The sequence below is a fragment of the Nitrospira sp. genome (assembly GCA_029194665.1).
Taxonomy (GTDB): domain Bacteria; phylum Nitrospirota; class Nitrospiria; order Nitrospirales; family Nitrospiraceae; genus Nitrospira_D.
In genome coordinates this window covers 749,731-807,401 of record JARFXO010000003.1, presented here as the reverse complement: position 1 = coordinate 807,401, position 57,671 = coordinate 749,731, and the positions used below count along the sequence as shown (strand labels likewise).

The following is a 57,671-nucleotide window of genomic DNA, read 5'->3' as shown; positions in this document are numbered from 1 at the left end:
TAACCGACGGGCTGGATTCCGTCACGGTCGGGGAATGCGGCAACGCCCACGATCTGTTGGAACTGGTCAGATGCAGGAAGTGGGATGTCGTTATCCTGGATATCTCCATGCCCGGTACCACCGGCACCGAGGCCCTCAAGCGGCTGAAGGCGGAGCGTCCGGACCTTCCCGTCATCGTGCTCAGCCTGCATCCGGAGGATCAATATGCCATCCGCATGTTCAAAGCGGGAGCGGATGCCTATCTGATGAAGGCTAGTGCCCCGGAGGAACTCATTAATGCCGTGAAGAAGGTCACTTCGGGCGGACAGTATGTGGGTGCTTCACTCGGGGAAAAGCTCGTACATCGTCTTCGTCCTGGCTCGGAAAGCGTGCTGCACAACCAGCTGTCCGATCGGGAATTCGAGGTTATGCGTTTCCTCGCGTCGGGGAAAACCGTCTCTGAAATCGCGGAGACCATGCACCTCGGGGTGAGCACCGTCAGCACCTACCGCTCCCGCATTCTCGAGAAACTCCAACTCAAGAATAACGCCGAACTGATGCATTACGTGGTTGATCAGGGGATCACATAGCCACTAACCACAGGACCGATATCTCGCCTGTGACTCTACGCCCGAATAGGGCCATGTAAACAATCATGTCGTTGAAACCCTGACTAGGGCACGGAACTTTCTACTACGAAACAATCGTCCTGCCATCGATAGCGTCGTCCTGCTCCGCCCGTTAAAACCTCTTGCGACGTGAGTGGTCCTAGTGGTGCATTCGTCACGCCAAAACAGACCAGATGTATAGCCACACAACCAGTTGTGGATAGTTGAGCGCATCTCACCTTCGGTTTTATCTCGACAGCCTTGCCCTAAGAAATGCAATCCATGATGAGCAAACAACCGTTGAATGGACCATTCAAATGGCGCCCGTTTGTGCCATGGGTTGCATCTCTATTTGGCAAAAACCTCTTCAAAATCGTTTCCACGACAGGGTATTGCAAGAGCGAAGGAGACTTTATGTCCGATGCCAGCTCTACGACGTTCACCCTCAGGATCACGATTCTTAGCAGTCAGTGGCTCGTGTGGTTGGGCTTACAGAAAATTCTCGAAACCAGCTCGACCCTCCCGATAGTGGTGCACTGCTATCCCGGGAGGATATCTGACCTGCTCCGCATTGAGAGCCCGCCAGACCTATTCATCCTGGATCTGGAGACCGAGCGCAACGTCCTCGACACCATCAACCAGATTCGAGAGTTCGCCCCGACCGGTAAGATCGTGTTGTTGTGCGGACTGGAGGAGCAGGCCCGCACGCGCGAGGCGTTTGCTGCCGGGGTCGACGGCATCATCCTCAAGGTTCAACCACCTGAAGTCGTGCTCGCGGTGATCGAATCGCTATATGCCGCCGTGAAGCCCCAGCCCCCCGTGAAACGGGATGGCGCGATGAAGATGGGTCTCGAACTCTCCTTCACGAAACAGGCGGAACCCGCCCCACCGTCGCCGTCCTGGCCCGACGCCTTGACCGAGCGAGAGTGTGAGATTATCCGTTTGGTGGAACAAGGTCTCTCGAACAAGGACATCGCCTACGAGTTGTCGATCAGTGACAGTACGGTCCGGCATCACATGACGAGCATTTTCGACAAAGTCGGTGTGCCCAATCGTCAGAAGCTCCTGCTCCACGCCCACCGGTCCCGCTCCACACCTGCCTAGAACCCATCTCAAAATAGCTTGATGAGAATCGTGATGCGCGCGAGCTGCACAACCCTGGGCAGTGGGGCGCTGTGTTCCCATGGGCGAGGACCCCCGTCGCCCCTTGAGTCAGGCAACGTCGCACTCGACGAGCCAGCGCCGGTCGTCCCGTCGTTGGGACTAGGACAACTATGTATATAGGAACACGACGAAACAATTGTGCTTGCATTGATTGTGGGAAACGGATGTTCGCTCTATAACACGATGCGAGAGACAAGGTTCTGGTTTGTAAGATCGATCGACATGCCATGCATGCGTTCTCAGTGGATGATCGAGAATATGCGCCGCGGCACCGTCGCATGTGGCGCAACGGTGCCGATCTCACAAGGAGGCGTTGTGATGCGAACCGCGATGATTGAATCGGCCATTCGGATGGAACTATATCGGAACGGGCCCTGTGCGCTCCGTGCCTTGATCGAACGGCTTCCTCAGTTTTCTTGGAATGAGGTGTTTGCCGTTGTCGATCGCGTCAGCCGAGAGGGGACGTTGGTGCTCCGCCGCAAGGCCCAATTCGACTATGAAGTATCGGACCGCCCGATTCTCGAATCGTCACGTGAGAGACTCACGGCAGTGAAAGAGGGAGTACTTCGATGAACCGATCGCGATTGTCAAGCACCAGCCCGTGGAGGTGCGCATGAATTGCTCACGATGCCATGGGCTCCTGTGTTTCAGTGAACTGCGCGACGAGGATGGCGGGCTCGTCAGAGAAGGGATACCGGTATTTCGTTGCATCCAGTGCGGAGAGGTTATTGATTCGGTCATTCTGATGAATCGGGCGCGCAGTGCGGCCGAGCCCTCACTCTGTCGCTGAGCCGTCTTTCGGGTTGAGGCCATGCACGCCGTCATGAAGGAGCAATCATGAAACCGATGGTGGCGGGTTGCTGTTTCTGCGAGAAAATCCGTGGTGACGTGGGTCCCGAGGGTGGAGTCGGTTTGTGGTATGAGCCGCATCTTTATTTTGCGAGACACAGCCTCTATGCGGAGGACTTTCAAGTATCCCAGACCTACTGCCTGTCCTGCCTAACTAAGTACCACCACACGAGCGCTCGCGAGAAAGGTGCCGAAGTAGCAGGCGCTTCTCACCGCCGGCCGTCATACCAAACAGATAACTGCTTCTTGTCACGCAAGGCCCTTCCTGGAAGCAGCAGGACGCGGAAGACTTGGCCTGCAATCTCTCGGCCTGAGTAGAGCGAAACCTTGCGCGACGAGGTCTCCAATGGATGTCGGGTCAAGATGGTGAATTGAAGGCCGCGCTGCCGTCCCCACTGTTTGAGCCGTTTGCTGAGAGTGATTTCCTCTGACGCGTAGACGTTTTGGTCGAATCCGCCGATATCCTCAAACGCATCACGCCGACACACCAGCAACGCTCCGGCTGCCCATCGACAGTGAACCGAAACGGCGGTCCAGAATCCCAGCGTCATGCTCGCCCACCAGGGTAATCCCTCCATACGCAACGTACTGCCGCAACCGACGTGTTTTTCATCTTGAATCAGTCGTTCGATGTCGCCGAGCAGGCCGGGGCTCAACAGGCTGTCGGCGTCTAAGAACAGCAACCAATCGCCGGTTGCGTGAGCCGCACCGGCATTGCGTGCCCGGCTGATTTGATTGATTGGTTCAAAGACGATCCGAGCACCAGCCTGCCTTGCCAGCTCGGCGGTGTTGTCGGTGGAGTTGTTGTCGACGACGATGACATCCGACGTGAAACCAGGTGTGGAGATAGCGGCGACTGATGTGGCAACAGATTGCAGACATCGTTCGATCAGACGCGCTTCGTTGAAGGCTGGAATAATGATGGAAAGATGCATAGGCTCTGTATGATGCCATAACTATTTGGGCCGTGAAATAGGCACGTGATCGGATAGTCGGTGGAAACGGTGGCAGGCTGATCGTCATACGGAAGCCTGTCCGTGCATGGTAAGATGCCGCCGATGCCGCTTGCACGGTTTCACCCCACGATCTCCGAATGGTTTTCTTCCTGCATCGGTCAGCCGACCGACGTTCAAATCCAAGCATGGCCTGCGATCCAGTCCGGAGCGGATGCGTTGATCGCGGCGCCGACCGGATCAGGCAAAACCCTTGCCGCCTTTCTCTCTTGCATCGATCATCTCTTTAATCAGGCGCTCAATCGTGAACTCGACGACCATACGCAGGTCCTGTATGTCTCACCGCTCAAGGCTTTGAGCAACGACATCCAGAAGAATCTCCAGAAGCCGCTCGCGGAAATCGGGCAACTCGCCTTACAGGCTGGGTTACTGATGCCGGAGCTGCGCGTGCTTGTTCGTACCGGCGATACGCCGATGGCGGATCGGCGACAGATGCTCAAGCGCCCGCCGCATATCCTCGTCACCACACCGGAATCGCTCTTCATCCTCCTCACGGCGGATAAAAGCCGACGCTTGTTGCAGACCGTGCGTACCGTGATCGTTGATGAAATTCATGCGCTGGCGCCGAACAAGCGTGGAGCCCACGTGGTGCTCTCGTTGGAACGGTTGGAGGCGCTGACGTTGACGAAGCCGCAGCGGATCGGCCTCTCAGCCACCCAGCGGCCGATAGAAACAGTCGCGCAGTTCCTCGTTGGTGACCGTGCGACACCGAGGATCATCGATGTGGGCCACAAGCGACAGATGGACCTTGCGGTTGAGGTGCCAAAAGATGAGCTGAGCGCCGTCGCGACCAATGCCATCTGGGCCGACATCTACGATCGCGTGGCTGAGTTTGTACGACAGCATCGTACGACGTTGGTCTTCGTCAATACACGCCGCCTAGCCGAACGGGTTTCGCACTATCTTGAAGCACGGCTCTCGGATCTCGGACCTGACGCGGTGGCGGCCCACCACGGCAGCCTATCGCGGCAGATTCGGTTGTCGGCTGAGGAACGGCTGAAGGCGGGCGAGACTCGGGTGGTCGTGGCGACGGCATCGCTTGAACTCGGGATCGACGTCGGCACGGTCGATCTGGTCTGCCAGATCGGCTCGCCACGGGCGATTGCGACCTGTTTGCAACGGATCGGAAGGGCCGGCCACTGGATCAAAGCCATACCCAAAGGCCGGCTCTTTGCCACGACCAGAGATGAACTACTCGAATGCGCGGCGCTGATTCGCGCGATCAAGAACGGGACGTTGGATCGCATCGAGATCCCGACTGCACCGCTTGATATTCTGGCTCAACAGATTGTCGCCGCTGCAGCGACGCAAGCCTGGACGGAAGAGGAGCTGTTTGCCTTGGCCCGCCGAGCTGGTCCCTATCGCGAACTGGATCGAGCCACGTTCGACCGTATCGTCCGGATGTTGGCAGATGGCATTGCGACGCAGCGAGGGCGCGGGCTTGCCTATCTTTACCACGACCGGATCAATCGCCGCATCAAAGGTCGTCGAGGGGCGAGGTTGGCGGCGATCACCTCAGGCGGTGCAATTCCCGATACCGCCAACTATGCAGTGGTGGCGGAACCTGACGGCACGGTTGTGGGCACCGTGGATGAGGACTTTGCCGTGGAGAGTCTGGCCGGCGATATCATGTTGCTCGGCAACACATCCTGGCGGATCAAGGGTGTCGAGATGGGGAAGGTGCGAGTGGAAGACGCCCATGGCGCACCGCCCAACATTCCGTTCTGGCGAGGTGAGGCTCCTTCGCGCACGGCGGAACTCTCCGCGGAAGTGGCTGAGCTACGACAATTGATCGCTGAACGAGCTGGCTCCTCTGAATCGTCACCTGATGCACTCAGCACCCAGCCCGCTTCGCCGACTCTGCGAGGCGAGCACTCAGCGCTTCAGTGGCTCAAGGAGGACTGCGGTCTGGATCAACGGGGAGCCCAACAGGCGATCGAATATGTCGTGATGGGGAACGCTGTGCTGGGAGCCGTGCCGACCCAGGAGACACTCGTGGCCGAACGGTTCTTTGATGAAAGTGGTGGGATGCAGTTGGTAATCCATGCGCCGTTTGGAGGGCGAATCAATAGGGCTTGGGGGCTTGCGCTACGGAAGCGGTTTTGCGTGACATTCGACTTTGAGCTGCAAGCAGCTGCCACGGATAACGGCCTTGTGATTTCGCTGGGAGAAAAGCACAGTTTCCCGCTGGAGTCCGTGTTCGGCTATCTTCATTCCAACAGGGTGCGGGAAGTCTTGGTCCAGGCGGTGTTGCTCGCGCCGATGTTTGCCACGCGCTGGCGCTGGAACGCTTCACGGTCGTTGGCCTTGCTGAGGTTTGCCAAGGGCAAGAAAGTCCCGCCGCAGATTCAACGGATGAAAGCAGAAGACCTGCTTGCAGCGGTATTTCCCGATGCCATCGCTTGTCAGGAGAATCTGACAGGCGAGCGGGCCATGCGGCAGATTCCGGACCATCCGCTCGTACAGGAAACATTGCGAGACTGTCTCACTGAAGCGATGGATCTTGAGGGCCTCACAAATGTCCTGAGACAGATCGAATCTGGCGCAATCCGGTGTGTGGCAATCGATACGCCGTCGCCCTCGGTCTTCTCTCATGAGATTTTGAATGCGAACCCCTACGCCTTTCTTGACGATGCGCCGCTGGAAGAACGCCGTGCGCGAGCGGTGGAGATGCGGCGTACGCTTCCTGTGGAAATGGCGGGACAGGTTGGTGCGCTCGATCCGGCAGCGATAGAAGAGGTGCGGCGAGAGTCCTGGCCGGTCGTGCGCGATGCCGACGAACTACATGATGCGCTGCTGACACTGGTGTGGGTGCCTGAATCTGAATCGACACAATGGACCGCCTACCTGCCGCTACTCGTGGAATCCGGTCGCGCCGTCATGCTCACGCCTGATTCCTCGCCATTCATGCCTCACTCTACAAAGGGGTGGGTAGCGACAGAAAATAAGGACCGGCTTGTGCAGTTGTTCACAACTGGTGACAACCAGGCACTCGATACCATCGTGCTCGGTTGGATGGAAAACATTGGTCCGACGACCATCGACGAACTCGCAACTCGGCTCCGTCTTTCCACTGAACAGGTCGATCATGCGATGCTCCGTCTTGAAACCTCCGGACAAGTTCTCCGTGGCCGATTCCGGTCTTCCTCAGCAGTCAGTCCTCAGCCGGCTTCGCCCGCTCAGCGAGGCGAGTTCTCAGCACTATCGGGCGCCGATACGCCCGAATGGTGCCACCGCCGTTTACTGGCCCGTATTCATCGCCTGACGATCGGAATCTTGCGCAAAGAGGTGGAGCCGGTCACGACATCGGAGTTCATGCGATTCTTGCTTCAATGGCAGCATGTCGCACCGGGATCGCGCCAGCACGGAGAGGCCGGTCTCCAACAAGTGATCGGACAACTCGCAGGATTCGAGGCGGCTGCGTCTGCATGGGAACCACAGCTGTTACGCGTGCGCATGGCCAAGTATGAACCTGAACTGTTAGACCGGCTTTGTCTCAGTGGTGCGGTGAGTTGGGGGCGACTCTCTCCTCATCCAAGGTTTCTGCAAACCGGTGAACCGGATCGTCGGCGAATTATCCCCACGAGCATCGCACCTATCAGTCTATTTCCACGTGAAGACGATGAGTGGTTGCTGAATGCTTTCCTCGGCGAGGCGTGCCTCCCTGATACGAATACGCAGTTGAGTACGGTGGCGCAGGACTTGCGTCGTGCCTTGCAACAGCATGGAGCAAGTTTTTTCACCGATCTGGTGAAGGTCACCAACCATCTCGCGACGGAAGTGGAGAACGGATTGTGGGAACTCGTGGCGGCAGGGCTGGTGACGGCTGATGGATTCGACAATCTCCGTGCTCTCATGGATCCGCATCGACGTCGCGCCGAAGGGCGTGAACGAGCCCGTCGACCTCGGCACGCTGCCGGACGGTGGTCGCTCTTTCGACCGTCTTCGATCACGGTCGAGGGAGTCATGGGCTTGTCGCATGGGCCTAACTACTCAACGACTCGCGCTATCGAGCACGTCGCTCGTCAACTCTTGCGCCGTTATGGTGTGCTCTTTCGTGATTTGCTGGCGCGCGAATCGTTGGTCCAGTCCTGGCGGGATCTGCTCGTGCAGTATCGGCGGATGGAGATGGCCGGTGAGGTTCGTGGTGGACGATTTGTGAGTGGATTTACCGGAGAGCAGTTTGCGTTGCCGGAAGCGGTGGAAGCACTGAGGGCGATGAGAAAGGAGACTGCAGCCGGCGTGGAATATGAGATCAAACTCTCGGCCACAGATCCATTGAACCTCGCGGGGACGCTTCTGCCTGGTCCTCGTGTCCCAGCCGTGCCGACGAATTTTTTGGTGTTCAAGGATGGCGCACTTGTGCGCACGGTGATAGGACGGAACGGGGAAAGCCGACTCTCCGCGGTCGAGCAGATTGGCACGTCGACCTTGCATCGGTACCCTTGAAATCCACAGGTCAGTAGACAAACGACTGAGAAGTGTCGCGCAGAAGCGTGAGCAAGGCCAGGGGTTCCTGGTCGAGCGCTTTGGCATAGCCTGCTTGTGCGGCAGAAAAAAAGTCTGACTGTCGATCGGTTGGAACACCCAGCAGTCTGCTCAGTGAGGCCAAATATTCCCCTCGTCCCGCTGCCAGATCCTGTTGCAGATTCGCGTGATTGAAGGATACAAACGCCATTGTCTTGAAGTCCGGCTTGATCTGACCGTCTTCGTTCCACCAGGCAGCTCCGGATGTCGTGCCAGTGATGTTGGACGTCGTATCGGTAATTTGGTCGATCGTGGCTTTGGTGGTGCAACCGCTTGTTCCAAGCACCATACTTGCCCCCGCGATCACCACACATTGCAGAAGCAGTCGCATACCGACTCTCCTTCTCCTAGAGATTTCTCGATGCTCCCACTATAACATAACCTCCCTTAAGTTCAGTCGATTGTGTGCAGACCGGGGAGCAGTAGAGCCATCCGTGCAGGTCTACGGATAGTGAAGACTGTAGCGCGTTTGGAAATGTTTTTCGATCGGACATTCCGGAACATCAAATCTTCGGGGAAATGGCTGACTCGCCGTGGTTTCGTGGCACCGTTCACAGGAGTACATGAGGTGAAGATGGAATTACTTTCAGATCAATTTCAGGATGTTTCGTGGGCATGCCGTGGTGAGCAGCTGTTGCCGCATAGACAATCATCGCGGTCTCGGCTAGGCTACGGCTTGGATGATAATCCTCAGAGCAGACGGATGAGCGAGGAACCCATCACAGAATCGGGACTTGGGCTGAGAGAACTTGCCCAGCGTTTCGGCATTCGTATCATCCTCCAGTTTGGCTCAACAGTCACAGGAACGGCGCATGATCGCAGCGATGTGGATCTGGCGGTGCAACTCGAGACTCCGGCCGTGTCGTTGAAGACCATTCTGGAGATGCAGGAGGCCTTGCAGTCACGGTTCCCTGGGCGCGAGGTTGATTTGGCGATTCTGAATCGAGCAGATCCGCTCTTCCGGAAGAAAATCATGGAGGGCTGTCGGATGCTTTTCGGTACATCCCAAGACTTCGCACGTCTTCGTCTGTACTCGTTCAAGACCTACCAAGATTTTCTGCCCTACTTGGAGCTTGAACGACAGTCTGTCGCTAGGCGACTGTCCGCACTGGTGGCGGAGCCTTTTCGCTCATGATCGACCGCCATCTCATCACCAGAAAAATGAGTCTCATTCTTGAGGACTTGGCTGCGATAACTCGGTTGTCCCAATTATCGCGCGAGCGGTATTTGGAGGATTCCATCAACGAAGCCTTGGCTGAACGGTATCTGGAACGGGCGATCGGCCGTATGATCGACATTAATTTTCATCTGATCACTGAGTCTGGCCAGGTACCGCCCAAGGATTATCACGAATCTTTTGTGCGCCTGAGCGCGCTCGGGGTGATGGCGGCCGATCTTGCCAAAGAAATGGCGATGGCTGCAGGGCTCCGCAATCGGATTGTCCACGAATACGACGACATCGATCCTGAGCGAGTGTACGAAGCCTTGCCTGTCGCCGTCCGTCGGATCCCCCTGTATTTGGACCACGTTCAGCGCTTCATTGAGAAACTGCCGCCTGCATTGCGATAACCATGGACGGCATCACTCGCGCCAAGGGAATGGCAGAGGTCTCCCGAGATGCGGGCCTCTCTCGTGAAAGTTTGTACAAAGCCTTATCCGGGGATCGAAGCCCGAGCTTCGATACGATTTTGAAAGTAATCGGGGCATTAGGATTGAAACTAGAAGCGTGACCATCTCCGAGCCCACCCTCTCCTGCTGATGGACGGACGACCAAGTGACGTGCGGCGTAGTGGGAACCAAATATCGGGTGCCGTCTCTCTACTGGTTCTCCAGTTGCTCAACGCTGTGCAGCACACTTCCTATGACTCGTTTTGCATAACCACTTCGATCAGCATTGTATGATTCAACGTATTCACATCATCGGTGGACCTGGCAGCGGAAAAACCTATGCGGCTGGTCATCTATCTCGAATGCTGAAAATTCCGTCTCACGATTTAGATGGATTATTCTGGGACGTGCGAGCACAGCGCTATGGTCGGCGGGCTGCTGAGGATGAACGGGATGCCAAGCTTGCCGACATTGCGCGGCAGGAACGATGGGTCATCGAAGGTATTTACCATACATGGCTTAAGCCGGTTTTTGAACGAGCAGACATCATCGCGGTGTTGCGGCCGCATGTGTTCATGCGTGACCTACGAATTGTGCGGAGGTTCGGCTGCCGCAAATTGGGATTCTGTACTTCAAAGCATGAAGGGCTTGGAGATCTATATCGACTTTTGCTTTGGAATCATCAGTACGATTCGGCCAATCTTGAACGTGCGATGGAATGCGTCGAACCACATGAGCATAAGCTTATTCGTTGTCGCTCTGCGGACGAGCTTGTCTCCCGCGTCGTGTAATCGGTGCATCAGTGGTGATCCGGCTCCAAGAACGGTATGGTTCTTCATAGGTACGAGGTTATTATCAGGGCAAAGGACGCAGCATGGTATATCCGCAAGTCATCTATTTGAACGGTACATCTAGCTCCGGCAAGACTACGATCACGCACAAGCTCCAGGAGTTGCTGCCGAGGATCTATTTGAATTTTTCAATAGATAGCATTCTGTACACGTTGCCTGGCAGCGCCTTGTTCAGAATGACACATGGCCAAGAGATTTTCGATTTGAATTATCCGCAACTAGTTCGTTCGTTCAATGCCTGTGTGGGCCGCCTTGCGGAGATGGGCAATTTTCTGGTGATCGACAATGCCATAACCTCACCCGAACAGGCGACCGATCTCCTGGCGAGGCTAGAAGGATTCAACGTGCTTCTGGTGGGAGTGCACTGTTCCTTGGATGAACTGAGTCGGAGAGAACGCAACAGACAGGATCGAACGATCGGAGAGGCTGCCGCTCAATTTCATTTGGTCCATCGCTGGTTCACTTACGACCTCGAAGTTGATTCCAGCAGAAAGTCCGCGTCTGAGCTCGCGGTTGAGATCATGGACTATACGAATGGTGCTGATGTGTTAAGAGGGCGAGGCATGACTTTGGCCAACTTACAAGAACAGCAGCGTGAATAGACGAGCACGCAGGTATCTTCTACCGCGCCCTCTGCGGAAAATCTGATGCTGGTGGCTGAGCCGGAGCGGGAGGTGGAGGTGGAGAAGGAATCTCGAATGTTTGCCGTGCCCGCTCAGGGAAATCTGGAGCTGGTGGTTGAGCCGGAGCGGGAGGTGGAGAAGGAATCTCGAATGTCTGATTGTTCAATTGAAGGGGAGGACCAGTGTTGAACCCAGGACTTACCGGTGGCTGCACCGTGATGATTCGCTCACCAGTAGGCAGATTGGTCGTGCTTTCGACGTTTCCTTGATCATCCTTGTACACTTGAGTGCCGCCTTCGGAACCCAATACCTGATTCAAACGTTCCCTGGCGCTCGGCTGTTGAGATGGTTCTTCCGCGGTGGCCAGGAACAGGCTTGGGCAGCCAGTCCCGATTATGATGATAGTGAGGCACGCGGCGATCCGGTCCATAGGTCATTATACTGCTGATTTGGGGCTTATCAAGACGCCACGGTTGCTGTGTAGAGAGCAAGTTACCTTGATCTCTACACCAAGGCCTTTCGCCTCTTGCTACGTTCTGTGCGCCGGTTTAGGATTCATAAAATTATATGGACAATCGGAACGAGGTTGTGTGGAATCACTCCTCTGTGTTCTTGCTAAAAATCCTGAGTGTTAGACGAGCGATCCGTTATGAGTCACCCACTGGATTTTGTCACCGTTGAAGGACTCCTTACCTATGGACGTGCCCTTGCTCAACGAGCATCGGAGCGAGGCCTCATCGTTCCTCCTCCGCTAGGAGCCTCCGGCGAGGACGTTGATCGTGTCCACGCCAAGATGGAACAACTCCGCTCGTTCATCGAGCGTTCCAAGTCCGGCTTTGCAACCGCTTTAGAATATCGGTCGGCTCGCGAAGGTTTGCTCGATGATCCGCTGGTGTTCTTTGCCGCCTGGAATTCGCTTCTTGCCGAAGGCTCGCTCCAACCGCTACTTCGGGCCACGATCGGAGCAGCAGTCAAACCGACTTATCGACGCCCTGTGGCCATTGTGCCTCGTACGCAGCTCACGCCGACGCTGGCAGAAGGCCGCATCGTCCTGGAACTGGGCGACGACCGGTTTTGGTTATTGCCACGGGATCTTGGCGACCGAACGCTGTTCTTCACGATGCGCCACGGGGTGTCGCAAGTCGACAGCAAGACTCATCGCGTCGGATGCCGCCTGCCGAACCAATTGGACCGTGAACGAGGCGTGGCCAAAGCCGACGCAGTAGGAACGGCGCTCGCCCGCATGATAGGCGTTGTGGGACAGCAGCTCGATTTTTTGCATCTTACCAACTACCTCGATCCTCGTACGTTCCTTCATTGCATCACCCGTAGCCCGAATACCAGACAACTATACGACCGGGTGTCTATAGCCTTGCTGCAAGGGACCTCTCCGTCCGAACCGATCACCGAGCCTGCTCTCGAATCGTCGGATTTCGGTTGGGTCACGGGATTGGAAAAGTCCCTCGAGGTCGAAGAAGCGGCGCGCGCGTTCGGCGTCGAGACATCCACGGCCAAGCGATTGATGAAAGATCCACTGTATTGTTATCCGGGTGGTAATTCTTTCTTCGACCTCTATGTCGACGTAATCGATGGTCTCCACCGATTGGGCCATGCGCAAAAAGGCAAAGTGGCCTGTCTCTATACCCATAGTTCCACCCTGCGGGCGTTGATGATCTATTTGGATCCGCGCCCGTTCCATGAAGCGTTCAGCGAGTTCAGCGACTACAAGGAAAGCCAAGACAATGTCGTGCTGCTCACGCTCGAACAGGGCCGCTTATCCGGCTACTCGACGGCGGTTGGGCTGTCCGAGCGGGAGCGGGTTGTGCGCAACACGTGGGTGGCTGTAGAGAATGTGAGGAAAAATCGGGTGACGCTCAAGCCCCGAACGCTCAAGCGGATCGTGGCCCTCGTGTCCGGAGGTGATTTCGCCGGAGCCGGTGCTGCATTAAAGGAATTGCATGTGACCGGTCAGCGCTTGGGATTGGAGGTCTATTTCGTCCGGCATGGCTATCTCGGTCTGGCCAACAATTGGATTGAACGAGTCACCGAAGCGCACACTCGCGGCATGAGCAGCCATCCGAGCAGCCCCATCGGCAGCAGCCGTTTTGAGGAATTCAAGCAAGAGACGGTGTTGCAGGTGGCCATGCGGCACCTGGAGCCGTACCTGGATGACGGCGTCTTGGTGGTGTTGGGCGGCGACGGTAGCATGCGGGGCGCTCGGGCCATTTACGAAGGATTCGGAGCCCAGGTGGTCGGCATTCCGGGCAGTATCGACAACAATATCGAAGGTACGATTTCTCTCGGATTTCAGTCCGCAGTGGCGTTGGCGGATCAATCGATCGAATCTCTCAAAGCCACCAGTGCCGCAATGGGCACGGTGTTCTTCGTGGAGGTCATGGGTGCCGGGTCCGGTCATCTGGCGCTGGCCTGTGCGTATCAGGCAAGAGCCGAGGGATTGTTGGTCAATGAACATCCCGACCCGAATGCCTATATCGATGACGTAATCCTCGGGACGCTGAAGCGGACATTGGGAGTGCCGAACAAGAGCCACTTGTTCGTCGTCGCCGAACGTACGCCGCACCGGCATCACAAGGATGGCGGCGTCCATGGTCTCGTCGACTATGTGGCCGGTGTGATTGCCCGATGGCCGGAGCGTCATGCTTCACCTGGTCACTATCCGCTCACACTCGCCACCAAGGCCACCATCCTTGGTCACACGCTCAGAGGCGCGCGGCCCATACCGGAGGACAAGGTGATGGCCCAACATCTTGCCCATGAGGTGGTGCACCGACTGATCGAGTCACCCGAGGACATCGTCGGATGTCTCTTGGCCTACCGTGAACGGGGATCAATCGGACCGATTCCACTTCATGCTGTGACACCCAAGCAGTTCGACTGGGACGTCTTCAGTCGGATGCATGGCAACACCCACATCGCATAACCCTCAGCATGTCTCCATCGAAGCAGTTCCACCTTCAATGGGTTGACGTGAATCCATACTGAGAGTCGTTTCCCTCGGTCGACATCTTCCGCTTACCGAACATCGAAAATCCTGAAATCAGTTGCCTGAAAACCGATCTCACGTAACCATAATCCGAGCGCTGGTTTCCGGCGTGAGGTACGGTTCCACGATCAACGTTAGGGAGGATGTGTTCATGCATATTGTCATCGTGTCGGTAATAGTTGTCGGCTTGGTCTATCTGCTATGGGAGATCAGACCGTAGCGCTCGTCTCCACGCTAAAGCACTGCGTGTGCTCTTGCAAATCCTGAAGGAGACAACCTGCCGGGGGGAACGTGGTTGTCCTGCTCCATCTCTTGCCTTGCGTTTCCGTATCCCTGTAGGGTTCCCAGAGTCCAATACGATGAAATAGGTTGCTGGAAACCTGACGTCGCGGTCAACGGGTGCTTCTTGCATCAGGAACGGTGGACCGAAGGGTCTAAAGGCGCCTGACGTCCGGCTCGACAAGGGCAGAGACGATACGTTATAAATGATCTGCCCAGCAGCCTCGTGGGAATATCAACCAGGACGGTTTTATGCAAGAATATGCGGCGTATTACGGGCCTGCCTGTCTCATCTTTTCCGCCTATCTTCTCATCAAGGGGTTCAGTGCAGCGTCAAGGCAGCGAAGTGAAAATCATTCCACGACGCTGGTTCCGGCCTATGTCTATGGAATTCTGGCGTCGATCCTGCTGACCGTTGGGTTGGGATTTTTTCGGCCGAACTTGCCTTGGTGGGGGTATCGATTGATTTTCCCCGGTACGACCATGCTCTTTCCTGCCATTATCTATCTCGTCGGTCGACGGTCCCCGAAACCCAATCTCGATCGCGTCGACGCATAACGCTTACCGACTCCCAGTTGTGCCTGGGAAAGTTCTGCCTTACTTGGCGATCGTAATGCTCGGCACGCCGGCACGAGAAACCTCGGTGACGGTCATCTGGAACAGTTGTGACAAGAGCTTGAACGCCTCGCGGTTCCAGCGCGCCTGTGGCCCGGTCGTATTGACGGCGTAATAGTTCCCATGGGATTTCATCACGAGATCCAATCCCTTCGGCGCCGAGGGCGACACGATCAGGTCCAGCGTCTTGACGGGATTCTCCGCCACCTCAGGAGTACGGGAATCTTTGTCGACATGGTACTCCGGCTCTTCAGCGATGGATTCCCCCAGAAAGTTCAACATGGCGTTGAAGCTTCGCAATCGAAAGTCGCCTCTGATCGGCCACTCGCCGCCAAAATGCCCCGGGCGAATATCAAAGGTCACGTCGTGACCGAGTCCCTGTTCGTTCTCATGCTGCAAGCGGAGCCGTTCTTCCTTGGACAGTGAATCGGGGTCGTAATTAGTGATCAACGTGCCGCCTTCAATGTGTTTCCGCAATGTGTAGGTCTTGTTCTGCCCGTTATACTCCACTTGGTATTCCTGCTCGAGCGCTTTGAATCCTTCCGCCGTGACCGAGTCGGCGGGGATCGTCCAGCTTCGTTCGATCATCATCGGTTCCACATGGAGGCTGTTGTGATCTTGAATGGCTGAGAGATGGAGGACCTCTCGCCGGAACATCTCATAGCCGATCTTATCGGACGGATCATTCCGATAGGCGACAACTCCGCCGTTGTGTTTCATCCGGAGCTCCTTGGCCATCAGTCGGAGGAGGAGATCGATATCGACGCCCTGCCGTAGGAGCAGCGTCAGTTTTGATTCGTGAAACGGGGTGAGCAAGCGCTTGGTAAACTCTTCTCCTTCAATCGGCGCGATGCTGATGGTCGGATTCTCTGCTACGGTTCCCATGATGAGGGGCATGATCTGCGTACTCGCCAAACCAGCGAGAGCCGGGGTGGCGCCGGCCGTGAGACGAAAATCGAAGGTTGCCGCGATGTTGGAGACGCCGGAAAAGTGAATCGGCTGATGGTGCTGCGCTCTGGCGATGTTCACGAGCAGTTGCTTGGATTGTGACTCGGTAATGGCATCATCATAGGCGATCACGGCGCGATTCAAGGTGATAGGCGAGAGACAGCCTGACAGCAGCATCTGACAAGCGACACACACGAAGGCGAACAGCCTAGAGATCGAAATCACTGGTGTCATCGGGGGATGGTCTCGCTTCGAGCAGTGGGCACGACCGGACGTGATTTGTACCATATCCCCTGAGCGATGCCTAGCACCAGATTACAGGCGGACCATCGGAGTCATTTACGTGACGGCGGGATGCGGTTCGGAGCTACCGAGCCGTTGGACAGTCATCAGAATCGGGACATTCTGGCGCAACGTCATGCCTGCCTCCGGCTGGATTGTTTGTTCTTCGACCGAGCGCAAACAAATTTTCGATGCCATGGTGGCCAAAATCAGCAGGCCTTCCAGCTCCGCAAAGGACTCTCCGAGGCAGCGGCGTCCACCGGCACCGAACGGGATATAACTGAACGGTGGGCGGGTGCGGTTAGCCGCTTCTGAAAACCGCTCAGGGTCAAATCGATCGGGATCAGGGAACCATCGCGCATTGCGGTGCAGGCTCCAGGGGCTGATGAACACCCATGCACCGGGCGGAAGCACCGCCCCGGATGGAAGTCGGTCCTCTCCATGGTTGACACGGGTGTGCAAGGTCCAGGCGGGAGGGTAGAGCCGAAGCGACTCGTCCCAGACCATTTTCGTATATCGTAGGCGCGGCACATCCGCGGCGGTTGGAAGGCGGTCACCGACAACCTCGCTCACTTCGCGAGTCAGTCGCTCCCGTACCGGCTGATGTTGCGACAGCAAAAACCAGGTCCAGGTGAGCGCATGAGCGGTGGTTTCGTGGCCGGCCAGCAAGAACGTCACAAGTTCGTCACGGATCTCTTCATCACTCAACGGGCGACCTTCTGCATCTGTTGCAGCGAACAACAGCGACAGCATGTCCTCATTACCTTGACGAGTTACCGTCCGTCTTTCGTCGATCAATCGGCGTATCATCGCCTCTATCGAGCGGAAACCACGGGTGAACCGGCGATGAAGTTTTGTCGGAACCCACAGAGGAGTTAAACTCGCCAGCAGAGAGTCATATTGTCGCTTGATCAAGCTTTGGCCGGCCGCGATGGTCTCCCGTATCGTCGTGGCTTCAGTACCGACTTCGAGTCCGAAGAGTAGACGCCAGATCACCGAGAGGGTGAGCTGTGCCATCGCCTGTCCGATATCGATCGTCGTTCCATCTTGCCACTGTCCCACGAGGTCGTGAGCCTTGCCCGTGATCAGGTCGGCGTAGGCCGTGACATGGTTTCCGTGAAAGAAGGGTAGGAACAGTCGCCGCTGACGATGATGGGTCTCGCCCTCCGTGTGGAGCACGCCCTGACCGAAGATGCGCGATTCGGCCGGGGCGACCGGAGCCTTCCGATAGTTGTCCTGATTCGTCACCAGCACATGCTTGACGTCGGCGGGATGGTTCAGTACATACATGGCGGCATCACGCTGCCGCAACAGCAGTTCGACGACAAGACCCATCGGGAGCTTGACTACGTCGCCGTAGGCCTGACAACGCAAGAGAAAATCGAGCGTGTCACGACGAAGTTCGGGGAAACATCCCCACCAGCGAGAGACCGGTGGACCGGAAAGGGTTGGTGCTGACATCGTCTGATCGATGATGTTGCCTACGCCGCGCTCATGAAAAATACCGTATGTCTGGTTGCCGCTGTCAGTGGGTTCGAGCTGGAACCTCTGCTTCCACTTTCATCTCCTCACGAATCGTGGACAGTGCGATCAAGGACAGCACGGCACAGAGACTGACATACCATCCAGGGGCAAACGCACTTCCGCTCCGCTCCATAATCACCGTGGCGATCAACGGTGCGGTGCCTCCGAACAGGGCCGAGGCAATATTGTAGGAAATCGAGAGGCCTGTGTAGCGGTGCGCGACTGGAAAGAGAGTCGCCACGATGGCAAAGAACGGCCCCATATAGGCCGACACGAACAGCGTAATGAGGACTTGGGCCGTGACGATCAGTGCAAGATGACCGCTGCTCAGCCAAGCGAAGAACGGAACTGTGCCGAGGGCAAGACCTGCGGCACCGGCGGCCAGTACCGATCGATGCCCGACTCGATCGGAGAGCTTGCCCATGAACGGAATCAGCATCGCCAACAGAGCCATGCACATCGTGTTGATCAGCAGTGTCGTTTCCATCGGAAGGTCGGTGACTTTGATCAGATAGCTGGGGAGAAACACATAGAAGATGTAGAACCCGACGCCATGTAACAGGACAAGACCGATCACTTGTAGGAGCGGCGCAGGGTGCGATGCGAGTACCTCACGGACCGGTGACGAGGACACCACCCCTTCTTGTTGCAGCCGTTCAAAAGCTGGCGACTCGGGAATGCGCTGCCGAAGATACCAGCCGACCAACGCGATCACACTTCCAGCCACGAACGGGATGCGCCATCCCCATTGCTGCAGTGCCTCCGAGGAGAGGCTCGCAGTCGCCACGGTGCCGACCGCGGAGCCCAGCAGCGCGCCGATCTGTGCACTGAACCCCGCCCAACTGCCGATGTAACCTCGCTCGGTCGACGACGCATGTTCAACGAGAAACGTGACCGAGCCGGTGAATTCACCGCCGACGGACAAGCCCTGAAGAAAGCGTAGGGCTGTGAGCGCGAGCGGTGCGGCAAGACCGATCTGGGCATAGGTCGGCAATAGGCCGACCAGGCAGGTGGGCAACGCCATTAGAATAATGGACCAGGCCAAGGCCGCTCGTCGTCCTCTGGTATCGCCCCAGTATCCGAACAGTAGCGCCCCCAGTGGCCTGGCGAGAAAGCCGACGGCGAACACAGCGAACGTGGCGATTAGCGACAACGACGGATCCGAAGCGGGAAAAAAGAGACGAGACAAGACCGGTGCGAAGTAACCAAAGAGGGCAAAGTCATACCACTCCAGCACATTACCGATCGCACCGGCCAAGACCGTCTTCCGCAATGGTTTCGGTTCGTCTGAACCCAAGAACACGTACCCTCGTACAACAGGACCAAATTGCCGCGGCCACCATACCATGAATGAATGTCGGTGCGCCTGAGGTTCGCGTGTCCTACGAGTGGCGCGCAGAGTGGAAGATCGTCTTGGTCTAGTTGGCTCAACGATGGATACTGGTGGGAATCGATCCGGCCGCCAACATGGCAAAGCTACGTTGCATGGCTCTGACCTTCGTGAGGTAGGCTTTCACATCATGATCACCGCAGCGCTGGTTGGCGAGGAGACGAAAATTCCGCTTTGCATAGTCACGGCCAGCCCCGGCACCGCAGAGATGGATGACTGCGGCTAGGTCCTGCTTCTGTTGGAACGTCGCCGGTCGTTCTCCGACTGCTTTTGATACGTGACGGTCGAGGTACGCGGCGGTCAGCTCGATGGCGTGACCAGGGATGACCCTGGTGTAGAGGCTGTTGAACCAACAGGAGTTGAAGTTGTGCCAAGGCCCGTCTTCGACGACCATATGGTTCTGGATACAATAACGTTTCCCTTCTTGAAACGTGCCGTCGGTGATTTGCAACATGCCCACCGCCGTCGAGGCCGGTTGGTACCACTCTAGGGGATTCGACGAAACAAATCTCCACCGCCAGTAGGTTCGCGCCACGGGATTACCGGAGCCCTCGGCTTGGGCTAAGGCGGCGAGCAGTTCGGGTGTAATGATCGCTGTCGAATGTGTCTCGAACAACGGGCCGTATTCTTGCCACGTTTCGCGGGGACTCTTCGTGAGTGCATTCTCCACCGGAAAGAACAATTCCGTTGGTTTGTAGACCGTGTGATACGCCCAATTGATTCCTAATAGGACCACGAAGAGAAAAGTTGCGCTGATTCCCAGCTGCATCGCAAGCGGCGTTCGGCCGACGGCCTGGAGCAGCGAGTAGAGATTTTGCCACCGCCGATGGGCGAATCGCGTCATCGACCTCGAAGGATGAGGATGGTGGGAGCGAGGACGGGTGTGGTGGCGGCGAGGCATGTCCGCAGAGTAACAGAAAGCAGATCGATTCTTCCTGTCAGAAGTGTGGACGCAACAGTTCTACGACGCCGAATGTGTAAACAATCTTGCATTGCGGTTAGGACAGGCTCAATATGGCCGAACAACAGTGGGCTCACATCATTATTCACGGTGCGCTGGAGACTCTGGGAGGCATGTATGAAACAACTCGTGTTGCTGAGTGTCGCTCTCTTGACGCTCCTTCTCTCTTCCTCTGCGTTCTCGCAATCATTCACCGATAAGGCCAAGAAGGATAGCGCGGTCGACATGAGCGATGAGGACCCTGCGATGCAGAAAGCCATGGAACGTGCCCGGAGCGGCTTGGAAGATTTTCTTCGAAAAGCCGGGTCGCCGCCCCCGAACACCGATCAGTATTCGGTCAAGGTCAGAGTGAGCGAAGGCGACAAGCAAGAATATCTGTGGGTTTCCAATCTGAAAGGACAAGGAGATCTCTGGTCTGGACGGATCGACAATCTCCCGATAATCCGCTCAGTCAAGAAGGGGCAATCGTACTCATTTGCAAAGACGGAGATCGTCGATTGGACTTATGTCGATAGGAGTCAGAAGAAGGTTGTCGGCAATTTCACCACCTGCGCGCTCCTTACCAAGGAACCGCCAGGCGTCGCAGAATCGATTCAGAAGCAATATGGCCTCGAATGCGATCGTTGATATCGCAGGGCTAATATTTCTGAATGCGTCTATCGTTTCCGGTGCGCAGATCTTCTCCCTTAACCGGCCTGGCCTGGTGATCCTCAGTCTATCCGCTCTATCGAGTGGATGCTTAAGTGCCAGGAATTATGTGCAGCCCTGTCGATCCGGTGATACCATGTGATGCACAGTGTAGCTAGTGTGTCGAGGCGACAATGGAACCGGCTCCATTATACGAACTCTCATCTTCCTCGGCCTCGTCGGAACTACTTTCTGCAAAGCCCACCGCTCCGTTCCAAACAATCAGTCAGTTTCATCTGTCTCAGACGGATACGAAGAAGCAGGCCATTCGCGATCACTTTGATGCCTATGCGGGTCAGCGTATCTACTGGGAACAGAAAGCCAAGGCTTACTACGAGGATCAGACGCGCTATGTCAGATTCCTCGTGCCAGAAGGTTTGCACGTATTGGAGATTGGTTCCGGCTTGGGCACTCTGCTCGCCGCCCTGAAGCCAGTTCGCGGGGTCGGCATCGACTTGAGTTCGGAGATGGTCAAGGAGGCATCTCGGCGCCATCCCATGCTGGAGTTTCGAGTCGGGGACGCAGAAACATTGGAGCTTAATGAAACGTTCGACGTAATCATTCTTGCCGACCTGGTCGGTCATTTGATCGATGTCGAGGCAGCCTTCGGGCGGCTTCGCCAAGCCTGTAAGCCTCACACACGAATCATCGTGTCTTACTACAGCTATCTGTGGGAGCCGGTTCTTCGGCTTTGTGAGAAGGTCGGCATGAAAATGCCGCAACCTGAACAGAGTTGGCTCTCGCCGGCTGACATCTCTAATCTCTTGTACCTGACCGATTTTGATGTGGTGAAGGTGGAGCGGCGGTTGCTCTTGCCGAATCGCCTTCCGATTCTTTCTACTTTGTGCAACAACGTGCTCGCCTATTTGCCTGGCTTTCGCGCACTATGCCTGAGCCACTACGTGATCGCACGACCACATGCCCGGAGTCTGGAGCGCCCATACTCGACGACGATCGTTATCCCTTGTCGGAATGAACGTGGAAATATCGACGCGGCGCTCAGACGAATTCCACGATTCGGCGGTCGGCAACAGATCATTTTTGTAGATGGACATTCGAGCGATGGAACGCCGGAAGAGGTTCGGCGCCTGATGAGCCGGTATCCGGGCAAGGATATCAAGCTGCTGGTGCAAGACGGCAAGGGGAAAGGCGACGCCGTGCGCAAAGGTCTTGCCAATGCCAACGGTGACGTGCTCATGATCTTGGATGCGGATCTGACCATGCCGCCGGAAGCTCTTCCGAAATTCTACAAGGCTATCGCCAGCGGAAAGGGCGAGTTCATCAACGGGTGTCGTCTCGTCTATCCCATGGAAGCTCAGGCCATGCGTCTGCTCAATCTGATCGGGAACAAATGTTTCAGCCTGGCGTTCTCATGGCTCTTGAATCAGCGGATCAAAGACACCCTGTGCGGAACCAAAGTCCTGCTCCGATGCGATTACGAACGATTGGTGGCGAATCGGGATTATTTCGGCGACGTCGACCCGTTCGGGGATTTCGACCTGTTGTTCGGGGCGTCGAAACTGAATTTGCATATCGTGGAGATTCCGATTCGGTATCAAGCCAGGGCCTACGGCAACACCAATATCCAGCGATTTGCCCACGGGTGGTTGTTGCTGAAGATGACGGTCCATGGATTCTTTCGCCTGAAGGCCGTGTGATGTCCGAGGAAATTCTGCATCGGCATCGGGCCGTATGGCAGAAGAAACCTGAACTCCGACGGCTGTATGAGGACTGGTATGAGGAGATCATCGCTTGGTTGGTGCCGGGGCGCACGGTCGAGCTCGGAGGAGGCACGGGCAATCTGAAAGCCCAGGTGCCGGGAGTCTATTGTAGCGATGTGGTGGTACTACCCTGGTTGAACGTAGTTGCAGATGCCCAGCGACTCCCGTTTCAGTCCGAGTCGCTGGGCAATCTGGTCCTGTTCGATTCGTTGCATCATATTGAAAACGTCTCTCTCTTTTTCGATGAGGCACTGAGGACCCTCCGCGTTGGGGGCAGGATCATCGTCATGGATCCGTACCTCTCATGGGTTTCGTGGCCGATCTATCGGTGGTTGCATCCAGAGCCGACGAATTGTTCGGAAGATCCGCTCATCCTCAAGCCTCCGCGGACTGACCGGCGACCGTTTGACGCCAATCAAGCCGTTGCGACGATCTTGTTTGAGCGGAATCAACCTCGTTTCCAGTCACGCTATCCGGGATTCTCCGTCCAACACACCCGGCGGCTAGCCTGCCTCGCGTACCCACTCAGCGGTGGGTTCGACCATCCGTCCTTCCTGCCGGATTGGTTGGTGACACCGATACTTCGACTGGAACAAGCTCTGGAACGAGTGGGTCGGTTTCTCGCCTTTCGGATGTTCGTGGTGATCGAGCGTCGATCGTAGAGCTGAATCGGCGTCGAAGCCTCGTACTGCCGGACGGCCGCCGGATGCTTGCAAGGTAGAAGTGGCCACCCCTATAATGCCCCGCGTCGTTGAATGCATGTTGTAACTAGCTGGAGGAAATAGAGCGATTATGAGCGAGCGAACATTGGCCATCATCAAGCCGGACGCGGTCAAGAAAAACGTCATTGGGGACATTATTCATCGATATGAACAAGCGGGATTAAGGCCGGTCGCCATCAAGCTGATTCACATGTCTCAGCCGGTGGCTGAGGGATTTTATGCCGTACACAAAGCGCGCCCCTTTTTCGGGAGTCTCTGCACCTTCATGTCTTCCGGGCCTGCAGTCGTCCTTGTGTTGCAGGGGGATAATGCCATCAAGAAGAACCGTGATTTGATGGGGGCGACTGACCCGGCGAAAGCCGATGCCGGGACTATCCGCAAAGTGCACGGAACGAATATCGAATTCAACGCCGTGCATGGTTCCGACTCGCCGGAAACCGCGCAATTCGAGATTGGATATTTCTTTCCCGGCATGGAGCTCTCCCACTGACCGTCCTGTGTTAGAACGCGAGGATCTCTTCGCGTTCTCCACCTCTGACCGGTACGATCGTTCCTTGACAACGTCGGTCGGCCCCAACTACCATCCGGAAGAATCTGTCAAGTTAAGTTTGAAGCTGAGCAATTAGGTTCCCTTTCCTCAACCTGTATCACTGATTTCCAAAAATGGAGCCGACATGATTCCATCCGATTTGCGATTTCACAAAGAGCATGAATGGATTCGCCTCGATGGGAAACAAGCAACCGTGGGCATCAGCGACTTCGCGCAGGATGCCTTAGGCGATATCGTTTTTCTGGAATTGCCGAAAGTGGGCATCTCGGTCAAGGTCGGTCAACAGATCGGCGAAGTTGAATCGACGAAAACGACATCGACGATTTATACGCCGGTAAGCGGAACGGTGAGCCGGATCAATACCAACTTGAAGGATCATCCTGAAGTGGTGAATTCCGACCCATACGGCAAAGGGTGGATCGCGGTGATCGAGCTTGCCGATCCTGGGGAAGTCGATCAACTCATGACGGCCTCGCAGTACGAAGCATTTCTCGCCGACCAGAAGAAAGGTTGAACCTCAGGTTGACACTAAGCTCCTACTTCCCCTACGGGCTTCTTCACCCTCAACCTGAACTTCCACATTTGGCATTCTGTGTCATGCTCACCTAAGACTTCATGCTCATCCAACACTTGCTCAGGGTATGTATGATGGAGCGGTGGAAGACGTTGAGGCTCGTGCCGTTCACTTTATTCGGAAAAGGATAGGTGTGTGATCAAATCCCTGCTTCTGAAACTCGGTATGTTATCCATGACCATCGGTGTGGTTATCTGGGTCCGATGGGCTCCATACCCGACGGTTCAAGACATTCCACCAGGAATCGAGAACCCGATCGTCGCTTCTCAAGCTACTGAATTGGAAGCGCGGGGAAACAGGACTGCCGGCTCGTCTGATCGGAATGTACAGGGTCCGAGCATGAAGGCTGTCGCACAGAGGGAGCCATCAAAAGCAGCGATCCATTCCCGTCTCGACCTCAATCATGCGAGTACTCATGAGCTTGAGTCCTTGCCAGGAATCGGAGCGGTAATGGCGCAACGGGTGGTTGCTTTTCGCACATCAGTCGGAGGCTTTCGTACGGTTGAAGATCTCCGTGAAGTGAAAGGGATTGGGGCAAAAACATTTGATCGCCTCAAACCCTTAGTGGCCGTCTCGACGGAAAAATTCTAGTAGTGACGGAGCAAACCTAGACGATGAAGGCGATAAACGAGCAACTAGAACTGATCCAGCGCGGCACTGTGGAGGTTATTCAGCAGGTCGAGTTGGAAACGAAGCTCAAGAAGGCCCTTGCCGAGAGTCGCCCGTTGCGCGTCAAGGCGGGATTCGATCCAACGGCTCCGGATCTTCATCTTGGACATACGGTCCTGATTCATAAATTGAAGCACTTTCAAGATCTCGGTCATCAAGTCATCTTCCTCATCGGCGATTTCACCGGCATGATCGGCGATCCCACCGGCGTATCCGAGACTCGTAAAGCGTTGACCAAGGAGCAGGTGCAGGACAACGCCAAGACCTACCAGAGGCAGATCTTCCAGATTCTCGACCCGGCAAAGACCCTGATTGAGTTCAATAGTCGATGGATGAAGGAAATGTCGGCGGAGGGGCTCATTCAGCTGGCCGCGCATTATCGAGTCGCACGGATGATGGAACGGGACGACTTCCATAAACGTTATGAGGAACAGAAGCCGATCAGCGTCCATGAATTCCTATATCCACTGGTGCAAGGGTACGATTCCGTCGTGCTCAAGGCCGATGTGGAGCTGGGTGGCACGGATCAAAAATTCAATCTGCTGGTGGGGCGTGAATTACAGCGGGACCATGGCCAGGAATCCCAGGTCGTGATTACGATGCCGTTGCTGGAAGGAACAGATGGCGTCAAGAAGATGAGCAAGAGCGTCGGAAACTATATCTCGCTGGAAGACAAGCCGGGCGATATGTTCGGAAAAGTCATGTCCATCAGCGACACACTCATGTATCGGTACTACGAACTGCTGACGACGGAAGATCTGGACCGAGTCAAAGCCATCCATCCAATGGAAGCCAAACAGGCGCTCGCTGAACTGATCGTCGCGCGTTATCACGGAACAGAAGCCGGGCAGCAGGCACGAACTGAGTTTCAACAGAAATTTCAAGCTAAGGAGTTTCCAGATAAGCCGGATGTGCACGTAGTATTGCAACTGAATGATATGCAGGAGAAAGATCAAGCGTGCGGTCAGATCAGGCTAAGCAAGTTGATTGTGAAAACTGGTTTGATTTCTAGCGGCAGTGAAACGAGGCGATTGATCATTCAAGGTGGAATTGAAGTAGACGGCGTGAAGGAGACAAATCCTGATAAGTTAATCACGTTTGAACTTCATCAACAGCGCCGTCTTAAGGTTGGGAAGAAAAAGTTCGCTATTGCGGAATTGAGACCTTAAAGCGAAAGCGTCACTTCCTTGACTTGTGATGAAAAGCCGGCGCTCGATCCGTTCCAGCGAGCGGGCTTAGCTTAGTGACAGTGTCCTAGTGTGCCTCCGCCTCAATTTCGCCGACACCGCGTTACGCGACAGCCCCCCTTGCCTCGAACTCGGTGAGGAACCGATAGCCGAGCGTGGAGCGACATCGCTGCCGATTGTAAAAGCCTTCATCCCCGGTACTGCGAGTCGGCGGAGTTTCCAATGATCTTCCGCCAACCCACAGATGCATTGAGCCCAGTATGATTGCTATAGTGGTGGCCGCAGGCCCAGTCTGAGGTAAAGCCGTTGTCTCTTGTGCTCGTGTCTGCTGATGGCTGACGAGTCGCCACATCTCGAATCCCGATACCAGTCTCACTTCGAAACGATGCTTGATGTTGCGGAATCAATTTCCGTTCACAGCGATTTGGCCTCCCTCTATCGGGACCTCGCGATGTTGCTGCCCCGTGTGGTCGACGCAAATTTCGTGGGCCTGTCCCTGTACGACGCCGAACGTCACGCCATGCGCCTCCATACCCTGCAAGCCAATGTCCCTGTCGACATTACCGGAGGTCATGTTCTCTCTGTGGACGAGTTACCAGCCGGGCTTGTCTGGCAAACGCAACGACCTTTGCTGGTACCGGATCTCTCGCAGGAGTCGCGCTGGCCCCAGGTAGTCCAGCTGATGCGGAAAGACGGCATCAATTCGTTTTGCTACGTCCCCTTGACCACCGCAGTGCGCCAATTGGGGGCTATGAGTTTCAGTAGTGTGCGCAAGCAGGCTTTTTCCGAATGCGAAATCGGGTTTTTGCTGCACGTGGGTAAGCAGGTGGCGGTGGCCGTCGAGAACGTGCTGAACCGCGAAGCGGCATCCTTGTCACAGAAGGAGACGGAGCGAGAGCGGGATCGGTTCCACCTACTCCTGAAGATGACCAACGCTATGGTCTCACAGCTGGATCTGCCCGAGGTGTTGCAAGCAGTGAGCGCCTGCTTGCGAGAGATCGTGCCACAAGAATATGCCTCTCTGATCCTTTACGACGAGGTCAACCAGCTGTTCCGCCTGCATGCGTTGGATTTTCCAGATAATCCCGGGTTGCTGTTCGAAGGATTTGTGGGGAGCGACGCAGCCACGCCGGCCACCCTTGCCTTACGGACAAGGCGGCCAGTGGTGATCAACGACCTGGAGGAACTGCAGCGCTATGGACATCAAGTAATTCGGATGTTAATTGAAAAGGGCTTCCAGTCGCTCTGTTGCCTGCCCCTCGTCGCCCACGATCGCGCCATGGGATGTCTCAACCTCGCGTCTCGTCAGGAACAGGCCTTCGCCGAATCGGACATCGAATTTCTTACGCAAGTCGCCGGGCAGATCGCCTTGGCCGTGGCCAATGCCTTAGCCTATCAAGAAATCACGCAACTGAGGAACAAACTGACCGAAGAAAAACTCTATCTCGAAGAAGAAATTCGCACGGAACGTGGGTTTGAAGAGATCATCGGCGACGGCAAGGCCTTAAAGCAGGTGCTCAAGCAAGTCAAGATCGTCGCGCCGACCGACTCCACCGTGTTAATCTTGGGCGAAACCGGAACCGGCAAGGAACTGATCGCCCGCGCGATCCACCGGTTCAGCAGTCGCAGCCGGCAAACGTTCGTAAAACTCAACTGCGCGGCCATTCCCAGTGGATTGTTGGAAAGCGAACTCTTCGGTCACGAACGAGGCGCCTTCACCGGCGCCATTTCCCAAAAGGTCGGCCGATTCGAACTGGTGGACAAAGGCACCATCTTTCTCGATGAAGTCGGCGACATTCCGCTGGAGCTGCAATCCAAGCTGCTGCGAGTCCTGCAGGAACAGGAATTCGAGCGACTGGGCAGTACGAAAACGCTTCGCGTAAACGTCCGCTTGGTTGCCGCGACGAACCGGGATCTCAAGAGCCTCGTGGAAGCGAAGGAGTTTCGGAGCGACTTGTACTATCGACTGAATGTCTTTCCGATCACGATGCCGGCCCTTCGGGATCGCCGTGAAGACATTCCCATCTTAGTCCGCTACTTCACGCAGCGCCATGCCGTTCGCATGCACAAGAACATTCAGACGATTCCCGCCAAGACGCTCGATGTACTCTCACAGTACGATTGGCCCGGCAACATCCGCGAATTGGAGAATCTTGTCGAGAGATCCGTCATTCTCACCCAAGGCACGGCGTTACAGGTGCCGCTCGGGGAACTCCGACTCGAACGCGGCTCAAGTGACGCTGCCACAGAAACTCTTCAGGGCACCGAGCGTGAACACATCCTACGTATCTTACGAGAAGCAAAGTGGGTCATCGGCGGTCCAAACGGAGCTGCGGTGAAGCTCGGCCTCAAGCGGACGACCCTTGGTTCCAAGCTGAAGAAGCTTGGGATTTCGCGCCCTCTCGGGTGACGATGCGCTTCGTCACGTGACGACTCTTCGTCACGCTGCATCATCACCTCTACGACTTGCATTCACCATCTGCACTCGAACCCTCCCGTCATTTGCGCTGGATTCAATAGGTTCCGTGCAGCTCTGCTGGACATCCAGAAACTGGAACGGTTCGTGATAGCTGTGTGAGTAGCATGCAGGGTACAAGCAGAGGCGACCATCATGTTTACAGACGGAAGGAGAGGGTCATGAACAAACATTTCATGAGAGCTGCGGTCGGCATAGCGGTCTTGGTTGGCCTGCTCGGGACGTCGGCTTGCTTCCGCCACCATACTCCGGCGGAACGGGCTGACTGGGTGACGGGAAAGATCGCTAGGCAGCTAGACCTCAATGATCAACAGAAGGCCAAACTGGCAGTCGTGAAGGACGAACTATTGGCCGCGCGCGCCGAGGCGCAGAAGGAACGCCGGGGCACCATGGAAGAAGTGATCGCTCAGGTGAAAACCGACCGGTTGGATGAGGCAAAGCTGGCCCAACTGATCGAGCAGCACCAAGCAGAGCGAACGCGCATGATGCAGCGGGTATTGCCCAGGGTGTCCGAATGGCACGCCAGCCTCCGTCCCGACCAGAAAGCCGAAGCCGCCAAGCTGATCGAGCGGTGGACGGACCACAGTCCATGGAACAAGATGGACCCGGCTGGGTAAAGAATCAGCATGCTGAGGGTCACGGTACAGGCCAGGCAGCCGGCCAGAATGGTCTTGGAAGGCACGTTAGCCGGCCCGTGGGTAGACGAAGCACGACAAGTCTGGCAGCGCTTGTCTCGGGAGACAGATGGCCCATTCGCTGTGGATCTCACCGGGTTGTCGCATATTGATCCTGAGGGCAGGCTGCTCTTGGCAACGATGTGGCAGGAAGGCGCCGACCTGCAGGCCAGCGGTTGTTATATCGAGGCGGTGTTGCAGGACATTACAGGATCCCAGGGAGGTAGTTTAGAGGAATGAAAATTGATTGAGACAAAAAAGGAGGTGTGCCATGTCGGTCACATTGATTTGAGTGGTTGCTCTATACAGACGGTGTTGCAGGACATTACAGGACCCCAGGGAGGTAGTTTAGAGAAGTGAAACTCTAATTAGATAAAAAGGAGATGCGCTATGCCAGTTACCTTGATCAACGTGTTTTCGGTCCCGAAAGCCAAAGAGGACGAATTTGTGAAGTGGTGGCAAGACATAAAGGTCGATATCACCAAGCAACCGGGCTATATCAGCGGCAAGTTTCATAAAAGTATCAAGCCCGACAGCAAATTCAACTTTATCAACGTTGCGCTCTGGGAAAATGAAGATGTCTATTGGAAGGCGTATGAGAAGAGCGTTACACCCATGAAAGCGATGCTGGGGCAACTGAACATTGAAATGACGCCGGCGCTCTATAACGTCCTTTTCGAGTACTGATGCAGCTTGCGACTGCGTCATTCCGAATGAGCGGATGCTTACGAGAGATTGCATTTGAGAGCCCCGCCCGGAAGGGCGGGGCTCTTTACTCCAAAAGATAAGGGAGGGCAGTGACTATGCCAGTCACCTTAACGCACATCTGCAGAAACACTGACCGAGAGCGAGCAGCGAGACGGGGATCCAAGACGCGCTAGTGCTCAGGAAGTAACCGGAATGGGCCGGCATCCCGCCCTTCCTTTGTCCCTATCTTCTTGGGATAGGCCTGTGAACAAGCCGAAAGGAGAAGTAGCAATGCAACCGTTGAGAGTACTGATCGTCGGCGTGGGTGGACTCGGGAAGTGCATGGTGCAGGAGGCTCTCGAGCGCGGCTTACGCGTTTCTGTTCTCGTGAGGGATCGGGCCAAGCTCGAGGCCGAATTGGCCGAAGAGATCCTCGCGAGGCTGAGCAAGACCAAGGTGGGCGATGGCACGCACATGAAGGTGCTAGACGAGGCTATGCCCGGAAGCGATGTGGTTTTGTCAGGCCGAGGCGCCGATCTTGACCTGGCCCGTGAGTTGGCGGCAGCAGTCAAGCGCAACGACATCAAGAAGCTCTGTTGGCCCGGCGGCACCACGAATGTCATGGCCGATGACGGCGTCACGCCAAACTACAAACGGCTTCTGCACTTGGGGAGTTGGGTCGAGGGCGCGTACCGCGCACACGGTGCATGTATCGATGCCATTCGTCAGGCTGATATCAACTATGTGATCTTCTGCCCGGGCCGCATGGACAGCGCTGGCTGGCGAAGCCCGGACGTGCGAAGGTCGGTGCGGATCAACCGCGACGCCGGCCCGTTCGTTTCATACGAGGATGCGGCATGGGTGATGCTCGAGGCTGCCACCACAAATACCTACGACGGTCAGCTCGTAAGTGCCGCGACGAAGTTCTAAGCCATACGCAACACAAAGACGAGAGATGTGATCGTAGAAGATTGTGGAAAACCTAACAACGGGTTGCAGTTGACGCTGTTCCGCAAGACGACAGACCTCGATCGATGACGACGATTTCGTCACCTGACGAAATCGTCGTCACTCTGCATCGTCACCACTACGACTTGGATGCATCATCTGCACCCGACCCCTCCTCTCATTCGCTCTTGATTCAATAGGTTACGTATAGCTCTGTTGGACATCCGAAAACTGGAACGGTTCGTGATAGGTCTGCGGGTAGCATGTACAGCACAAGCAGAGGTGACGATATTCGCCATGAAAGAGGTGACTACCATCGCGAAGGACGAAATGTTGGCCGGGCGTGCCGACTCGCAGAAGGAACGTCGGGTCGCCATGGAAGAAATCATCGCTCGGGTGAAAAGCGACCGGCTGGATGAGGCCAAGGTGGCCCAACTGATAGAGCGCCACCGCGCAGAACACACACGCACGATGCAGCGGGTGTTGCCTAAGGCGTCCGAATGGTATGTCAGTCTCCGTCCCGAATAGGAAGCAGAAGTCGTCAAGCTGATTCAGCGCTGGATAGGCCACAGTCCATGGAACAAGATGGACCCGGTTGAGTAAAGAATCGGCATGCTGCAGGAGAGCGCGAGTCGCTTTAGAGAAAAACTGTACCGGGAGTCTTTTTAGAAGGCCCTGACGTTCGGAATCATTGTCATTGGGCTCAATTGCATCGTCGATAACGAGCGAGATTTCTGTTCCTTGACTTGCGGTGAATTTCCCGCGTAGGATGCGATCCAGTGAGCGGGCGTAGCTCAGTGGTAGAGTCCTAGCTTCCCAAGCTAGTTGTCGTGGGTTCAAATCCCATCGCCCGCTCCAAACCTGCCATTGTCCTTCAGCGGGATTTGAACCCAGGACAAGGGGATTTCGAAAGGGGTGAGCCCCTTTCGTGGGGAGCGTGCGAGGGGGCTGGCCCCCTCTGCAGGAGCCGGGAAGCAAGGTTCAGGGCTGAACCGGCGACGGAGTGCGGTTCAAATCCCATCGCCCGCTCCAAACTTTCAGAAACTTTGCGTACAGTCTCCGCCGCCATAACTTTCTCCGTCACGATTCCGTTGGAAATCCGGCCATCCCATCCAATTTTAGACCAGCTATGAAAAGTCCAGTTCTCCTGACCCCATCTTAAGAAGGATTGGAGTTTTCCTGTACAGGCTGGTAGCAATGCCTCGCTACTTTTACAAGGCTCAGGTCTGGCTTCACCTAGGGAGACACATATGCAATTGAAACGGATTCAGGATCACGTTCTTATCTTATTGCTTCTCGTCGGCCTTTCTGCTTGTGGCGACGGTGGTGACACATCGACCCCATCTGCTACAGCGCCCCCTGCATCCCCTGCAGAGGGGCTTTGGACCGGGACCACCAACACCAACCGTACTGTGACGGGGGTTGTACTCGATGACGGCGTCTATTGGGTCCTGTATTCGATGGTTGGCGACCCCTCGTTCATCGCAGGTGTAGTCCAAGGGGGGAGCAGCTCACAAAATGGTGTCCTGACGTCTTCAAACGCCACGGACTTCAGTGTGGAGCGAGGAACAGCACCAACACTCAATGCTACGGTCGATGGTACCTATACGATGAAGCAACGTTTGGACGGCACGATTGTCTATCAGAACAACGCGCAGCCGCAAGACTCATTTACGACGACATACAGTAGTGATTATGAGTCGGCTCCGGATATCAATGCTGCGGCCGGAACCTATATCGGACCGGTAGCTGCAGGTGAAAACGTGTCCGTTACCGTATCCGCCACTGGAGCCATCACTGGTCGCTCTATTACTGATCTCTCTCCTACCGGATGCACGTTCAGCGGCTTATTTAAGCCGCGAGCACATGGAAATGTATTTGATGTGACCATCACATTCAATGGAGAGGGTGGTTGTAGCAACGGAACCGCTACTGTGAAGGGAGTTGGATTTTTTCATGCAGGAAAACTCTACAGCGCCGCATTGAATAGTGACAAGACGAACGGAGTTGTGTTTATCGGTACGAGGTCGTAATCGATAGCGCGCGAGACAGGACGCTCTCTTCTGGCGTCGGGTTCCGCTTCGATCTCAGTTTTCGATCCTTCCCCATCAAAACCTGCCAGAGCGACAGCTTGTTTGATCCTGGGCGGGTCGGTTGCCGTTGGGCGGTACCTCGCATAAGATCCTCCGATGTTGCATCAATGTCGTCGCGTTGACTTCACGAAAGGGGTAATCATGAGGCACAAGCAGATGATTGTGCTTTGCGGAATGGCATTCATCGGTGGGACATTCGGTGGTGTGATTAGTACTCAGTTACTTTCACCAAGACCGGTTGAGGCGCAGAAGCCAAATGGGGTGAACGCCGAGGAGTTCTTACTGTTGGATGCAAAGGGGAAAGCTCGAGCCGGTCTTGGGTTGGATGCGAACGGCGAAGTCGGGCTCGTCCTGAAGAGCAAGGACGGCAACCGTACCCTGACTCTCTCTCCTGATGAACGGTCAGTCATCAAACTGGTCGAGCGAGGAGGTCGGATTGTCTGGGAGGCGCCGTAGCCTCTTGTGGAGAAAAGAAGCCGTCAGACCGCTTTACGGACAAGCCCTGAACGCAAACATCGGGTGCACACCCGAATACGCCGATGGGTCTTGCCGATCATGGCACGAACAGTCTGGATATTAGGATTGAACACTCGCCTGGTTTTATTGTTCGCGTGACTGACATTGTTGCCGGATACAGGCTTCTTTTGGCAAATTTCACATTGTAACGCCACAGTCGTACTTCCTTTCCACTGAGTGGAGCCCACAGCCTTACAGCCGTGACTCTGTTGAGTTTCCAGCGACATCTCGTCGTAGGTGGATGAAATCGAAGTTGCGTGCGGATAGTACCATAGCCTACTGGATGCTCACAAGCGCCAGACCCCTTTGTGATGAAGCGGGGCATAATAAAGGCCGGGCATTATCGAACTTGACAAGATTTGGCGGTCTCTCCTATTGTGCTCAACACTATCACTCCTGAGTAAGGGAAGAGGGTGTGAATCCCTCGTGGTCCCGCCGCTGTCAATGGGGACGAAACCCGCGAGAACCACTGTCTGAAAGGCAGTGAAGAGTGATTGGTGACAAGTGATGAGTAGGTTCCAGTTGTTCTAACTCATTGCCCATCACCCATCACTCGTCACAACAGTTTTCGGATGGGAAGGCCGGGGAGTAGGGTGAACCATGAGCCAGAAGACCTGCTCGGAGAATTGACCGTCGTTCCCTCGAGGCTGGGGAACTGGTGAGGATGAGAAGCGGGTGCAATCCTCAAGGTCTATTCAGGCCTTGGGGATTTTTCTTTTGAGTCAATGGCATCGATATCGCCCAGTCGTGAGCATATGGCTGCTGGTGGTGCTGTCTGTGTTTCTTACACAGGCAGCTGAATGCGCGCAAGGAGGTTATGGTGAGATGAAGCGACGGCAACAGGGAATTCTCACCGGCATGCCGTTCATGGCGCATGTGTCATCGCGATCGTTTGTGGACGATGCCGGAAGGAATATCTATTTGGCGAAGCCGCCTGTCCGGATTATCTCCTTAGCTCCCAGCGTTACCGAAATGGTGTTTGCCATCGGCGCAGGAGACCGGCTGGTCGCCGTCACGGATTTTTGTGATTTCCCGCCCGAAGCGGCAGCCAAAGCAAAAATCGGCTACTCCAATCCCAATCTCGAAGCAGTGATGGCGCTTGAACCGGACCTTGTCTTGGCGCCGAAGGAATTTCTCAGGCCGGATATCATCGCGGCGTTGGAGCAACTCAAGGTGCCGGTGTTTGTGATGGCCGCGACAACGATCGAAGATATTCTGGCTCATCTCGGCACACTCGGCCGGATGTTAGGTCATCCGGCTGCGGCAAACGATTTGACGATGAATCTGAGACAGGAACTCATCGGGATTAAGTCACGGATGGAGAAAGCACCGCCGATCCGCGTGCTGTATGTCCTCAATAGTCAGCCGCTGATTACGGTGGGCCCGGGAAGTTTTATCGATCAGTTGATCAGACTCGCCGGTGGTGTCAACGTCGCGGCCAAGAGTGCCGCGCCCTATCCGCGTTTAAGCATGGAAACGGTGTTATTGGAAGACCCTGAGGTATTGATCTTTCCGGTGGGGCAGGCGGAAGGCATTTCCGAGAGTGAACAGCGAACATGGCGGCAGTGGACCGGGATGACTGCCGTCAAAGCAGGACGGCTGCGCCAGATTCCCTCCAGTATTGTGAACCGCCCAGGACCGCGTATCGTGCAGGCGCTACGGATGTTAGCGGAGATCGTGCATCCGGAGCTGGATCTGTCCTCGTCGGTGAATCGGTAAGGGGGTCCTATGGCAATACCGACTTCGCAACTCGCGCCGGTCGATTCGTCCCCGATCGTTTCTCCCCCGTTGACGAAAGATGGGGTTGAGCAGCTGCAGCAATGGAAGAACAGCGGAGCGATCCTGACGTTTCAGCGGTGGATCGCGATCATCGGCAGTCTACTAGTGGTGAGCTTGGCTCTGTGCCTGTTGTGCCTTCAGTTCGGAGCGACAAAGCTTGACATGGGAACCGTTCTGTCGACGTTGAGTGGATGGTCAGCTAGTGGAGCGCTCGATAAGGCAGGAACCGATACCTCCGCCGTGATCATGCTCCATATTCGTCTGCCCCGTGTCTTGACCGGTTTTCTCGTCGGAGGCAGTCTCGCGGTAGTGGGTGTGACGCTGCAAGCCCTCCTCAGAAACCCCTTGGCGGATCCCTATGTCCTTGGCGTCTCAAGCGGAGCAGCGTTGGGAGTGTCGTTAGCCATGCTGTTCGGCATCAGCACGACACTGGCGTTTCTGCCTGCGCTGCCCCTCTTCGGGTTTATCGGAGGGTTATTATCCCTGGGGGCGATGTATCGATTGGCTCGCTCGCGGGGGCGCTTGCCGATTCAGAGCATGTTGTTGGCCGGCGTTATTCTGAATGCCATGCTGACCGCGTTGATCATGTTCATCACATCGATTATGGACCCCAATCGGTCGGCCGGACTCATCGCGTGGTTGATGGGCTCCCTGATGGTGTCGAACTACGGCATCCTGTCGATGTTCGCACTGTATGTGGTGGGCGGAGCGTCTCTCCTTCTGCAGAAGGCTCAGATCATGAATATCCTGACTTTTGGCGAGGAGACAGCGCGTTCATTGGGTGTTGAGACTGAACGAGTAAAAAAACAATTGTTTTTCCTCGCTGCTCTGTTGACGGGAGCGGTCGTATCGGTGAGCGGCATGATCGGCTTTGTCGGCATGGTCGTGCCGCACGCGGTCCGCATGCTGGTCGGGTCCGATCATCGCGTGCTGTTACCGGCCTCGATGCTCGCGGGAGGAATGTTTCTCGTGGCGGCAGACACGGTCGCCCGCACCATCCTGGCACCGAGCGAAATTCCAGTGGGGATTGTCACGGCTCTCACCGGTGGCCCGATGTTTCTCTACCTGCTGCTATGGCGAAAGGATCAGTTGGTGTGATCGGCTCGAATCAGCGGCAGACCGCATCGGAAGCTTCGGCCAATGGGATCGCCCATGGCGCGTCCCGGTTCGCCTATGAAATCGAGTCCGTTCGATTTCGCTACCATGCAGGATCGGCGGATGGTGCCGACTGGATTCTCGATGGCGTGGGTTTTCAGGTCAACGTTGGAGAGGTTCTCGGCATCGTTGGGCCAAACGGGTCAGGAAAGACCTCGTTGATCAAAATACTGGCAAACATCCTCAGCCCGCACCAAGGAACGGTTCGTTTGTTTGCGGACGACTTGGCAGCCTTGATGCCACAAGATATGGCTCGTCTCATCGCCCATGTTCCTCAGGATACCCAACAGAGTTTTCCGTTTACCGTCGCGGAGACGGTCATGATGGGACGATTCGCTCAGCGGAGGCACACCTTGTGGTCTGGAGGTTTCAGTTGGGAAGACGAGGCAGATATTGCCGTTGCCGCGCAGGCCATGGCCACAGTCGACATTGCCCATCTTGCGAAGCGTCTGGTACCCGATCTTTCCGGCGGCGAGCGGCAACGGACCGTCATCGCCCGCGCCTTGGCTCAATCTCCGATGGTCCTGTTGCTCGACGAACCCACGGCGTTCCTCGATTTACAGCACCAAATCGACATCTGTCGGGTCATACGACAGCTCAAGGAAGAACGAGGGCTCACCATTGTGTTGGTCTCTCATGATTTGAATCTTGTGAGTCAGTATTGCGACCGAATTCTGTTGTTGGATCGCGGACGAGTGGCACGGCTCGGTTCTCCTGCTGAGGTCATTGAGCCTGGGACATTGGAAGCCGTATACCGATGCCGGGTATTGGTGGATCGGCATCCTGGTACCGGCTTGCCTCGGGTGACAGTTCCGGGACGTGCTCTGTCCGGTAGGACGTGACATGAGAAGGGGCAAGATCGCACTGCTTCATTTGGAGACGGTTCCCGGGGCAGTCACGCAGAACCGGTACGTGATTGTCGAGGCTATCAAGCATGCTGCCCGGAACGGGGCCGACTGGATCGTGACCCCTGAGCTTGCGGTCTGCGGACTGCAATTCGCACAGGTCGTCGGTTCAGATTGGATAGAGCCGCAGCCCGACCCCTGGATGCAACAGGTCTGCAAGCTGGTCAAGACATTGAAACGAACCGTATTTCTGGGGTGCCCGGAGCGCGACGGCAAGCGGTTCTACAATTCGGTGTTTGTCATCGGCCCGACCGGCGAGATCCTTGGTAAACATCGCAAGATCAACGTGATAAGCGATTCGCTGTCATGGTCGAGTCCCGGTGACAGCGCCGCTCCGATCGAGTGTGATGGGATCAAGGTCGGCGTACTTGTCTGCAGCGATGTCTATACGTCGAATATTGCCCGTGCACTTCAATTTGAAGGCGCGCAGATCTTCGTGTCTCCTGCCTCATGGGGCCCGGGGGTTCACGGTCCGAATGGGGAATGGGAGCAGCGGACCTATGAAACAGGACTTCCGTTGATCGTTTGTAATAGAACGGGCGCAGAGAAGACGCTGGATTTTTGGGACGCTCCGAGTCTTGTCGTGAAGGACGGCAGGCGGCTCCTCACCCATCGGTCCAAGAAATCCGCCGTGCTGACGTTCAGCTGGGATTTCGACAACATGGCTCTGCGTTCTCCACGATATGCCGTCGACTATGTCCGAAATTGAGGCGAGGGCTTTCGAATGCATGACAGATTGTAAAGGGCAGGAAGAGAGGCACCCCTCTCCTGCATGGGAAACTGGGTGCACAACAATTATTCTGGGGGATGCTTTAAGACCACACCGACAGCGACGGGGAAGATGGTGCAAATCCATCACGGTGCCGCCACTGTAAGCGGGGAGTGACTCTGCAACGTGCCACTGTGTGCCTTGGCGCATGGGAAGGCGCAGAGAAACGACGAGCCGCAAGTCAGGAGACCCGACTGCCGGGATTATCGACACCCTTCGAGTCAAAGGGAGGTTTTCATGTTGCGGTTTTCAGCCCGTCGTTGGTTCCGTGCCTGTGCTCTCATTCCATGGATGATCGCTCTCGCCTATCCTGCATCGGCTCAGGAGATTGCGATGGCCGACCAACCGGAGGTCGAAGTTCCGGAAGTCGTCGTGAGCGCCACCAAAACCCCAATGCCTGCCAAACAAGTCACGAGCGCCGTGGAGGTGATCACCGGCGAAGAGATGCAGCAGCGAAAGGTCAGGACAGTTGCAGAGGTGCTCCGCTGGGCACAAGGACTATCGGTCAACCAGAGCGGTGGGCCCGGCACGGTCGTGGATGTACGGATACGTGGGGGGACGCCGGAGCAGACGATGGTTTTAATCGACGGGGCGATCGTCAATAGTGCCACGATCGGCACGTATGACTTTGCCAACCTCACGTCCGACAACATTGAGCGGATCGAGATCTTGCGAGGAAGTCAGAGCATGCTGTGGGGATCGGATGCCATGGGGGGCGTGATCAACATCACAACAAAGCGGGGCCGTGGCAAGCCCAACATCTCCGGTTTTGCCGAGTACGGCTCGTTCGTCTCGCTTCGAGAAGGGGCCAATCTAGTCGGCAAGAAGGGCCCCATAGATTTTTCTGGGGCAATCACCCGCTGGGATACGGCCGGTTTTTCGGCGATCAATTATCGGCGTGGGGCGGCTGAGCGCGATGGATATCACAACTGGCAAGGATCCGTGAGATTCGGTGCCGACCTTCCAAAGGATGGAAGGCTGGATTTTAGTTTCCGTTGGATGGACGGCATCGTGAATTTTGACGGATTTGCGTTTAATCCAGTCACCTTTGCCTCCGATCCGGCGGATGTGTTGGGAGCAGGATCACAAAGCACGCAATACGTCTACGCAGGCACCTATGTGCAACCGATGACCACCTGGTGGTCGCAACAGCTGACCTTGTCACGAGCGACCGACAATCTTGTGAGCAACGGGGGAACGGTCGAACGTAACCTCGTGACCGGAGCGACAGGACCGATCGGGTTTCCCTTTATGTCTCAAATTGAGACAACGAGCAACCGGATTGAATGGCAGCACAATATCCAGGTCGGCAAACCGTTGTTGTTAACGGCAGGCTATCAGTTTCGGGAGCAGAAGGGCAGCAATATGGATCTGCTCACGCAGACAGCTACCTTTTCGGATAAGACACTCAGTAGCCAAGCAGGGTTCGGAGAAGCTCAGTTGAATCTCTGGGATCGTTTGTTCGGAACCGCCGGTGTTCGGTATGACGCCTACAACGTCTTCGGAAGCGCCACAACCTATCGTGTGACGGGTGGGTACCTGGTCAAGGAAACCGGCACAAAGCTGCGCGGGAGCTATGCCACCGGATTTCGTGCGCCGACGATCAACCAGCTGTTTTTCCCGGGATTCGGCAATCCGAATCTGCAACCGGAAAAAAGTCAGTCGTTGGATGCTGCCATCGAACAGACGCTGCCTCATGATCGAGGCAGCATCAGTGTCGGATATTTTTGGACGCGCTATCGTAACCTTATCTTGTCGGTGTTCGATCCGACCGAGTGTACGGCTCCTAATTCGTTCGGCTTCTGTGCTCAGAATGCGGGGTTGGCTAGGGCTCAAGGGGTAGAAGTGACCACGAAGCTGAAAGTGTTTCGCGACAAACCGTGGATAAAAAACTTGGATCTGCTTGTTCAGTATACCTACGCGGCTACCCAGGATCTCAGCAGTGGTCCCGATATACGTCTTCCCAAATGGCCGCTTAATCAAGTTTCGACGATCATCAGCTATCAGCCCATTGATGGTTTGCGCGCCAATCTGGAGGGACGCTACTTTGGCCAGCGATTTAACAGCGTTGGCAATGAAGGATCGATCCCGGCTTTTTTGGTCTGGAATCTGTCCGCAAGTTACGATGTCACGAAACAGATCCAAGCCTACTTGCGTTTCGACAACATCTTCAATGAAAAGTATGAAGAGGTCCTTTACTTCGGCACACCGATCCATTCGATCTTCGGCGGCCTGCGCATGAGTTACGATCTTCCGATCTAGCACACCATGAGACATTACCCACGATTGGTCATTGCCGGTACGTCGAGTGGCGTCGGCAAGACGACGGCGACATTGGCGATTCTGGCGGCCTTGCATGAGCGAGGCCGCCTGGTCCAGCCGTTCAAGGTTGGACCGGACTTTATCGACCCGAGTCATCACCGGTCGGCCACCGGCCGCCCGTCTCGAAATCTTGACGGGTGGATGCTGGGGGCGGACCTGAATCGTTCGACCTTTGCTCGTGCCGCAACCGATGCGGATATCTCCATTATCGAAGGTATGATGGGGCTGTTTGACGGCAGCTCGCCGGTGAACGAGGTGGGCAGCACGGCTGAATTGGCGAAGCAATTGAATGCCCCCGTGCTGCTCGTTGTCGACGGAAGTGCGATGGCCCGTTCCGCTGCGGCGATGGTGACTGGTTACGTGCGTTTCGACCCGGCGATTCATGTGGCGGGGGTGTTGTTCAATCGCGTCGGAAGTGAAGGCCATTACCAATTACTGAAGGCGGCGGTAGAACAGGCGACGGATGTGGTCCCTGTCGGATATTTGCGTTCGGATCCCGCTCTGACTATTCGCGATCGCCATCTGGGGCTTGTCATGGCAAGTGAGCAAGGCGAGGATCGGCTCTACCAGCGGTTAGCGAAGGTTGCACTGGAAACGGTCGATCTTGATCGTATCGAAGCCCTTGCCCATTCGAGCGAGACGTTTTCGTCAACAGCGTCTCCGTCGGTCATAAAGAGCGACGGTCGTACGGTTCGAATCGGCGTGGCACAGGATCGAGCGTTTTGTTTTTACTATCCGGAAAATCTTGAGTTGCTGGAGGCTGCCGGGGCTGAAATCGTGACGTTTTCTCCGTTGAACGACCATCTGTTGCCGGACGTCGAGATGTTGTATCTTGGCGGTGGATATCCGGAATTGCATGGCGAGGCTCTGGCCGAGAACGCGGCCATGCGGGCAGCCATCAAGCAGTTTGCCGAGCGCGGCGGTGCGGTCTATGCGGAGTGCGGCGGGATGATGTATCTCACGGAATCGATCCGCGATTTCAATGGCCGCTCGCATGGGATGGTCGGGATCTTTCCGGCTGAAGCAGTCATGCAGAAACAACGCCTCACGTTGGGATATAGAACGGTGGAATGTTCACGACGCTGCATGCTTGGTGACGTCGGCGTCACGGCACGAGGCCATGAGTTCCATTATTCCGCGTTGGTTCCGAGGGGGTCGCTGCAATATTCCTGCGCCCTGAGCGATGCCGAAGGACTTTCAAAGGGACAGGATGGGCTCACGGTCGGCAACGTGCTGGCGCTCTACACCCATCTGCACTTTGCCAGTCAGCCACAGGTCGGGACAGCGCTGGTGACGGCTGTTCGCCAATCTGCCGGTCGAATGTCTAGCGGGGGGCAATCGTGGCAGCCGATCGCGTGAGTGAGTTGCGGCAGGGGAAGCATCCCTTCCGAAGAGGCATCAAAGCACAGCCGGGGCGTGAATTGTGAGAGGACCGATCCAGAAAACCTGTGAGCACTGCGGACAAGCGTTTGAGTGCGGCGGCTACCAGTGCTGGTGTGGCAAGATCGGCATTACCGAGCAGCAGATGGTTTGGATCGCAACACGCTATAAGGAATGTCTCTGTCCCGTCTGTTTGGGAAAAATCGCGACCGGTGAGCTAGGGATTCGCCCATCATGAACGAGTGGTGTCACGGAGTGTCCTGAGTAATGCGGGTTGAAGGCCGGTTTTCGAATGCAGAGCGTACAGCGGTGTACCGCGCGATCTTCGAGCGCCGTGATGTCCGCCGCAACTTTCTGCCGACGCCGATTCCGGATCACATTGTGAAGCGTGTGTTGACCGCTGCCCACCATGCCGGGTCGGTTGGATTCATGCAGCCCTGGGATTTTGTGGTAGTCAGGGATCGCACAATCAAGAGTGCGGTGAAAAAATTGTTCCAGCAAGCCAATGCCGAAGCCGCAACACGGTACCAGGGAAAACGCGCTACGCTCTACCGAAACCTCAAGCTGGAGGGGATCGAGGAAGCTCCGATCAACATCGGCGTGACTTGCAGCCGTCAGCGGGGAGGGGCCCATGTGTTGGGTCGCTCCATGGTGCGTGACACGGACCTCTATAGCACTTGCTGCGCCATACAAAACCTGTGGCTGGCCGCACGTGCGGAAGGGATCGGAGTGGGCTGGGTCAGCATTCTTGATCACAGCGCCCTGAAACGCGTCTTGAGCGTGCCTAAGTCGGTCAAAGTACTGGCGTATCTTTGTCTGGGGTACGTATCGAACTTTGCGACTCAGCCGGATTTGGAACGTGCCGGATGGCGAGAGCGGATTCCGCTGGACCATCTCATTCACTATGAATCCTGGGGCCAGACGCTGACTGAGCGTAAGGGGAAACGATGATGCGGATTACCAAGGTCTATACCAGAACCGGCGATGCAGGGAAGACGAGATTGGCCGGTGGACAGCAAGTATGGAAGGACAGCTTGCGCGTCGAAGCCTACGGGGCGGTGGATGAGCTCAATGCCTCGATCGGTGTGGTACGGGTCATCAATGCCGACATGAACGAAGAAGTTGAGGCGGCTCGGCAACTCGAAGCAGAGTTGCGCTGGGTGCAAAACAAACTGTTCGACGTCGGCAGCATTCTTGCCACGGCGCCGGGACAGACGTTCAAGAACATGCCGCAGGTGGCGACGCAGGATGTTGTGCGCTTGGAAAAACTGATCGATCGCTGTCAGAAGGATTTGGAGCCGCTCAAAGAGTTCATTCTGCCTGGAGGAGGAAAAGTGTCCGGTTTTCTCCATCAAGCGAGGACGATCTGCCGCAGGGCCGAGCGGGTAGCTATAGCTCTGTCAAAAGCGGAGCCGGTCGATCCGACGATCATCAAGTTCCTCAATCGACTGAGCGATACGCTGTTCGTTTTGGGTCGCTGGGTGGCGAAGACGCAGGGAGAACCGGAGTTCTTATGGGAGCGCGATGTCGCAAAGAAAACCGAGTAACGGTCGATCCGCGCAACGAGCAAAAGGCCGCATCATCCTTGTGCTTGGTGGAGCGTCGTCAGGAAAGAGTGAGGCAGCTCTCCAGCTAGCCGGCTCACGAGGTCCACGCGCATTCGTTGCCACGGGGCAGGGCTTAGATGATGAAATGGCGGCACGAATCACTCGACATCAGGCTACAAGGTCGAGGGATTGGGAGACCGTTGAGGAGCCCCTTGAAGTGGATGCCTGGTTTGCCAAGCAGGGGCCTCGGTACCGGACGATTCTCTTCGATTGCGTCACCCTGTGGTTGAGTAATTTGGTCGGAACCGGCCTAAAGGAATCGGTCGTTCTCGCCCGAGTTGGAACACTCTTGCAGAGGATGCGGACCGTAGCTGCGAGGGTCGTCATCGTCAGCAATGAGTTGGGCTTCGGGCTAGTTCCGGCTGAGCCGTCGGTGCGAGCATTTCGTGATCTTGCCGGGCGGGTGAATCAGCAAATTGCCGTCGGAGCGGATGAAGTCCATCTCGTTGTCAGCGGAATATCGCTTCGTTTGAAGTGAGTAAGGGAGCCATGATGTCGATCCAGGACCTGTGTCGTCTGATTCAGCCGCTCGATAGAGGTGTGTATGCGAAAGCAAAAGATCGATTGGATCGGTTGACCAAACCGCCCGGCAGCCTCGGGCGCCTGGAAGAATTGGTGGCGTCCTACGTCGCCATCACGGGCGAGCTGAAGCCAACCGTTCCGCGCGCTGTGGTCTTTACCTTTGCCGCTGATCATGGAGTGGCTCTGGAAGGGGTGAGCGCTTATCCCCGGGAAGTCACGTCTCAAATGGTGTGGAATTTTCTACGAGGTGGAGCAGGGGTGAATGTGTTGGCACGGCATGCCGGTGTGGACGTGAGGGTCGTGGATATCGGAGTCAATTATGAGTTCGGCGCCCTGCCCGGGCTTCTTGATCGGAAAGTCATGAAGGGTACGCACAATCTAGCGATCGAGCCGGCGATGACGCGCAACCAAGCGGAACAGGCTGTGATGGTCGGGGTCGAGCTGGCGACTGAGGTAGCGCGAGAAGGATTCGGCCTGATTGGGACAGGTGAAATGGGTATCGGCAATACGACGCCCAGCGCCGCTATCACGGCGGTAATGACCGGTCGACCTGCAGCAGAAGCGACTGGACATGGGACCGGCATCGACGAGTCAGGCGTTCTACGCAAGGTGGCGGTGATCCAGCAGGCGCTGGACCTGCATCGCCCGAACCCGGATGACGCGCTCGATGTCCTGACGAAGGTCGGGGGCCTAGAAATCGCTGGATTGGCCGGGCTGATACTTGGTGCAGCGGGCGCGCGGGTGCCTGTCGTATTGGATGGCTTTATTGCCGGTGCAGCGGCGTTGATCGCTGTCGGGCTTCAGCCATTGTGTCGTGAGTATCTCATTGCCTCTCATCGCTCGGTCGAGCGGGGCCATCGTATAGTCTTGGACCATCTGAGATTGCAACCGCTGTTGGATCTCGACTTGCGTCTTGGGGAAGGGACGGGGGCTTGTTTGGGGATGGATCTGGTCTGTGCCGCGATCAAGATCTATACGGAGATGGCGACATTCGATGAAGCAGGCGTGTCGGAGCGCAACAGATGACGACCCTGGTTCGGCCGTTCCTCTTCGCATGGCACTTTTTGACTGCGGTTCCGCTCAGTCGGAGCCATCACGAGCCAACGGCGATGGAGTTGGCCTCATCGATGGCCTGGTATTCCACCGTCGGTCTTCTGATCGGTGGGACATTAGCACTGGCGGACGCGGTGCTGACGAAGCTGTTTGCGTCAGAAGTCGTGAATGTATTATTGATCGTGCTGCTCATTGCCTTCACTCGAGGGTTACATCAGGACGGCCTGGCTGACACGCTTGACGGGATTGCCGGTGGCAGAACATCGGCTGCTCGCCTCGCTATCATGCGTGACCCGAGGATCGGGGCGATCGGAGCGACCGGCCTGTTTTTGTCGTTGATCCTCCGCTATGCAGCGCTCATGGCCCTCCCACATCCCCTCCGAGTGCCGGCTCTTGTCTGTATGCCGGCGCTCGGCCGTTGGGCGATGGTCATCTTGGCCTGGCTGTCTCCTTATGCAAGGACAGAGGGAGGCTTGGCGGCGCCGTTCCTCGTTCATTTGTCCTTCCTTCACGTGCTGGGATCGACATTGGTACTTGCCACAGCGCTCATGCTGGCGTTCGGTATCTCCGGGACAGTAGCAATACTTGTTGGCGGTAGCGCCGTGATCGTTATGGTTCAAGCAGGTTGTCGAACCTTGTTCGGTGGGATTACGGGGGATACGTTAGGGGCGACGAACGAACTTGTGGAGATCCTTTTCTTGCTCATCGTTCCGCTGGTGCTCGTCCTGTCATGACAGGAAGCGAGCTCCTCCTCGCAGCAGGTGTCGATGCCGTTGCAGGGGATCCTCAATGGTTTCCCCATCCCGTTCGCGCAATGGGGACAGTGATTACCTGGTGCGATAAAAACGCCAGAAAAGTCTGTCGTTATTCCTACGCCTTACGTGCATACGGTGTCTTGCTGGCTCTCGGTTTGCCATTGGGTGTGTTCGCTCTCTCTCGCGAAGCCGTCACCATGGCTGAGGGTATAGCCTGGTGGTTCGGAAGCCTCTTGTCGATCGCCATGGGGTGGACCACACTTGCCGGTCGCGATTTGTGGGATCACGTTCGTGAGGTAAGGAGGCGACTTGAACAGGGCGACCTCACTGGCGCTCGTCACGCTCTCACTAGGATTGTCGGGCGGGATACTGAGCGGTTATCGGAAGAGGAAGTTGTTCGGGCAACGATTGAAACAACGGCTGAAAGCACGAATGACGGGATCATTGCGCCGTTGTTTTATCTTGTCGTAGGTGGAGCGCCTCTCGCGCTTGCCTACAAAGCGGTGAACACAATGGATTCTATGATCGGTCACAAGGACGAACGGTATATCGATTTCGGCTGGGCCTCCGCTCGGTTGGATGACGTGGCCAACTGGATCCCAGCCCGTCTATCTGCCGTCCTTATTCTCCTGGCTGCCGGCCTGGTCATGGGCGGCGGTGCGCCTATCAGAACGGGATGGCATATATTGTGGCGTGACGGCGGGAAACATCCTAGTCCGAACAGCGGACGGCCGGAGGCAGCGATGGCCGGCTCGTTGGGCATTCAATTGGGAGGGATCAATTATTATGATGGCGTGCCTCACGAACGGCCAGTGATCGGAACAGGCACTCGTTGGCTTGTTTTGATGGATCTTACGATCGCATCTCGGATTATGATTGTCGCCTGTCTTCTGGGTGTCATCCTTGCGGTAGGAACGGCGTGGCTCGTCTGAAGCGTCAAGTGCATGGCGGCAATATTTACGCAGCGTCGCGTGAACTTGGCCGAGACCTCACCAAGCTCATTGACTTTAGTGCCAGTATCAATCCACTGGGGCCATCCCCACGCGTCCGGCGTGCCATCACTAACGCTCGTCACCTCCTGACTCATTATCCAGACCCGGATTGTTGGGAACTACGTCAGGCGCTTGCCAGGTTGTGGCAACGATCTCCGGCGCACATTGTTGTAGGAAACGGCTCGACGGAATTGATCGATGCGCTTCCTCGCGCACTCCGGATACAACATCTCCTAGTAGTGCAACCCACTTTTTCCGAGTATGCAGCAGCGATGACACGAATCGGTGGGCGTATCAGCGCTGTATCGGCTGTGCGCGCCGAGCAATACGCGCAACCGATCGATGGCCTCTGCCGTCTGATAGAGCAGAAGCGGAATGGATCGGACGCCTTCCATGGAGTCATGCTCTGCAACCCCAATAGTCCTAGTGGGCAAGCATGCTCTGTCGATGAGGTTCGGCGATTGGCACGAGTCGTTCAACGACGTGGCCTGTGGTTGATGATCGATGAAGCGTTTGTCGATTATTGCCCAGAACGGTCATTCATTCCCCAAGCGTCCTCATGGCCGCGTGTCGTGATCTTGCGTAGCCTGACCAAGTTCTACGCCTTACCAGGTTTGCGGATCGGATACGCAGTTGCACAGCCTCCCGTGATCGAGTTGTTACGTAGGCAAGTACCGCCATGGTCAGTAAATGCCCTGGGGCAGGTAGCCGCGCTCGCGGCCTTGGAGGATTCGACCCATGCTCGAAAGAGCATGCAGTTTATGGCGAAAGAACGAGAACGGTTTGGAAAACTGCTTGCTGCCTTGCCCGGCTGTTCAGTGATGCCGACGCACGCCAATTATTTCCTTATGGAGTTGCCTCGTGGCCGAAACGCGCGTGAAGTGAGCGGGCAGTTGCGCAATGAGGGGCTGTTGATTCGCGATTGTTCATCCGTTCCAGGATGCAACGCTCGTTCGATCCGGCTTGCCGTACGATCCCCACAAGAGAATGACAGGCTCATCCAAGTTTTGTCGAATCTGCTTCACCACGAAGCGTCGTGATGAAGGAAGCTACCACTCAGGTCAGCACTCGGCATCAAGTGATCGGACAGACGCTCGTGATCAATCTCGGAGGTCGGAGGCGTGTCCTTTCATCCGCCCCGCAAGGTGGTGGATTCAGGTCTGCCTCACACATCATCAATCATCAAGTGGATGCGAACCCTGGTATGAATGGGCATTTCCCCGATCCAGCTCGTTGCTTACGAAAGCTGGCTTCACAGCTCAAGGTCGGATCCTGCACTGTCGGACTCATGACCGCCGTCCCGATGACACAGCTGGTCACGTCCCGAGTTTCGGCAGACGAACTCTGGGTAGAATGTTTTGCCACGGTCGGCGTCACGAATGCGGTCCGTGCCGGAGAGTGGCCACAGTATCTCGTTCATCGAAAGGACAGACGTTCGGCGAGAATGGGAACGATCAATCTCATCCTCATCACGAATGGTAGTCTCTCAACTTCAGCCATGGTTGGAGTGGTGCAGGTTGCCACGGAGACAAAGACAGGCGTCTTGCGCGACCATGCCATACCGAGTTGGAAAGGGAGAGACCTTGCGACTGGGACCGGTACCGATGCGGTGGTCATTGCGTGCTGCCTGCGCGGTGAGGGACCGCTGCATACCTACAGCGGGACCCACACGATTTTCGGCGCGCTGGTCGGAAGAGCGGTCTCCGCTTGTGTCTCCCGCGGCTTAGCCATGGCAAAGAAGTGGCAGAAGCTGCACCAATGAAGGCGCGAGCGCTCGCAATCCTCGGTACCGGCTCAGATGTGGGGAAGAGTTTGATCACAGCCGCAATCTGTCGTCTGCTTTATCGTACTGGTGTTCGTGTCGCACCATTCAAAGCCCAAAACATGTCGTTGAATTCGTTTGTCACTCCTGAGGGCCGCGAAATCGGTAGAGCTCAGGCTCTGCAAGCAGCGGCGTGCGGTATTCCACCACATGTTGACATGAATCCGATCCTCCTCAAGCCGGAATCCGACAACTGCTCACAGGTGGTTGTCCTGGGAAAGCTGTGTGGGAAACGTGAGGCATCGACGTACTTCGACGGACGACGAGGGCTCTGGTCTGTGGTCGAAGAAAGCTACGCTCGATTGGCAAATCAGTACGACGTGCTCGTCATCGAAGGAGCCGGGAGTGCAGCGGAAGTCAATCTCCGCGCGCATGATCTGGTCAATTGGCCGGTTGCCAAATTGGCTGATGCGCAGGTCGTACTGGTTGCCGATATCGATCGGGGTGGGGTGTTTGCGCAAGTTCTTGGAACGTTAGATTTGCTGGACCCGGACGAACGCACCAGGGTTCGGGGGATCATCGTCAATAAATTCCGTGGTGATGCCAGGCTATTCGCTGATGGGGTGAAGTTCTTGGAAGCACGAAGCGGGCTGCCCGTCTTGGGAGTTGTCCCGTTTCTCCGCGATCTGATGCTCGATCAAGAAGATAGCCTCGATCTCGATCGGAACTTACGAGTAGGCTTTGCATCCGACCGACTCAATGTTGCCGTCATTGTACTGCCGCATATGAGCAACTTTACCGATTTCAATATTGTGGCGTCTGAAGCAGATGTCGCATTGAAGTATGTGATTTCACCCTCGATGCTGGCCGAAGCCGACATCGTGATGATCCCAGGGAGCAAGAATACGTTGGCAGACCTTTCCTACTTGAAGGAAGCAGGATATGTCCCCGTGCTGGACAACCATCTACAGAGTCGTCGCGAACTGATCGGTGTTTGTGGTGGCTATCAAATGCTCGGTCGCTGGATTTCAGATCCTCACGAGGTCGAGCAAGGCGGTACAAGCTGTGGATTGGGCTACTTGAATACCGAAACTGAGCTCAAGCAAGTCAAGCGCACCACACAAGTCGAAGCAAGCGCGGAGGGCGTCTTCGCGCGAAAGAAGATCGTGGTCCGTGGGTATCAGATCCACATGGGCGTCACGCGACGGGTGAACGAACTTCCATGTTTTAGTGTTCGCTGCCATTCAGTACTGGGTGAGGAAGCCCGCCTATTGATCCCCGCGAGCGAAGCAGAGTTCGATGGAGCCGTTCGAAAAGACGGCCTTGTGTGGGGCACGTATATCCATGGAGTGTTTGATGAGCCTGGCTTTCGCCGAGTCTGGCTCAATCGTGCTCGTGTGAGGAAAGGGCTTCCGCCTCTCGACGAGCTCGTCTCAAGGACAGTCACGGTACGATCACGGGGTGAACTTGATCGCTGGGCTGATCACGTCGCTCATAACCTCGATTTGACCCGCCTCATCGGATATCTCCACCAATAATTTCCGGCAGGAAGCAAAGTAACCCCTCTCGACATTTGTCGTCTCGTTCCTTCCCAGCATGGTTCCACGGATTCCCGCGCCGGTATCTGCTCCAATTTCTCCAAAGGAGTGCCGATATTCACCGTTTTCTTGCCAACTATCAGCAAGTGGTTACACTGCTTGAGAACAGCGCGAATCGGCAATGCAGGGATAGGGAGAGATGCTCGCACGCGAGAATGTCGCTGATGCCGCACACCGGTGTGCCTAAGAACCAAAGCAGCGTGTACGCCTCGGCTGACATGCACAACAGACAAGAGAAGGAGGAGAACCGGCTGTGCAATCGGTGGGGTGATGGCGCTGCATTGAGGACAGCGGCAACATCTGTTGAAGGGAAGGGAAGAGGTGTATGAGCAAAATCATGCTTGTCGATGACTCGTACGCGGAACTGCAGTTGATCGAGTCGTACCTTAAAGCTGCCCAACACACAGTTGTATCGTTCACAACTGCGGATGGGTTGGAGGAGAAGGTGGTCTCTGAAAAACCGGACCTCATCGTTTTGGATGTGGTCATGCCTGGTCGGAACGGATTTCAGGCATGTAGGGATTTGAAAAGCGATGCCCGCTTCAAGAGCATTCCGATCGTGCTCTGCACCTCGAAAGGACAGGAAAGTGACAAGTTCTGGGGGCAGCAACAGGGGGCCAATGGACATGTGGTGAAGCCCTTCAAATCAGAAGACCTTCTGCAAGCGGTGAAACTTGCACTGCGCTGAGAAAACCGATACTGCCGGAACCGCGAAGCGATGATTTCCATAGATGAGTTGCCTCAACTTCATTCAGACTCAGCCCTAGAACAGCAGAAATCCACAGAATCATTGAGGGTTTGCCTGATCACCTTGGGAGGGAAAACCTTCGCCATAGACTTACGCCAAGTTCTCGAGGTCTTCGAGCCAGAGTCGATCACGCCTGTACCAGGTATGCCTGCTTCGCTGGTCGGTGTCACCAATCTACGTGGAACCATCATCCCGCTTGTGGATGTGAGGGCTGCCTTGGGCGTATCGGTTTCCGTCCTTCCGAAATATGCGGTAGTTGTTCGTCACGCGACTCAACAGGTCGGTATACTGGTCGAGGATGTACCGGAGATTGGCACCATCCACTCCGACGATCTAGTGGCTCCCTCGATTCATACTGCGACCGAAACACCGCCCTTGTTATCGAGGTCCTTCAAAACAGAGAAGAAACTGAGCGCCATATTGGAAATGTCACGGCTGTTGGCGTCCATAGAAGGAACGGCTAGTGACCAATCCATCGCGTCATATTGTGGAACGATTGTGCCGGCAAGGTAAGCCCCATCACGAGCAGTGAGCAGGAGGACAATCATGGCGAAGGTTAGAAAGACATGGAAATGGTCGCTTCGTGCATGGTTTAAAAACCTGAAAGCCCTGCAAAAGATCCTTATCGGGTTTTCCTTCATCATTGTCGCCATGATGGCAATTGGTCTGATCAGTCTGATGGGTCTCAGCCAGTTGAAGGGCCAGCTGAGTTCCATTTATGCCGAATCAACCGTGGGGGTTTCGCACGTCGCGGTGAGTAGCACCAACCTCAGCCTCTATCACAATGCGTTGTTAAGCGTTGCGGAACAGCGACAAAAGAGTGATTTCGACGAGGCCATCATTCCCCTCGCCGAATTGAAGAGGCGCACTATGACGCCGATTGAGACGTATCGGCCGTTCGCCACGCACGAGACGGTGGATGGCCGCCGTGACGGACAGGAGGTGGATGTCCTCATTTTTGCGTTGAGAGAATACTTTGCGTCCGCTGAAACCGCGGTGGGAGCGTTGAACGATAGTTTTGACCCCTCGCTCACGGAGGAGCAACGGCAGTCGATGAGGGAGCTGGGACTCACGCTGCTGTCAACTGAAGTGGCTTTGTGGCACGGCCGATCGATATGGCGCTTCCAATGGATGGCGCAACTCATTCGAGACTTGGCGAGCGAATTGAATGATGGTGGGCAACGCCTGGCTGTACACCTTACCAAGGTCATGCTCGGTGCAGCAGTTGCGGCACTCCTCCTGGCGATCGCGATAGGATATTTCCTCGCGCGCAGCATTGTAAAAGACATCATCCATGTAGCCGACGTCGCCACACAGGCTGCTGCTGGAAATTTGCGCGCCCGTGCAAGATTGGAAAGCGACGATGAAATCGGTCATATGGCCAAGGCGTTCAACATCATGTTGGATCGAATCACGACCCTGGTTTCGACGGAAGAAGAGCGGGACCGGATGCAAAAACAACTCGTGCAGTTTCTTGTGTTGGTCTCAGATGTCGGAAAAGGTGATTTGACCAAGCGCGGTGAAGTGACGGCCGATATGTTTGGAAATCTGGCGGACGGATTCAATCTCATGATTCAACGCTTTTCACAGTTGATGAAGCAAGTGCGCCAGGCAGCGGAACGTGTCAATACCTCTGCGAGCAAGCTGAGGGACAATGCCGGGCTGATGGCTGGAACCGCCAAACACCAAGCTGACGAATCGATCAAGGCGCTCGGTGCGGTCGAACTACTGGCGTCGTCGATGCGCCAAGTGACCGAGACCGCGGGAGCGTCGTCCGAAGCGGCCCGCCAAGCCTTACAGGCCACCGAATCCGGCCGGCTCGCGGTGCAGGAAACGGTTCAAGATATGCAGCGTATTCAATTGACAGTCCAACGGATGTCGAAACAGATCAAGGCACTCGGCGACCGTTCATTGGAAATTTCACAAATCGTATCGACCATTCGGGATATCGCCAATCAAACCAACCTGTTGGCCCTCAACGCTGCCATTGAGGCCGCCGGTGCAGGTGAGGCCGGAGCGCGCTTCGCCGTGGTCGCGGATCAGGTGCGGAAGCTTGCGGAAAGCTCGACGCAGGCGACACGCGAGATCGCGGACCTGGTGAAGGTCATCCAGAGTGAAACGCAGCATGCGGTCGTTGCCATGGAGCACGAAACTCAAGCGGTCGAGGCCGGGTCGGCTTCGGCCTTGCGTACGGGCGATGTGTTTAAGGAAATTTCGACGATTGCTCAACGGTCTGCAGAACTTGCCCAAAGTATAGCGGCGTCGGCGGCTGCCCAATCAGTTTCGACCGACCAGGTCGGACGTTCAATCAAGGACTTTACCGGAGGTGCCGTAGCGACACAAAAGGCCACCGATTCGGCACGTGCGACGGTAGAGGATATGGTGACGTTGGCTGAAGGTCTGACTACCTCGGTATCCCAGTTTAAGCTGGCCTGAGAACCGTCCTCATCCACTGAGCGAGAAGAGCCTTCTGGTGTAACGAGGGACCGATGAGCTCGGAGTTCGATCGGCAGAATCTCATCAGCATTTTTGTCCTTGAGGCATCGGATGGGCTGGATGTCCTGACTAAGGCATTGCACCCTCCCGACGGTGCCGTGCCCACCCCTCAAGACCTTGCCGACCAATACATTGTCGCCCATCGTATTTGCGGAGCCGCTGCGCTGTATGGCTTCAGCGGAGTCGCGCAGCTGGCTGAATACTTGGAGATGCTGCTTGAACGAGCGACACCGACTCTTTCAGCGGAATGGGACCGAACGGTAGGTTCGATGCGGACCATCACGGAAAGCCTTCAGGGAATCGTTCGAGCCATCGGACAAGGCGGAGTCGAAGATGCAGAAGCCGTAGAACGCAGTTGGGCGTCGATAAAACAACGAGAGGGAAAACCAGGCGATGAGGCAGCGTTCATGTCCTCCGCGCCGACAATCGATGACGCCTATCTGCTCCCCGTACTCGATGCCGAAATCTTATCCTACTTCATACCCGAAGCTGAGGAGTATCTCGGCACCATGGACGAGCTGATTCGTGTCCTTAGCGAGAAGCGAGATGATGCAGACTCGATTTACCGGCTCTTTCGTGCGGCACATACCCTGAAAGGCTCAGCGTACACCGTAGGCTTCCAAATCATTGGAGATGTCGCTCGTCCCATGGAAGATTGCATGGTCGCGGTTCAGGAACATCGCCTTCCTCTCAGCAATGACCTTCTTGGCATGCTTGCAAAGGCCGGAGAATTGATTCGTCTCATCCTTCGTCATGAACCAGCGAATGTGCAACTACTTCGGCACGATCTGCCGCTTCTTCTCAATCGTTTTAGCGAGGTGGCAGACAGTACAGCCGCCGCACCGGCACCGACAACTCCATCCGACGGCCCCGTCAGGGATAGCCCGATTCCTGTTCAATGTGAGCCCGTTGTCAGAGCAGCAGGGCCGACCGCGGAGTTATCCGATAGCTACTTGATCCCGGATTTGGATCCGGAGGTGTTTTCCTACTTTATCCCTGAGGCGCAAGAGTATGTGGAGCTCTTAGAAGCCAATCTCCTACGATTGGACAAGGAGCCTCTGAACAGAGAACTGATCCATCAGCTCTTTAGGACGGCTCACACGTTGAAAGGCTCAGCCTATACGGTTGGTTTTCAATCGATCGGTGATCTTATCCATCACGTCGAAGACTTCATGGGGTCGGTGCGAGACGGGAGCCTCAACGTGTTACCCGGACATACGGATCTTATGCTTCGGACCATCGATGTTGTACGAGTACTCATGCGAAGAGACCTCAGCAAGGTGGATGGCACGGGGCAACGATTCGAGGCTGCGCGAACAGAGCTGAGACGATTGGACCAGGGTGCAGGAAGAGCGACGACGCCGGCACATCAACCAGCTGACGCCTCCCGTTCAGCGAACGCAGGTCAGCCCGGAGATGGCGTGTCTCGATCTCAGGATGATGGAGTTCCCAACGAGAAATCGCGAGAGGAACGCGAGGTCATTCGTGTCAGTCATGCCCGGCTGGAGCGATTGATGAACCTCGTTGGAGAACTCGTCATTGGACGCGGAAGATTGGAACAACGATTGCGAGTCCTTGAGGAACTGTCACAACAAGTATTGGTGTTCAAGAGTCGTCTAGTGGATTCCGTCCAATCCTTCGCCGACAAGCACACCTTTAGCTATCAGGACACATCGAGTGGTTCAACCGCGTCTGCGAGTCAAGGACTTCCCGTATTCGGCGATTTCGGAAGCCTCGAACTCGATAAGTATGATGACTTTAATATCCTGTCTCGCCGCATCGCCGAGGTCACCACCGATATCAGTGAGTCGATGTCGCAGTTGGATGGATCCATCCAAAGCGCCCATGACGAGATGACCCGACTGCAACACTTGACGCTATTGATGCGAGACGAAATTGCCCGTGCCCGCATGGTTCCGATCGGGACACCGTTCACGAGGTTTCGTCGAGCGGTGAGAGAAATTGCTCGGGCTTCAAACAAGGAAGTGTCCTTGGTCACATCGGGCGAGCAGACGGAAGTGGATACCGGAGTCGTGGAACGATTGGTGGATCCATTGGTGCATTTAGTCAGGAACGCTGTCTATCACGGCATTGAGCCGGCGGCCGATCGAATCGCGACGGGGAAACCGGCTGTCGGAACGGTCTACCTCCACGCGGCTCATCGTGGGAATTCGGTCGTCATTGAGGTGGAAGACGATGGAGCAGGGTTGGATCTGGAGAAAATACGGGCAAAAGCCATCAAGATCGGAGTTGCCCAATCCCGCCAGACACAGGCGATGTCGGATGGAGACCTCTTCCAGTTGATTTTCATGCCCGGTTTTTCAACAGTCGACAAGGTAGGGGAGCAAGCAGGGCGAGGTGTAGGACTGGACGTGGTCAAGCGAGTCATTGAAGGCATGAACGGGCATATTGAGGTGGAGTCTGAGCCCGGTGTCGGCACCAAATTTACTTTGAATCTACCTCTCACCCTCCTCATCGCCACCGCGTTGTTCGTGCGGGTCGGCACCGAAAAATATGCGATTCCATTGCTGAGCATTCAGGAAGTGACGATGCCGACTCTATCCGCAGTACGGGAGGAAGGTAATCATAAGCTCTTACAGCTCGACGAACAAGTTGTTGAATTACAATCTCTCCATCACCTTCTTCGCCGTGAACCAGGAGGCGGCGATTGGACGATGCCGGTCGTGATTGTCCGAACCGCTGCTGGTCCTATGGGCCTGGCGGTCGATGAACTGTTGGGTCGCCAGGAAATCGTCATCAAGCCGCTCGGACCACTGAAACTGTTGGAGCATTCGTTGTTCGGAGGGGCGACCGTCGATCCAGAAGGAAGGATAGTTCTTGTTATCGATCCCAGCCGTTTGACGTCGAGAGGAACGAAGGAATCGACTGCTCGTATTCCCTTTCCCAAGACCACACCACTTCAAGAACCGTCCTTACTACAAGAAGAGATATCGTCGCATAAGTCCCAAGAGGCCCGCCTGCTCTTGATAGATGATTCGTTAAGCATTCGAAAGTTCGTCGGAAGGATGTTGGAGTCGGCCGGATATCCGTTCGATACGGCCGTTGATGGCGAAGACGGGCTCCGAAAGGCATCGACGACAAATTATCGGATGATCCTCACCGATCTTGAAATGCCGAAGCTCAACGGATTCGAAGTTATTCAAGCCCTCAGAAGTGGTCCGGAAACTAGGCAAACGCCGATCGTTGTCATGACGACGAGGGCACGGGACAAACATCGCCAGATGGCGATGAGCCTCGGTGCCAATTCATACGTCTCCAAGCCGGTAGATGAGCGGATGTTGCTGCATGAGGTTGAACGGTGGATCGGAAAGGCTCCGGCGCTGCGCAAGTAACCTTGCGGAAATACTCGTATCAATTGACGAAATGTGACTTGTTGCTGAGAATGGGCAAGAAGGACTTGGCATGGACGTTCGGGAATTGATGGCGGGAATTTCGTCGCCGGCCAGTCCATCACGATTTCTCATCGTGACAGTAGACGAAAGGTATCTGGCGTTGAGTGCCGAATCTATTTGTGGGGTAATGACTCTCGAGGAGATCGGCAATGTTGAAAACCCGACGGTTCATGGCAGGGTGTACCGTGCCATCAATCTCGCCGATCGATTGGGAGTCCCGAATGATCAGGATGGGCCGAACAGGCGTGTCGTGCTGCTTTCTGAAAGAGAAGCTCGTGGGTGCATTCGAGTCACTGCGGTGCAGGGACTTCTTGAATTCCCACTATCTCAAGTCCTGCCGCTTCCAATGCTGTTCCGTGGACCGGAACGGTACTGGTACCGGGGCATGATCCTATTCTCAAAAAGCATTGCGTTGGTTCTGAACACAACGTGGGTTCTCGATGAGCGGATGTCGGGCTTAGAAGGCAATAGCGGGGCAGAACCCACTTGTGAGCTTCTGGCGGCTCCGAAGGTCTCGGTGAACGATGGCGGGACATGCTGAGAACCGGTCAAAAGCATCATCGGGAAAGAGCACGTCATTCCTGGCAGCTGCTGGTGTTTTCAGTAGGAGGGAGACGATTGGCAGTCAAGACATTGGAGGTCTCGGGTATTTCGCAGTGGAGCGAATCTATCCCGGTCGCCGGTCG

The 57,671-nt window shown here is 55.9% G+C and carries 54 protein-coding genes, 1 tRNA gene and 2 riboswitches (2 of these 57 only partly in view); of the genes, 48 read left to right on the top strand and 7 right to left on the bottom strand.

Annotated features, from left to right (window positions below):
• The 3 genes from P0119_13245 to P0119_13235 all read left to right on the top strand — a co-directional run.
• Nucleotides 1-569, top strand: the 3' portion of a protein-coding gene (locus P0119_13245; GenBank protein MDF0667024.1) for a response regulator transcription factor. The gene continues 61 nt to the left of window position 1, outside the view; 569 of the gene's 630 nt are visible here — the last part of the coding sequence; its start codon lies beyond the left edge, outside the window; it ends in the stop codon at nt 567-569.
• 432 nt (nt 570-1,001) lie between these two features.
• Entirely contained in the window at nt 1,002-1,691 is a 690-nt protein-coding gene (locus P0119_13240) for a response regulator transcription factor (GenBank protein MDF0667023.1), read from the top strand.
• Between the two features lie 378 nt (nt 1,692-2,069).
• The gene (locus P0119_13235) at nt 2,070-2,324 is read left to right on the top strand and encodes a hypothetical protein (protein MDF0667022.1); all 255 of its coding nucleotides are present in this window, start codon (nt 2,070-2,072) and stop codon (nt 2,322-2,324) included.
• A gap of 485 nt (nt 2,325-2,809) precedes the next feature.
• On the opposite strand, the gene P0119_13230 is transcribed toward P0119_13235, so the two are convergent.
• Nucleotides 2,810-3,535, bottom strand: coding sequence for a glycosyltransferase (locus P0119_13230; GenBank protein MDF0667021.1), 726 nt, complete (start codon nt 3,533-3,535; stop codon nt 2,810-2,812).
• Between the two features lie 123 nt (nt 3,536-3,658).
• On the opposite strand from P0119_13230, the gene P0119_13225 reads away from it, so the two are divergent.
• The gene (locus P0119_13225) at nt 3,659-8,062 is read left to right on the top strand and encodes a DEAD/DEAH box helicase (GenBank protein MDF0667020.1); all 4,404 of its coding nucleotides are present in this window, start codon (nt 3,659-3,661) and stop codon (nt 8,060-8,062) included.
• Between the two features lie 10 nt (nt 8,063-8,072).
• Here P0119_13225 and P0119_13220 read toward each other — a convergent pair whose 3' ends face one another.
• Nucleotides 8,073-8,471 carry a DUF3015 family protein gene (locus P0119_13220; GenBank protein ID MDF0667019.1) on the bottom strand — a complete coding sequence of 133 codons (399 nt, stop codon included), beginning with the start codon at nt 8,469-8,471 and terminating at the stop codon, nt 8,073-8,075.
• Between the two features lie 243 nt (nt 8,472-8,714).
• On the opposite strand from P0119_13220, the gene P0119_13215 reads away from it, so the two are divergent.
• From P0119_13215 to P0119_13185, 7 genes are all read left to right on the top strand, one after another.
• On the top strand, nt 8,715-9,275 hold the full coding sequence (locus P0119_13215) for a nucleotidyltransferase domain-containing protein (protein MDF0667018.1): 561 nt from the start codon (nt 8,715-8,717) through the stop codon (nt 9,273-9,275).
• A complete protein-coding gene (locus tag P0119_13210) occupies nt 9,272-9,709 on the top strand; it encodes a DUF86 domain-containing protein (GenBank protein MDF0667017.1) in 438 nt (145 codons plus the stop codon). The genes P0119_13215 and P0119_13210 overlap by 4 nt, the downstream gene beginning before the upstream one ends.
• Nucleotides 9,710-10,038: 329 nt before the next feature.
• Complete coding sequence (locus P0119_13205; protein MDF0667016.1) at nt 10,039-10,539, top strand: hypothetical protein; 501 nt, start codon at nt 10,039-10,041, stop codon at nt 10,537-10,539.
• An 83-nt stretch (nt 10,540-10,622) separates the two neighbouring features.
• Nucleotides 10,623-11,201 carry an AAA family ATPase gene (locus tag P0119_13200; protein ID MDF0667015.1) on the top strand — a complete coding sequence of 193 codons (579 nt, stop codon included), beginning with the start codon at nt 10,623-10,625 and terminating at the stop codon, nt 11,199-11,201.
• Between the two features lie 45 nt (nt 11,202-11,246).
• Nucleotides 11,247-11,411 (top strand): hypothetical protein, encoded by a 165-nt coding sequence (locus P0119_13195; protein MDF0667014.1) that lies wholly within the window; start codon nt 11,247-11,249, stop codon nt 11,409-11,411.
• 460 nt (nt 11,412-11,871) lie between these two features.
• On the top strand, nt 11,872-14,163 hold the full coding sequence (locus P0119_13190) for a 6-phosphofructokinase (protein ID MDF0667013.1): 2,292 nt from the start codon (nt 11,872-11,874) through the stop codon (nt 14,161-14,163).
• A gap of 594 nt (nt 14,164-14,757) precedes the next feature.
• Nucleotides 14,758-15,063, top strand: a complete 306-nt coding sequence (locus P0119_13185; GenBank protein ID MDF0667012.1) for a hypothetical protein — start codon at nt 14,758-14,760, stop codon at nt 15,061-15,063.
• Between the two features lie 39 nt (nt 15,064-15,102).
• Here the strand turns inward: P0119_13185 and P0119_13180 are convergent, their stop codons facing one another.
• The 4 genes from P0119_13180 to P0119_13165 form a co-directional block, all read right to left on the bottom strand.
• Nucleotides 15,103-16,302: a hypothetical protein gene (locus P0119_13180; GenBank protein MDF0667011.1), complete on the bottom strand. Its 1,200-nt coding sequence runs from the start codon at nt 16,300-16,302 to the stop codon at nt 15,103-15,105.
• Between the two features lie 105 nt (nt 16,303-16,407).
• Entirely contained in the window at nt 16,408-17,811 is a 1,404-nt protein-coding gene (locus tag P0119_13175) for a cytochrome P450 (GenBank protein ID MDF0667010.1), read from the bottom strand.
• A gap of 64 nt (nt 17,812-17,875) precedes the next feature.
• Nucleotides 17,876-19,177 carry an MFS transporter gene (locus P0119_13170; protein ID MDF0667009.1) on the bottom strand — a complete coding sequence of 434 codons (1,302 nt, stop codon included), beginning with the start codon at nt 19,175-19,177 and terminating at the stop codon, nt 17,876-17,878.
• A 124-nt stretch (nt 19,178-19,301) separates the two neighbouring features.
• On the bottom strand, nt 19,302-20,108 hold the full coding sequence (locus P0119_13165; GenBank protein MDF0667008.1) for a transglycosylase SLT domain-containing protein: 807 nt from the start codon (nt 20,106-20,108) through the stop codon (nt 19,302-19,304).
• Nucleotides 20,109-20,342: 234 nt separating this feature from the next.
• Between P0119_13165 and P0119_13160 the strand changes: the two genes are divergently transcribed.
• The 16 genes from P0119_13160 to P0119_13085 all read left to right on the top strand — a co-directional run bounded on the left by P0119_13160 (nt 20,343) and on the right by P0119_13085 (nt 33,669).
• Nucleotides 20,343-20,852 carry a DUF2314 domain-containing protein gene (locus P0119_13160; protein MDF0667007.1) on the top strand — a complete coding sequence of 170 codons (510 nt, stop codon included), beginning with the start codon at nt 20,343-20,345 and terminating at the stop codon, nt 20,850-20,852.
• A 194-nt stretch (nt 20,853-21,046) separates the two neighbouring features.
• Nucleotides 21,047-22,570 carry a glycosyltransferase gene (locus tag P0119_13155; protein ID MDF0667006.1) on the top strand — a complete coding sequence of 508 codons (1,524 nt, stop codon included), beginning with the start codon at nt 21,047-21,049 and terminating at the stop codon, nt 22,568-22,570.
• Nucleotides 22,570-23,295 (top strand): methyltransferase domain-containing protein, encoded by a 726-nt coding sequence (locus tag P0119_13150; protein ID MDF0667005.1) that lies wholly within the window; start codon nt 22,570-22,572, stop codon nt 23,293-23,295. Before P0119_13155 ends, P0119_13150 begins: the two co-directional genes overlap by 1 nt.
• A gap of 130 nt (nt 23,296-23,425) precedes the next feature.
• Nucleotides 23,426-23,845 (top strand): nucleoside-diphosphate kinase, encoded by a 420-nt coding sequence (gene ndk / locus P0119_13145; protein MDF0667004.1) that lies wholly within the window; start codon nt 23,426-23,428, stop codon nt 23,843-23,845.
• A gap of 184 nt (nt 23,846-24,029) precedes the next feature.
• Nucleotides 24,030-24,419, top strand: a complete 390-nt coding sequence (gene gcvH / locus P0119_13140; GenBank protein ID MDF0667003.1) for a glycine cleavage system protein GcvH — start codon at nt 24,030-24,032, stop codon at nt 24,417-24,419.
• 195 nt (nt 24,420-24,614) lie between these two features.
• Entirely contained in the window at nt 24,615-25,070 is a 456-nt protein-coding gene (locus P0119_13135; protein ID MDF0667002.1) for a helix-hairpin-helix domain-containing protein, read from the top strand.
• 23 nt (nt 25,071-25,093) lie between these two features.
• Complete coding sequence (gene tyrS, locus P0119_13130; protein MDF0667001.1) at nt 25,094-26,317, top strand: tyrosine--tRNA ligase; 1,224 nt, start codon at nt 25,094-25,096, stop codon at nt 26,315-26,317.
• A 349-nt stretch (nt 26,318-26,666) separates the two neighbouring features.
• Entirely contained in the window at nt 26,667-28,745 is a 2,079-nt protein-coding gene (locus tag P0119_13125; GenBank protein MDF0667000.1) for a sigma 54-interacting transcriptional regulator, read from the top strand.
• 227 nt (nt 28,746-28,972) lie between these two features.
• Nucleotides 28,973-29,428 (top strand): Spy/CpxP family protein refolding chaperone, encoded by a 456-nt coding sequence (locus P0119_13120; protein MDF0666999.1) that lies wholly within the window; start codon nt 28,973-28,975, stop codon nt 29,426-29,428.
• A gap of 9 nt (nt 29,429-29,437) precedes the next feature.
• Nucleotides 29,438-29,725: a hypothetical protein gene (locus P0119_13115; GenBank protein ID MDF0666998.1), complete on the top strand. Its 288-nt coding sequence runs from the start codon at nt 29,438-29,440 to the stop codon at nt 29,723-29,725.
• A 150-nt stretch (nt 29,726-29,875) separates the two neighbouring features.
• Nucleotides 29,876-30,172, top strand: coding sequence for an antibiotic biosynthesis monooxygenase (locus P0119_13110; GenBank protein ID MDF0666997.1), 297 nt, complete (start codon nt 29,876-29,878; stop codon nt 30,170-30,172).
• A 291-nt stretch (nt 30,173-30,463) separates the two neighbouring features.
• Nucleotides 30,464-31,102, top strand: coding sequence for an NAD(P)H-binding protein (locus P0119_13105; GenBank protein ID MDF0666996.1), 639 nt, complete (start codon nt 30,464-30,466; stop codon nt 31,100-31,102).
• Between the two features lie 315 nt (nt 31,103-31,417).
• Nucleotides 31,418-31,648, top strand: coding sequence for a hypothetical protein (locus P0119_13100; protein ID MDF0666995.1), 231 nt, complete (start codon nt 31,418-31,420; stop codon nt 31,646-31,648).
• 255 nt (nt 31,649-31,903) lie between these two features.
• Nucleotides 31,904-31,978 (top strand) — tRNA-Gly (locus P0119_13095).
• A 392-nt stretch (nt 31,979-32,370) separates the two neighbouring features.
• On the top strand, nt 32,371-33,153 hold the full coding sequence (locus P0119_13090) for a hypothetical protein (protein ID MDF0666994.1): 783 nt from the start codon (nt 32,371-32,373) through the stop codon (nt 33,151-33,153).
• A 216-nt stretch (nt 33,154-33,369) separates the two neighbouring features.
• On the top strand, nt 33,370-33,669 hold the full coding sequence (locus P0119_13085) for a hypothetical protein (protein MDF0666993.1): 300 nt from the start codon (nt 33,370-33,372) through the stop codon (nt 33,667-33,669).
• 23 nt (nt 33,670-33,692) lie between these two features.
• On the opposite strand, the gene rpmB is transcribed toward P0119_13085, so the two are convergent.
• Nucleotides 33,693-33,956: a 50S ribosomal protein L28 gene (gene rpmB, locus P0119_13080; GenBank protein MDF0666992.1), complete on the bottom strand. Its 264-nt coding sequence runs from the start codon at nt 33,954-33,956 to the stop codon at nt 33,693-33,695.
• Nucleotides 33,957-34,110: 154 nt separating this feature from the next.
• Nucleotides 34,111-34,366, top strand: a riboswitch (cobalamin riboswitch).
• Nucleotides 34,367-34,554: 188 nt separating this feature from the next.
• Between rpmB and P0119_13075 the strand changes: the two genes are divergently transcribed.
• The 21 genes from P0119_13075 to P0119_12975 form a co-directional block, all read left to right on the top strand.
• Nucleotides 34,555-35,448 carry a cobalamin-binding protein gene (locus tag P0119_13075; protein ID MDF0666991.1) on the top strand — a complete coding sequence of 298 codons (894 nt, stop codon included), beginning with the start codon at nt 34,555-34,557 and terminating at the stop codon, nt 35,446-35,448.
• Between the two features lie 9 nt (nt 35,449-35,457).
• Complete coding sequence (locus P0119_13070; protein MDF0666990.1) at nt 35,458-36,606, top strand: iron ABC transporter permease; 1,149 nt, start codon at nt 35,458-35,460, stop codon at nt 36,604-36,606.
• Nucleotides 36,603-37,505 (top strand): ABC transporter ATP-binding protein, encoded by a 903-nt coding sequence (locus P0119_13065; protein ID MDF0666989.1) that lies wholly within the window; start codon nt 36,603-36,605, stop codon nt 37,503-37,505. The genes P0119_13070 and P0119_13065 overlap by 4 nt, the downstream gene beginning before the upstream one ends.
• 1 nt (nt 37,506) lies before the next feature.
• Entirely contained in the window at nt 37,507-38,277 is a 771-nt protein-coding gene (locus P0119_13060) for a carbon-nitrogen hydrolase family protein (GenBank protein ID MDF0666988.1), read from the top strand.
• Between the two features lie 79 nt (nt 38,278-38,356).
• Nucleotides 38,357-38,550, top strand: a riboswitch (cobalamin riboswitch).
• Nucleotides 38,551-38,574: 24 nt separating this feature from the next.
• Nucleotides 38,575-40,599 (top strand): TonB-dependent receptor, encoded by a 2,025-nt coding sequence (locus P0119_13055; GenBank protein MDF0666987.1) that lies wholly within the window; start codon nt 38,575-38,577, stop codon nt 40,597-40,599.
• A 6-nt stretch (nt 40,600-40,605) separates the two neighbouring features.
• Complete coding sequence (locus P0119_13050) at nt 40,606-42,018, top strand: cobyrinate a,c-diamide synthase (protein ID MDF0666986.1); 1,413 nt, start codon at nt 40,606-40,608, stop codon at nt 42,016-42,018.
• 288 nt (nt 42,019-42,306) lie between these two features.
• Nucleotides 42,307-42,990 (top strand): 5,6-dimethylbenzimidazole synthase, encoded by a 684-nt coding sequence (gene bluB / locus P0119_13045; protein ID MDF0666985.1) that lies wholly within the window; start codon nt 42,307-42,309, stop codon nt 42,988-42,990.
• Nucleotides 42,987-43,586 carry a cob(I)yrinic acid a,c-diamide adenosyltransferase gene (locus P0119_13040; protein ID MDF0666984.1) on the top strand — a complete coding sequence of 200 codons (600 nt, stop codon included), beginning with the start codon at nt 42,987-42,989 and terminating at the stop codon, nt 43,584-43,586. Before bluB ends, P0119_13040 begins: the two co-directional genes overlap by 4 nt.
• Complete coding sequence (gene cobU / locus P0119_13035) at nt 43,564-44,124, top strand: bifunctional adenosylcobinamide kinase/adenosylcobinamide-phosphate guanylyltransferase (protein ID MDF0666983.1); 561 nt, start codon at nt 43,564-43,566, stop codon at nt 44,122-44,124. The genes P0119_13040 and cobU overlap by 23 nt, the downstream gene beginning before the upstream one ends.
• Nucleotides 44,125-44,135: 11 nt before the next feature.
• A complete protein-coding gene (gene cobT / locus P0119_13030) occupies nt 44,136-45,194 on the top strand; it encodes a nicotinate-nucleotide--dimethylbenzimidazole phosphoribosyltransferase (protein ID MDF0666982.1) in 1,059 nt (352 codons plus the stop codon).
• Nucleotides 45,191-45,955, top strand: coding sequence for an adenosylcobinamide-GDP ribazoletransferase (locus P0119_13025; protein MDF0666981.1), 765 nt, complete (start codon nt 45,191-45,193; stop codon nt 45,953-45,955). The genes cobT and P0119_13025 overlap by 4 nt, the downstream gene beginning before the upstream one ends.
• Complete coding sequence (cbiB, locus tag P0119_13020; protein MDF0666980.1) at nt 45,952-46,908, top strand: adenosylcobinamide-phosphate synthase CbiB; 957 nt, start codon at nt 45,952-45,954, stop codon at nt 46,906-46,908. The genes P0119_13025 and cbiB overlap by 4 nt, the downstream gene beginning before the upstream one ends.
• On the top strand, nt 46,896-48,008 hold the full coding sequence (gene cobD, locus P0119_13015) for a threonine-phosphate decarboxylase CobD (GenBank protein MDF0666979.1): 1,113 nt from the start codon (nt 46,896-46,898) through the stop codon (nt 48,006-48,008). Before cbiB ends, cobD begins: the two co-directional genes overlap by 13 nt.
• The gene (locus P0119_13010; GenBank protein MDF0666978.1) at nt 48,008-48,730 is read left to right on the top strand and encodes an adenosylcobinamide amidohydrolase; all 723 of its coding nucleotides are present in this window, start codon (nt 48,008-48,010) and stop codon (nt 48,728-48,730) included. Before cobD ends, P0119_13010 begins: the two co-directional genes overlap by 1 nt.
• A complete protein-coding gene (locus tag P0119_13005) occupies nt 48,727-50,268 on the top strand; it encodes a cobyric acid synthase (GenBank protein MDF0666977.1) in 1,542 nt (513 codons plus the stop codon). The genes P0119_13010 and P0119_13005 overlap by 4 nt, the downstream gene beginning before the upstream one ends.
• 385 nt (nt 50,269-50,653) lie before the next feature.
• Complete coding sequence (locus tag P0119_13000) at nt 50,654-51,016, top strand: response regulator (GenBank protein MDF0666976.1); 363 nt, start codon at nt 50,654-50,656, stop codon at nt 51,014-51,016.
• A gap of 30 nt (nt 51,017-51,046) precedes the next feature.
• Nucleotides 51,047-51,589 (top strand): chemotaxis protein CheW, encoded by a 543-nt coding sequence (locus tag P0119_12995; GenBank protein MDF0666975.1) that lies wholly within the window; start codon nt 51,047-51,049, stop codon nt 51,587-51,589.
• Between the two features lie 33 nt (nt 51,590-51,622).
• On the top strand, nt 51,623-53,512 hold the full coding sequence (locus tag P0119_12990; GenBank protein ID MDF0666974.1) for a methyl-accepting chemotaxis protein: 1,890 nt from the start codon (nt 51,623-51,625) through the stop codon (nt 53,510-53,512).
• A gap of 53 nt (nt 53,513-53,565) precedes the next feature.
• Nucleotides 53,566-56,925 (top strand): Hpt domain-containing protein, encoded by a 3,360-nt coding sequence (locus tag P0119_12985; GenBank protein MDF0666973.1) that lies wholly within the window; start codon nt 53,566-53,568, stop codon nt 56,923-56,925.
• A gap of 70 nt (nt 56,926-56,995) precedes the next feature.
• Entirely contained in the window at nt 56,996-57,526 is a 531-nt protein-coding gene (locus P0119_12980) for a chemotaxis protein CheW (GenBank protein MDF0666972.1), read from the top strand.
• A protein-coding gene (locus P0119_12975) for a chemotaxis protein CheW (GenBank protein MDF0666971.1) crosses the window boundary here: on the top strand, nt 57,520-57,671 show its 5' end (the start). The gene runs 295 nt beyond the window's last position; only the first 152 of its 447 coding nucleotides appear in the window; it begins with the start codon at nt 57,520-57,522; the stop codon falls past the right edge of the window. The genes P0119_12980 and P0119_12975 overlap by 7 nt, the downstream gene beginning before the upstream one ends.

What these genes read in the sequence shown, in the direction of transcription:
- cobU (MDF0666983.1), top strand. Translation starts at nt 43,564, where the DNA reads ATGTCGCAAAGAAAACCGAGTAACGGTCGATCCGCGCAACGAGCAAAA.
- P0119_13215 (MDF0667018.1), top strand. Translation starts at nt 8,715, where the DNA reads ATGGAATTACTTTCAGATCAATTTCAGGATGTTTCGTGGGCATGCCGT.
- P0119_13125 (MDF0667000.1), top strand. Translation starts at nt 26,667, where the DNA reads ATGGCTGACGAGTCGCCACATCTCGAATCCCGATACCAGTCTCACTTC.
- ndk (MDF0667004.1), top strand. Translation starts at nt 23,426, where the DNA reads ATGAGCGAGCGAACATTGGCCATCATCAAGCCGGACGCGGTCAAGAAA.
- P0119_13150 (MDF0667005.1), top strand. Translation starts at nt 22,570, where the DNA reads ATGTCCGAGGAAATTCTGCATCGGCATCGGGCCGTATGGCAGAAGAAA.
- P0119_13085 (MDF0666993.1), top strand. Translation starts at nt 33,370, where the DNA reads ATGATTGTGCTTTGCGGAATGGCATTCATCGGTGGGACATTCGGTGGT.
- P0119_13225 (MDF0667020.1), top strand. Translation starts at nt 3,659, where the DNA reads ATGCCGCTTGCACGGTTTCACCCCACGATCTCCGAATGGTTTTCTTCC.
- P0119_13230 (MDF0667021.1), bottom strand. Translation starts at nt 3,535, where the DNA reads ATGCATCTTTCCATCATTATTCCAGCCTTCAACGAAGCGCGTCTGATC.
- bluB (MDF0666985.1), top strand. Translation starts at nt 42,307, where the DNA reads ATGCGGGTTGAAGGCCGGTTTTCGAATGCAGAGCGTACAGCGGTGTAC.
- P0119_12985 (MDF0666973.1), top strand. Translation starts at nt 53,566, where the DNA reads ATGAGCTCGGAGTTCGATCGGCAGAATCTCATCAGCATTTTTGTCCTT.
- P0119_12995 (MDF0666975.1), top strand. Translation starts at nt 51,047, where the DNA reads ATGATTTCCATAGATGAGTTGCCTCAACTTCATTCAGACTCAGCCCTA.
- P0119_13105 (MDF0666996.1), top strand. Translation starts at nt 30,464, where the DNA reads ATGCAACCGTTGAGAGTACTGATCGTCGGCGTGGGTGGACTCGGGAAG.
- P0119_13205 (MDF0667016.1), top strand. Translation starts at nt 10,039, where the DNA reads ATGATTCAACGTATTCACATCATCGGTGGACCTGGCAGCGGAAAAACC.
- P0119_13210 (MDF0667017.1), top strand. Translation starts at nt 9,272, where the DNA reads ATGATCGACCGCCATCTCATCACCAGAAAAATGAGTCTCATTCTTGAG.
- tyrS (MDF0667001.1), top strand. Translation starts at nt 25,094, where the DNA reads ATGAAGGCGATAAACGAGCAACTAGAACTGATCCAGCGCGGCACTGTG.
- rpmB (MDF0666992.1), bottom strand. Translation starts at nt 33,956, where the DNA reads ATGTCGCTGGAAACTCAACAGAGTCACGGCTGTAAGGCTGTGGGCTCC.
- P0119_13040 (MDF0666984.1), top strand. Translation starts at nt 42,987, where the DNA reads ATGATGCGGATTACCAAGGTCTATACCAGAACCGGCGATGCAGGGAAG.
- P0119_13060 (MDF0666988.1), top strand. Translation starts at nt 37,507, where the DNA reads ATGAGAAGGGGCAAGATCGCACTGCTTCATTTGGAGACGGTTCCCGGG.
- P0119_13195 (MDF0667014.1), top strand. Translation starts at nt 11,247, where the DNA reads ATGCTGGTGGCTGAGCCGGAGCGGGAGGTGGAGGTGGAGAAGGAATCT.
- cbiB (MDF0666980.1), top strand. Translation starts at nt 45,952, where the DNA reads ATGACAGGAAGCGAGCTCCTCCTCGCAGCAGGTGTCGATGCCGTTGCA.
- P0119_13155 (MDF0667006.1), top strand. Translation starts at nt 21,047, where the DNA reads ATGGAACCGGCTCCATTATACGAACTCTCATCTTCCTCGGCCTCGTCG.
- P0119_13050 (MDF0666986.1), top strand. Translation starts at nt 40,606, where the DNA reads ATGAGACATTACCCACGATTGGTCATTGCCGGTACGTCGAGTGGCGTC.
- P0119_13100 (MDF0666995.1), top strand. Translation starts at nt 31,418, where the DNA reads ATGAAAGAGGTGACTACCATCGCGAAGGACGAAATGTTGGCCGGGCGT.
- P0119_13000 (MDF0666976.1), top strand. Translation starts at nt 50,654, where the DNA reads ATGAGCAAAATCATGCTTGTCGATGACTCGTACGCGGAACTGCAGTTG.
- P0119_13075 (MDF0666991.1), top strand. Translation starts at nt 34,555, where the DNA reads ATGAAGCGACGGCAACAGGGAATTCTCACCGGCATGCCGTTCATGGCG.
- P0119_13120 (MDF0666999.1), top strand. Translation starts at nt 28,973, where the DNA reads ATGAACAAACATTTCATGAGAGCTGCGGTCGGCATAGCGGTCTTGGTT.
- P0119_13070 (MDF0666990.1), top strand. Translation starts at nt 35,458, where the DNA reads ATGGCAATACCGACTTCGCAACTCGCGCCGGTCGATTCGTCCCCGATC.
- P0119_13110 (MDF0666997.1), top strand. Translation starts at nt 29,876, where the DNA reads ATGCCAGTTACCTTGATCAACGTGTTTTCGGTCCCGAAAGCCAAAGAG.
- P0119_13175 (MDF0667010.1), bottom strand. Translation starts at nt 17,811, where the DNA reads ATGTCAGCACCAACCCTTTCCGGTCCACCGGTCTCTCGCTGGTGGGGA.
- P0119_13200 (MDF0667015.1), top strand. Translation starts at nt 10,623, where the DNA reads ATGGTATATCCGCAAGTCATCTATTTGAACGGTACATCTAGCTCCGGC.
- P0119_13055 (MDF0666987.1), top strand. Translation starts at nt 38,575, where the DNA reads ATGTTGCGGTTTTCAGCCCGTCGTTGGTTCCGTGCCTGTGCTCTCATT.
- gcvH (MDF0667003.1), top strand. Translation starts at nt 24,030, where the DNA reads ATGATTCCATCCGATTTGCGATTTCACAAAGAGCATGAATGGATTCGC.
- cobT (MDF0666982.1), top strand. Translation starts at nt 44,136, where the DNA reads ATGATGTCGATCCAGGACCTGTGTCGTCTGATTCAGCCGCTCGATAGA.
- P0119_13090 (MDF0666994.1), top strand. Translation starts at nt 32,371, where the DNA reads ATGCAATTGAAACGGATTCAGGATCACGTTCTTATCTTATTGCTTCTC.
- P0119_13240 (MDF0667023.1), top strand. Translation starts at nt 1,002, where the DNA reads ATGTCCGATGCCAGCTCTACGACGTTCACCCTCAGGATCACGATTCTT.
- P0119_13185 (MDF0667012.1), top strand. Translation starts at nt 14,758, where the DNA reads ATGCAAGAATATGCGGCGTATTACGGGCCTGCCTGTCTCATCTTTTCC.
- P0119_13235 (MDF0667022.1), top strand. Translation starts at nt 2,070, where the DNA reads ATGCGAACCGCGATGATTGAATCGGCCATTCGGATGGAACTATATCGG.
- P0119_13160 (MDF0667007.1), top strand. Translation starts at nt 20,343, where the DNA reads ATGAAACAACTCGTGTTGCTGAGTGTCGCTCTCTTGACGCTCCTTCTC.
- P0119_13180 (MDF0667011.1), bottom strand. Translation starts at nt 16,302, where the DNA reads ATGACACCAGTGATTTCGATCTCTAGGCTGTTCGCCTTCGTGTGTGTC.
- P0119_13025 (MDF0666981.1), top strand. Translation starts at nt 45,191, where the DNA reads ATGACGACCCTGGTTCGGCCGTTCCTCTTCGCATGGCACTTTTTGACT.
- P0119_12990 (MDF0666974.1), top strand. Translation starts at nt 51,623, where the DNA reads ATGGCGAAGGTTAGAAAGACATGGAAATGGTCGCTTCGTGCATGGTTT.
- P0119_13010 (MDF0666978.1), top strand. Translation starts at nt 48,008, where the DNA reads ATGAAGGAAGCTACCACTCAGGTCAGCACTCGGCATCAAGTGATCGGA.
- P0119_13190 (MDF0667013.1), top strand. Translation starts at nt 11,872, where the DNA reads ATGAGTCACCCACTGGATTTTGTCACCGTTGAAGGACTCCTTACCTAT.
- P0119_12980 (MDF0666972.1), top strand. Translation starts at nt 56,996, where the DNA reads ATGGACGTTCGGGAATTGATGGCGGGAATTTCGTCGCCGGCCAGTCCA.
- P0119_13165 (MDF0667008.1), bottom strand. Translation starts at nt 20,108, where the DNA reads ATGACGCGATTCGCCCATCGGCGGTGGCAAAATCTCTACTCGCTGCTC.
- P0119_13115 (MDF0666998.1), top strand. Translation starts at nt 29,438, where the DNA reads ATGCTGAGGGTCACGGTACAGGCCAGGCAGCCGGCCAGAATGGTCTTG.
- P0119_13005 (MDF0666977.1), top strand. Translation starts at nt 48,727, where the DNA reads ATGAAGGCGCGAGCGCTCGCAATCCTCGGTACCGGCTCAGATGTGGGG.
- P0119_13220 (MDF0667019.1), bottom strand. Translation starts at nt 8,471, where the DNA reads ATGCGACTGCTTCTGCAATGTGTGGTGATCGCGGGGGCAAGTATGGTG.